General features: G+C 32.2%; 55 protein-coding genes (1 of these 55 running past the window's edge). 22 read left to right on the forward strand and 33 right to left on the reverse strand.

Translation table 11 applies throughout. The features are described from left to right. Positions 1-5: 5 nt before the first annotated feature. From B4J88_RS03775 to kdsB, 11 genes are all read right to left on the reverse strand, one after another. Positions 6-626: a DDE-type integrase/transposase/recombinase gene (locus tag B4J88_RS03775; protein ID WP_291066450.1), complete on the reverse strand. Its 621-nt coding sequence runs from the start codon at positions 624-626 to the stop codon at positions 6-8. Between the two features lie 23 nt (positions 627-649). Continuing rightward, complete coding sequence (locus tag B4J88_RS03780) at positions 650-916, reverse strand: transposase (RefSeq protein ID WP_291066452.1); 267 nt, start codon at positions 914-916, stop codon at positions 650-652. Positions 917-1,111: 195 nt separating this feature from the next. Next, positions 1,112-1,636: a DUF4136 domain-containing protein gene (locus tag B4J88_RS03785; RefSeq protein ID WP_291047250.1), complete on the reverse strand. Its 525-nt coding sequence runs from the start codon at positions 1,634-1,636 to the stop codon at positions 1,112-1,114. An 84-nt stretch (positions 1,637-1,720) separates the two neighbouring features. Further along, positions 1,721-2,236: an NUDIX hydrolase gene (locus B4J88_RS03790; RefSeq protein ID WP_291066454.1), complete on the reverse strand. Its 516-nt coding sequence runs from the start codon at positions 2,234-2,236 to the stop codon at positions 1,721-1,723. 19 nt (positions 2,237-2,255) lie between these two features. Then, on the reverse strand, positions 2,256-3,143 hold the full coding sequence (gene xerD, locus B4J88_RS03795) for a site-specific tyrosine recombinase XerD (protein WP_180905186.1): 888 nt from the start codon (positions 3,141-3,143) through the stop codon (positions 2,256-2,258). Continuing rightward, positions 3,144-4,727 (reverse strand): S41 family peptidase, encoded by a 1,584-nt coding sequence (locus B4J88_RS03800; protein ID WP_125349766.1) that lies wholly within the window; start codon positions 4,725-4,727, stop codon positions 3,144-3,146. It lies immediately after the preceding gene. A 7-nt stretch (positions 4,728-4,734) separates the two neighbouring features. Beyond that, positions 4,735-5,178 carry a deoxycytidylate deaminase gene (locus B4J88_RS03805; RefSeq protein WP_125349767.1) on the reverse strand — a complete coding sequence of 148 codons (444 nt, stop codon included), beginning with the start codon at positions 5,176-5,178 and terminating at the stop codon, positions 4,735-4,737. 6 nt (positions 5,179-5,184) lie between these two features. Further along, positions 5,185-7,146: a site-specific recombinase Gcr gene (locus B4J88_RS03810; protein ID WP_280035452.1), complete on the reverse strand. Its 1,962-nt coding sequence runs from the start codon at positions 7,144-7,146 to the stop codon at positions 5,185-5,187. 108 nt (positions 7,147-7,254) lie between these two features. Next, positions 7,255-7,923 (reverse strand): LolA family protein, encoded by a 669-nt coding sequence (locus tag B4J88_RS03815; protein ID WP_221627915.1) that lies wholly within the window; start codon positions 7,921-7,923, stop codon positions 7,255-7,257. Positions 7,924-8,002: 79 nt separating this feature from the next. Next, positions 8,003-8,554, reverse strand: a complete 552-nt coding sequence (locus tag B4J88_RS03820; RefSeq protein WP_038332702.1) for an HNH endonuclease — start codon at positions 8,552-8,554, stop codon at positions 8,003-8,005. Positions 8,555-8,698: 144 nt separating this feature from the next. Then, on the reverse strand, positions 8,699-9,442 hold the full coding sequence (gene kdsB, locus B4J88_RS03825) for a 3-deoxy-manno-octulosonate cytidylyltransferase (RefSeq protein ID WP_291066457.1): 744 nt from the start codon (positions 9,440-9,442) through the stop codon (positions 8,699-8,701). A gap of 200 nt (positions 9,443-9,642) precedes the next feature. Between kdsB and B4J88_RS03830 the strand changes: the two genes are divergently transcribed. The 4 genes from B4J88_RS03830 to B4J88_RS03845 all read left to right on the forward strand — a co-directional run bounded on the left by B4J88_RS03830 (position 9,643) and on the right by B4J88_RS03845 (position 13,863). Continuing rightward, positions 9,643-10,434 carry a DUF3822 family protein gene (locus B4J88_RS03830; protein ID WP_291066458.1) on the forward strand — a complete coding sequence of 264 codons (792 nt, stop codon included), beginning with the start codon at positions 9,643-9,645 and terminating at the stop codon, positions 10,432-10,434. Beyond that, the gene (locus B4J88_RS03835) at positions 10,410-10,952 is read left to right on the forward strand and encodes an RsmD family RNA methyltransferase (protein ID WP_125349771.1); all 543 of its coding nucleotides are present in this window, start codon (positions 10,410-10,412) and stop codon (positions 10,950-10,952) included. The genes B4J88_RS03830 and B4J88_RS03835 overlap by 25 nt, the downstream gene beginning before the upstream one ends. A gap of 134 nt (positions 10,953-11,086) precedes the next feature. Further along, a complete protein-coding gene (locus B4J88_RS03840) occupies positions 11,087-13,255 on the forward strand; it encodes a TonB-dependent siderophore receptor (RefSeq protein WP_291066461.1) in 2,169 nt (722 codons plus the stop codon). Between the two features lie 119 nt (positions 13,256-13,374). Continuing rightward, the gene (locus B4J88_RS03845; RefSeq protein ID WP_125349773.1) at positions 13,375-13,863 is read left to right on the forward strand and encodes a TlpA family protein disulfide reductase; all 489 of its coding nucleotides are present in this window, start codon (positions 13,375-13,377) and stop codon (positions 13,861-13,863) included. Positions 13,864-13,931: 68 nt separating this feature from the next. Here the strand turns inward: B4J88_RS03845 and B4J88_RS03850 are convergent, their stop codons facing one another. The 4 genes from B4J88_RS03850 to B4J88_RS03865 all read right to left on the reverse strand — a co-directional run bounded on the left by B4J88_RS03850 (position 13,932) and on the right by B4J88_RS03865 (position 17,038). Then, positions 13,932-14,882, reverse strand: a complete 951-nt coding sequence (locus B4J88_RS03850; RefSeq protein WP_125349774.1) for an FKBP-type peptidyl-prolyl cis-trans isomerase — start codon at positions 14,880-14,882, stop codon at positions 13,932-13,934. A gap of 41 nt (positions 14,883-14,923) precedes the next feature. Further along, positions 14,924-15,355 (reverse strand): hypothetical protein, encoded by a 432-nt coding sequence (locus B4J88_RS03855; protein ID WP_291066463.1) that lies wholly within the window; start codon positions 15,353-15,355, stop codon positions 14,924-14,926. A 209-nt stretch (positions 15,356-15,564) separates the two neighbouring features. Further along, complete coding sequence (dnaX, locus tag B4J88_RS03860; protein ID WP_115001827.1) at positions 15,565-16,653, reverse strand: DNA polymerase III subunit gamma/tau; 1,089 nt, start codon at positions 16,651-16,653, stop codon at positions 15,565-15,567. A 28-nt stretch (positions 16,654-16,681) separates the two neighbouring features. Next, on the reverse strand, positions 16,682-17,038 hold the full coding sequence (locus B4J88_RS03865; RefSeq protein WP_286495544.1) for an SdpI family protein: 357 nt from the start codon (positions 17,036-17,038) through the stop codon (positions 16,682-16,684). 113 nt (positions 17,039-17,151) lie between these two features. Between B4J88_RS03865 and B4J88_RS03870 the strand changes: the two genes are divergently transcribed. The 5 genes from B4J88_RS03870 (at position 17,152) to B4J88_RS03890 (ending at position 24,399) form a co-directional block, all read left to right on the forward strand. Continuing rightward, positions 17,152-19,716, forward strand: a complete 2,565-nt coding sequence (locus B4J88_RS03870; RefSeq protein WP_291066465.1) for an FtsK/SpoIIIE family DNA translocase — start codon at positions 17,152-17,154, stop codon at positions 19,714-19,716. A 33-nt stretch (positions 19,717-19,749) separates the two neighbouring features. Next, positions 19,750-20,379, forward strand: a complete 630-nt coding sequence (locus B4J88_RS03875; RefSeq protein WP_038332673.1) for a LolA family protein — start codon at positions 19,750-19,752, stop codon at positions 20,377-20,379. Positions 20,380-20,382: 3 nt separating this feature from the next. Then, positions 20,383-21,843, forward strand: a complete 1,461-nt coding sequence (locus B4J88_RS03880) for an LptF/LptG family permease (protein WP_291066467.1) — start codon at positions 20,383-20,385, stop codon at positions 21,841-21,843. 9 nt (positions 21,844-21,852) lie between these two features. Then, complete coding sequence (ribB, locus tag B4J88_RS03885; RefSeq protein WP_291047230.1) at positions 21,853-22,977, forward strand: 3,4-dihydroxy-2-butanone-4-phosphate synthase; 1,125 nt, start codon at positions 21,853-21,855, stop codon at positions 22,975-22,977. A 108-nt stretch (positions 22,978-23,085) separates the two neighbouring features. Continuing rightward, positions 23,086-24,399 carry an Ig-like domain-containing protein gene (locus B4J88_RS03890; protein ID WP_219034404.1) on the forward strand — a complete coding sequence of 438 codons (1,314 nt, stop codon included), beginning with the start codon at positions 23,086-23,088 and terminating at the stop codon, positions 24,397-24,399. A gap of 56 nt (positions 24,400-24,455) precedes the next feature. Here B4J88_RS03890 and B4J88_RS03895 read toward each other — a convergent pair whose 3' ends face one another. The 3 genes from B4J88_RS03895 to rpsA all read right to left on the reverse strand — a co-directional run bounded on the left by B4J88_RS03895 (position 24,456) and on the right by rpsA (position 27,973). Beyond that, a complete protein-coding gene (locus tag B4J88_RS03895; RefSeq protein WP_291066469.1) occupies positions 24,456-25,463 on the reverse strand; it encodes an EamA family transporter in 1,008 nt (335 codons plus the stop codon). Between the two features lie 12 nt (positions 25,464-25,475). Then, positions 25,476-25,952, reverse strand: coding sequence for an Lrp/AsnC family transcriptional regulator (locus B4J88_RS03900; RefSeq protein WP_038332665.1), 477 nt, complete (start codon positions 25,950-25,952; stop codon positions 25,476-25,478). A 194-nt stretch (positions 25,953-26,146) separates the two neighbouring features. After that, positions 26,147-27,973 carry a 30S ribosomal protein S1 gene (gene rpsA / locus B4J88_RS03905; protein WP_115001847.1) on the reverse strand — a complete coding sequence of 609 codons (1,827 nt, stop codon included), beginning with the start codon at positions 27,971-27,973 and terminating at the stop codon, positions 26,147-26,149. Positions 27,974-28,214: 241 nt separating this feature from the next. Between rpsA and B4J88_RS03910 the strand changes: the two genes are divergently transcribed. Beyond that, complete coding sequence (locus tag B4J88_RS03910; protein ID WP_291066471.1) at positions 28,215-29,846, forward strand: ABC1 kinase family protein; 1,632 nt, start codon at positions 28,215-28,217, stop codon at positions 29,844-29,846. Positions 29,847-29,925: 79 nt separating this feature from the next. Here B4J88_RS03910 and B4J88_RS03915 read toward each other — a convergent pair whose 3' ends face one another. Together B4J88_RS03915 and smpB are read right to left on the reverse strand one after the other, a co-directional pair. Further along, positions 29,926-31,428, reverse strand: coding sequence for an OmpA family protein (locus B4J88_RS03915; protein ID WP_291066473.1), 1,503 nt, complete (start codon positions 31,426-31,428; stop codon positions 29,926-29,928). A 66-nt stretch (positions 31,429-31,494) separates the two neighbouring features. Continuing rightward, a complete protein-coding gene (smpB, locus tag B4J88_RS03920; RefSeq protein WP_038332657.1) occupies positions 31,495-31,947 on the reverse strand; it encodes an SsrA-binding protein SmpB in 453 nt (150 codons plus the stop codon). Positions 31,948-32,013: 66 nt separating this feature from the next. Here smpB and B4J88_RS03925 point away from each other — a divergent pair, with 66 nt between their 5' ends. From B4J88_RS03925 to B4J88_RS03945, 5 genes are all read left to right on the forward strand, one after another. After that, positions 32,014-33,636 (forward strand): ABC-F family ATP-binding cassette domain-containing protein, encoded by a 1,623-nt coding sequence (locus B4J88_RS03925; protein WP_115002136.1) that lies wholly within the window; start codon positions 32,014-32,016, stop codon positions 33,634-33,636. Between the two features lie 96 nt (positions 33,637-33,732). After that, the gene (locus tag B4J88_RS03930; protein WP_038332654.1) at positions 33,733-34,491 is read left to right on the forward strand and encodes a sensor histidine kinase; all 759 of its coding nucleotides are present in this window, start codon (positions 33,733-33,735) and stop codon (positions 34,489-34,491) included. A 31-nt stretch (positions 34,492-34,522) separates the two neighbouring features. After that, positions 34,523-35,182, forward strand: coding sequence for a LytR/AlgR family response regulator transcription factor (locus B4J88_RS03935; RefSeq protein ID WP_244957972.1), 660 nt, complete (start codon positions 34,523-34,525; stop codon positions 35,180-35,182). Positions 35,183-35,280: 98 nt separating this feature from the next. Further along, complete coding sequence (locus B4J88_RS03940; protein ID WP_291066478.1) at positions 35,281-37,557, forward strand: cation:proton antiporter; 2,277 nt, start codon at positions 35,281-35,283, stop codon at positions 37,555-37,557. A gap of 110 nt (positions 37,558-37,667) precedes the next feature. Continuing rightward, positions 37,668-38,207, forward strand: coding sequence for a DUF922 domain-containing protein (locus B4J88_RS03945; RefSeq protein ID WP_280035481.1), 540 nt, complete (start codon positions 37,668-37,670; stop codon positions 38,205-38,207). A 79-nt stretch (positions 38,208-38,286) separates the two neighbouring features. Here B4J88_RS03945 and gyrB read toward each other — a convergent pair whose 3' ends face one another. The 3 genes from gyrB to B4J88_RS03960 form a co-directional block, all read right to left on the reverse strand. Next, complete coding sequence (gene gyrB / locus B4J88_RS03950; protein WP_125349786.1) at positions 38,287-40,230, reverse strand: DNA topoisomerase (ATP-hydrolyzing) subunit B; 1,944 nt, start codon at positions 40,228-40,230, stop codon at positions 38,287-38,289. 187 nt (positions 40,231-40,417) lie between these two features. Further along, positions 40,418-41,044, reverse strand: coding sequence for a 16S rRNA (guanine(527)-N(7))-methyltransferase RsmG (rsmG, locus tag B4J88_RS03955; RefSeq protein ID WP_125349806.1), 627 nt, complete (start codon positions 41,042-41,044; stop codon positions 40,418-40,420). A gap of 6 nt (positions 41,045-41,050) precedes the next feature. Then, positions 41,051-41,497: a GAF domain-containing protein gene (locus B4J88_RS03960; RefSeq protein WP_038332644.1), complete on the reverse strand. Its 447-nt coding sequence runs from the start codon at positions 41,495-41,497 to the stop codon at positions 41,051-41,053. A gap of 95 nt (positions 41,498-41,592) precedes the next feature. On the opposite strand from B4J88_RS03960, the gene xrtF reads away from it, so the two are divergent. Both xrtF and B4J88_RS03970 read left to right on the forward strand, forming a co-directional pair. Continuing rightward, positions 41,593-42,135 (forward strand): exosortase family protein XrtF, encoded by a 543-nt coding sequence (gene xrtF / locus B4J88_RS03965; RefSeq protein ID WP_221854516.1) that lies wholly within the window; start codon positions 41,593-41,595, stop codon positions 42,133-42,135. Further along, entirely contained in the window at positions 42,125-42,571 is a 447-nt protein-coding gene (locus B4J88_RS03970) for an exosortase F system-associated membrane protein (RefSeq protein ID WP_125349788.1), read from the forward strand. The genes xrtF and B4J88_RS03970 overlap by 11 nt, the downstream gene beginning before the upstream one ends. 14 nt (positions 42,572-42,585) lie before the next feature. On the opposite strand, the gene B4J88_RS03975 is transcribed toward B4J88_RS03970, so the two are convergent. The 4 genes from B4J88_RS03975 to B4J88_RS03990 are packed head-to-tail and all read right to left on the reverse strand — an operon-like array spanning position 42,586 to position 44,493. Then, the gene (locus B4J88_RS03975) at positions 42,586-43,122 is read right to left on the reverse strand and encodes a hypothetical protein (protein ID WP_291066480.1); all 537 of its coding nucleotides are present in this window, start codon (positions 43,120-43,122) and stop codon (positions 42,586-42,588) included. 2 nt (positions 43,123-43,124) lie between these two features. Continuing rightward, positions 43,125-43,439, reverse strand: coding sequence for a hypothetical protein (locus B4J88_RS03980; protein WP_219034412.1), 315 nt, complete (start codon positions 43,437-43,439; stop codon positions 43,125-43,127). 12 nt (positions 43,440-43,451) lie between these two features. Then, the gene (rlmB, locus tag B4J88_RS03985) at positions 43,452-44,201 is read right to left on the reverse strand and encodes a 23S rRNA (guanosine(2251)-2'-O)-methyltransferase RlmB (RefSeq protein WP_219034413.1); all 750 of its coding nucleotides are present in this window, start codon (positions 44,199-44,201) and stop codon (positions 43,452-43,454) included. 28 nt (positions 44,202-44,229) lie between these two features. Beyond that, positions 44,230-44,493 (reverse strand): hypothetical protein, encoded by a 264-nt coding sequence (locus B4J88_RS03990; RefSeq protein ID WP_221854513.1) that lies wholly within the window; start codon positions 44,491-44,493, stop codon positions 44,230-44,232. A 43-nt stretch (positions 44,494-44,536) separates the two neighbouring features. Here B4J88_RS03990 and B4J88_RS03995 point away from each other — a divergent pair, with 43 nt between their 5' ends. The 3 genes from B4J88_RS03995 to B4J88_RS04005 all read left to right on the forward strand — a co-directional run bounded on the left by B4J88_RS03995 (position 44,537) and on the right by B4J88_RS04005 (position 48,511). Next, positions 44,537-45,331 (forward strand): thymidylate synthase, encoded by a 795-nt coding sequence (locus B4J88_RS03995; protein WP_180905207.1) that lies wholly within the window; start codon positions 44,537-44,539, stop codon positions 45,329-45,331. A gap of 89 nt (positions 45,332-45,420) precedes the next feature. Next, the gene (locus B4J88_RS04000; protein WP_286495522.1) at positions 45,421-47,955 is read left to right on the forward strand and encodes a M1 family metallopeptidase; all 2,535 of its coding nucleotides are present in this window, start codon (positions 45,421-45,423) and stop codon (positions 47,953-47,955) included. A gap of 67 nt (positions 47,956-48,022) precedes the next feature. Then, the gene (locus tag B4J88_RS04005) at positions 48,023-48,511 is read left to right on the forward strand and encodes a dihydrofolate reductase (protein WP_115001867.1); all 489 of its coding nucleotides are present in this window, start codon (positions 48,023-48,025) and stop codon (positions 48,509-48,511) included. Between the two features lie 59 nt (positions 48,512-48,570). Here B4J88_RS04005 and B4J88_RS04010 read toward each other — a convergent pair whose 3' ends face one another. From B4J88_RS04010 to B4J88_RS04035, 6 genes are all read right to left on the reverse strand, one after another. Then, complete coding sequence (locus B4J88_RS04010; protein ID WP_180905208.1) at positions 48,571-49,905, reverse strand: MFS transporter; 1,335 nt, start codon at positions 49,903-49,905, stop codon at positions 48,571-48,573. A gap of 18 nt (positions 49,906-49,923) precedes the next feature. Then, on the reverse strand, positions 49,924-50,556 hold the full coding sequence (locus B4J88_RS04015; protein ID WP_115001870.1) for a bifunctional nuclease family protein: 633 nt from the start codon (positions 50,554-50,556) through the stop codon (positions 49,924-49,926). A gap of 108 nt (positions 50,557-50,664) precedes the next feature. Beyond that, on the reverse strand, positions 50,665-51,621 hold the full coding sequence (locus B4J88_RS04020; protein WP_115001872.1) for an electron transfer flavoprotein subunit alpha/FixB family protein: 957 nt from the start codon (positions 51,619-51,621) through the stop codon (positions 50,665-50,667). A gap of 26 nt (positions 51,622-51,647) precedes the next feature. Then, entirely contained in the window at positions 51,648-52,394 is a 747-nt protein-coding gene (locus B4J88_RS04025; RefSeq protein ID WP_115001874.1) for an electron transfer flavoprotein subunit beta/FixA family protein, read from the reverse strand. Positions 52,395-52,462: 68 nt separating this feature from the next. Further along, positions 52,463-53,296: a twin-arginine translocase subunit TatC gene (tatC, locus tag B4J88_RS04030; protein WP_115001876.1), complete on the reverse strand. Its 834-nt coding sequence runs from the start codon at positions 53,294-53,296 to the stop codon at positions 52,463-52,465. A 4-nt stretch (positions 53,297-53,300) separates the two neighbouring features. Next, positions 53,301-54,266: a KpsF/GutQ family sugar-phosphate isomerase gene (locus B4J88_RS04035; RefSeq protein ID WP_125349795.1), complete on the reverse strand. Its 966-nt coding sequence runs from the start codon at positions 54,264-54,266 to the stop codon at positions 53,301-53,303. A gap of 164 nt (positions 54,267-54,430) precedes the next feature. Between B4J88_RS04035 and recQ the strand changes: the two genes are divergently transcribed. Together recQ and gpmI are read left to right on the forward strand one after the other, a co-directional pair. Next, positions 54,431-56,632 (forward strand): DNA helicase RecQ, encoded by a 2,202-nt coding sequence (recQ, locus tag B4J88_RS04040; protein ID WP_291051262.1) that lies wholly within the window; start codon positions 54,431-54,433, stop codon positions 56,630-56,632. A 66-nt stretch (positions 56,633-56,698) separates the two neighbouring features. Then, positions 56,699-57,671, forward strand: partial view of a 2,3-bisphosphoglycerate-independent phosphoglycerate mutase gene (gene gpmI / locus B4J88_RS04045; RefSeq protein ID WP_291066482.1) — the 5' portion only. 563 nt of this gene lie beyond the right edge of the window; only the first 973 of its 1,536 coding nucleotides appear in the window; the start codon lies at positions 56,699-56,701; the stop codon falls past the right edge of the window.

Here is a 57,671-nt window from a genome sequence, read left to right on the forward strand (position 1 = left end):
TTCAATCAAAGAGTTTTGCGTAGGTTTGCCAAGTTTGATATAATATAATTCAATTGCTTTTTTTGACAAAATAGTTTTTGTTTTTCAACGATAAATTCTGTACCATTATCTACTCTAATTTTCTCAGGTTTCCCTCGCCATTCGATTAGTTTTTCTAGTTCAGAAATTACTTTAGCTGAAGGTAAACTTGTGTCGATACAAATACTCAAAATTTCTCGATTAAAATCGTCTATAATATTCAAACTTCTCACGCTTTTTCCGTTTTCTAAACTATCATGCATAAAATCCATACTCCACGTTACATTTGGATAAATCGGACGTAAAAGCGGCTCTTTAATCCTTGCAGGAAGTCTTTTTTTACGTTTATTACGTAGGTTAAGTTTCATCGAAGTATAAATTCGATAAACTCGTTTATGGTTCCAAGTAAAGCCTAAATTTCGTAAACGATAATGCATCATCCAAAAGCCCCAAGTTTGATGCTCGTTGGATAGTGCTATCAATTGAAAACATATTTTTTCATCCTCATCTTTACGTACTTTTTGATAATAAAAAACGGATGTTCTTAAGTTAAATAGACGACAAGCCCTGCGAGAACTTAGTTGATGTTTTGCTTTTGAATACAACACCAATTCTCGTTTTTCACAAGGCGTTATAGCTTTTTTTCGATAACATCTTTTAAAACTACGTTTTCTAAAGTAAGCTCTGCTACAATTTTTTTATATTGAGACAATTGCTTCTCTAGTTCCTTTAATTGAGCTAATTGATGGGCTTCCATTCCGCCATATTTACTCTTCCATTTATAAAAAGTCGGTTGGCTTATTCCATGTTCACGACAAATTTCATTGACTGTTTTGCCTTGATTTTGTTTTGATAAGATCTTGACGATCTGAACTTCTGTAAAATTGCTTTGTTTCATAATTATCCCTAAGTTAATAAACTATATTTTTAAACGTTCCGTTTTTTAGGGAAGATTACAACTGAAAGTGCCGTTTTGAATAAATTATTTCAGTTAGAAAAACACGCTGGAGACCTCATTTTACCGTTGGAATCGGATATTCAAATCAGTCAAAATTTTAAACAAAAAACCTTGAGAAAAATCTCAAGGTTTTTGTTATTTCTTTTTAGGTGGAAATTTTTGCAACAATTTCGTTACACCTTTCTGAATATTTGCTGCACGAGCTTCTGGCGAAGCTTTCAATGGCATTTGAATTTTCAAGGTTCCTTCCCAAACCAATCTTCCTTCATCCTTCATCGAAATCGTATAATTTTGATTTAATTTTTGAGACATAATCGGAATTCCAACCGAAACTCCACCTCCAAAACCATAGCCACCCGTTCCCATTCCAATTCCAACATTAGAATTTTGTTGTTTTGAAACATATTCTTCTGGCTTCACGTCTAACGTTAAATTTCCATCATTCGACTTCTGAAAACCTCTGTATAACATTCCTTTTTCAATCGAAGAATATAATCTAGCAGAATCTAAATCATTCAATCCTAAATTTCCTGTTTGCGTAAAAGAATACGTTCTATTTGTTTCAAAATCAAAATCTCGGTCATAATCTACCGCTACATTCTGCGTGCTACACGAAACCATTGTTAGGAAAATAGCACTTAATAAAAGTATTTTTTTCATTGTTAATATTTTAATGATGAGAACCTGAAACGAGTTCAGGTTGACAAATCACGCCCGGTTGAACTTATTTCAACATCATGTGAACTATTTCAAAGAATTAATATAAATTTCTACCACTTTTCTTAATGAATCAAAACCAATGTCGTCTAAATTAATTTCGTTGATAGAAACCCACTTCACTTCTGCTATTTCATCTCTTTCAAGAGTAATTTCTTCGTCTGGAAAATCAGCAATAAATGCTAAATCACACGTTTTATACGGAACTTCTTTGTACTCGTATGTATTGGGTTGCGAAAGAAAATACTTGAAATTCTCTAAAGGAATTTTAATTCCTAATTCTTCTTCAATCTCTCGTTGACACGTTCTTTCTGCCGACTCATCTGGATCTGTAAATCCACCAGCTAAATCTAACATTCCCTTTTTTGGTTCTTTATTACGAACAGTAAACAAGATTTTGTCATCTTTTTTAAGAATAACCGCCACCGCAGCTGCTACATTTTGATAATAAACCAAATCACAATTGTTGCACGACATTTTTCTAAAATCAAAATGATCGATAGAATGTCCACAATTTGGACAAAATTTAAACGATTTTATCATCTTTTTAGGTTAATGATTATTATTTATTTCTTGGATGAAATTTAATAATCGCATCTCGAATAAATTCTTGATCAACATGCGTATAAATTTCAGTCGTCGTAATACTTTCGTGTCCCAACATTAACTGAATTGCACGAAGATCTGCTCCATTTTTCAATAAATGAGTCGCAAAAGAATGGCGAAACGTATGCGGACTTATTGTTTTTTTAACTCCAGCAATTATCGATAATTCTTTAACGATTGTAAAAATCATCACACGTGTAAGGTTTTTACCTCGTCTATTTAAGAACAAAAAATCTTCGAAACCAGCTTGTATAGGAAGATGAATACGAATACTTTCTTTGTACAAGTTAATATATTTTATCGTATAATCGCTAATCGGAACAAGTCTTTGTTTGTTTCCTTTCCCAATGACACGAATAAAACCATCATCAAAAAAAAGATCAGAAATTTTGAGATTTATCAATTCCGAAACACGCAAACCACAACCATAAAGCACTTCTATAATCGCACGATTTCGCTGTCCTTCAGGTTTTGACAAATCAATTACTTCAATCATTTTATCAATTTCTTTTTCGGAAAGTACATCAGGAAGTTTCATTCCAATTTTTGGAGTTTCGAGCAAAGAAGTTGGATTATCTTCTCTAAAATCTTCGAGTTGTAAGTACCCAAAAAAGCTTTTCAAGCCAGAAATCACACGTGCTTGCGAACGCACGCTATATTCGCTAGATGCAAAATCGTGTACAAAATCCCTTAAATCATCTTGTGAATAATCTAAAGGTTGTTTATCAGAATAATTAATTAATTTTTGAATATCGCGTAGATAACCTTCAATTGTATTAGCAGAAACTCTTTTTTCTAATTTCAGATACATTTGATAGTCATACAAAGCATCTTTCCACAGCATTTACTTCGTTATTTTTTCAAGTTCAAAAATACGCTTTATCATTTCATCTTCGGGCATCCAAACTTGATAAAATGCACGAGAACCATATAAAGTTCCAGCAATTGTGGCTTTCATGTAGTTATCAACAGTTGTTGAAAAGACAGGGTTAAACTCATTTGAAGGAATTCCTAAAACACCTAAAAACTCATTTCTATACATCCCAGCACTAAAATATTTTAGATAAATTGCTTCGTTATGAAACATGAAAAAATCGTGAATTGAATAAATTTTCTTGAATAAAAAGTCATTAAAATAATTTGCATCTTGATTATAATACAACCAATTCGAAACCGAATTTGTATCTAATGCAACAAACTCATCAGGAATAATTCCACCACCACCGTACACTTTTTTACCTGAAGGCGCCGTAAACTCTAAGTCTTTATTAATTTTAATTGAATCTTTACTATATAATTCACCCGATTTTAATCGTTTGTATAAATCGTCACTGTATTTTGCAGTTTTTTTATCAAATGGTTTTTGAATAGATCGTCCAGAAGGTGTGTAATAATTCGCAACTGTTAAACGAACTTTGGTATCATCGCCCAAATTAATTTCGCGCTGTACCAAACCTTTACCAAACGAACGACGACCAACGATAATTCCGCGTCCATAATCTTGTAACGCTCCCGCAACAATCTCACTCGAGGAAGCAGAATTTTCGTCCATTAAGACGTAAATTTTTCCTTGTTCGAAAAGACCTTTATTTGTAGCGTAAATATATTTTTTACGTTTTTGTTTGTCTTGTGTGTAAACAATTAATTCATTTTTTGTTAAAAATTCATCGGCTATTTCTTCGGCAATATGCATGATTCCACCTGGATTTCCACGTAAATCAAAAACCAAAGTTTTCATTCCTTGATCCAATAAATTTTGTAAACCTTCGTGAACTTCATTTGCAGAATTTTCAGAAAAACGAGTCAATTTAAGATAACCAATATCTTTCGTTAACATATGTTTTCCAGTAACCGTAGGAATTGGTACAATAGTACGATTTAGCGTAACAGAAATTGGTTTTTGATCGCGAATAACAGATAGTTTAACTTCCGATCCTTTCTTCCCCTTCAATAAACCTTCTATTGTTTTATTATCTTTTGCAACCAAAGATTGATTATCTGCAGCAATTAATTGATCTCCAAATTCTAGTTTGCCATAATTTTTCGTTCCAGGTAAAGTACGTTCAACAACAATGGTGTCATTCATTGTGCGAAATTGAATTCCAATTCCAACAAATTCACCTTTCAATTGCTCCTCTGCCTTTTGTACAGAAGCTTTGTCGATATATGTACTATGTGGATCTAGCTTGGCAACCATATAATGAATCGCATCATCAACCAAACTATCCGAATTAACATCGTTCACATATTCATTGTCAATCAAAGAAACTAATCGACGAATTTTTTGTTCGTTATCCGAATATTGCAAACCTACAACATCCTTGTTTTCATCGAACGCAAAGTCGTATTTTTTCCCAACCATAAAACCGATTAAGAAAATAATTATCACAACTAATACGATATTAATAACCTTGAAAAAACTTCTCATTGAAATGTTAACTGTATAATTCTTCTTCTGTAATTTGTCTAATTGTAATTCCTGATTTTTCTAAAAACTCTAACCCAGAAAGATCTTTGTATTGTTGAATGTAAACGATGCGCTTTATACCTGCTTGTAAAATAAGTTTGCTACAATCTGTACAAGGCGAAAGTGTGATATACAATGTCGCTCCTTCTGCAGATTGTGTAGAAGTTGCACATTTTAGAATTGCATTTGCTTCGGCGTGCAAAACATGCCATTTTGTATTCCCCTCTTCATCCTCGCATTTATTCTCAAAACCACTTGGCGTACCATTGTAACCATCAGAAATAATCATTCGATTTTTAACAATAATTGCACCAACTTTTTTGCGTTCGCAATAGGATAGATTTGCCCATTCAAAAGCCATTTTAAGATAAGCTTTATCGTAACGTAATTGTTTTTCTAAGTTCGTTTCCATTTCTAACTAAGCTTCTTCTTTGTTTTTTGTCCATAAAGGCGGAATAAAAAATGGTAATGGATTTCGGAAAAATGCTTTTAATGTATGTGAAATCATTGTAAAAATCTTATAAAAAGGAATATTATTAGATCTCATTGCCATTAATAATGATAAGATAAAACTAACTAAGAAGTTGCTCCAACCTACCATAAAAATTGCAATAAAACCAATAATCATTGGTCCAATATCAAAATGATAACCCATTCCTCCAATACCAATCGCGAAGTTTCCTGAAACGAAAGTAATGTGTCGAATATCGAAAGGTTGACCAGTAAAATCTCCAATCAAAAAAGCACATCCCATCATAAAACCGAATGCAACATTACCTACAACTCCACCCATATTTTTCTCAAACCAATTCGAAATTCTTCTTCGTCTACGTTCTGAAAATGATTTCTTCAAAATGGGATGATTATAAATACGTTCTGGAATATTATGAAAACGTTGATTATTAATTGTAATTCCCGAAATTAATCCTGAAAGGAATAAGAAGACTCCAGCAATTGCTCCAAAGTAAAAAATATGCCAATCCATTGTCACCACTTCTTCCCAATAATGATAAGCTTTAGAATATTTTAAAACTTCTAATCCTAAGATTTCGTTCAGTAAATAAAAAATTCCTAATGAAACAACAAAACCAGCAACAACATTTCCTAAAAAAGCAATCATTTGGCTTCTTACTAATTGCGCAAATAAAGTTGTAAAATCTTTCACATTCAGTTCAGAACCTGAAGTCGGTACAAGCGAACGAGCTAAACGAGCCGCTGTCATAGAAGGCTGTTTTGTAGCAAGTGTCATATGTGTCAAATAAATCGTACAGAAACCAACAGCGTAATTAATACTAAAGAAAAACGCTTTAAACAGTGGCGATGTATCATGTATATTTCCAATTCCTGTTTTGATAAAACACAAAAATGAAACGATAAAACCACCTCCACAAGCTGTCCAAAACATCTTATTATACTCTTTGGCTGTCTGCGTAATATATTTTTCTCCCGTCTTACCATTATGATAAGTCACTAAGAAAGTGATTAAATAAACCGTAGAACCTAACTGATTACTCATAAAGTTTTTCGGGGCATAAAATTCAACCCATTTCTTTGTTGCAAGACTATAGAAAGAAATTATTCCGTGTAATCTTAGTTCATTATAACTGTTTAAAATTGTTTGTAAACGAACCAATTGTTGTTGCAAACGATTGATTTTTGATGCAACTTTCAATGAAATTCCTTTGTAATCTTTTTGCGTTAAAATATCATTTAACAAATGTTTACACTTAGAAATACTTTCTTTAATCTCTAACATATCAAATCCAGCTTGCGGATTTTCGATAATGTTACTAATCTGCATCGAAAGTTTAGAGAATGGATTGTCAAGATAATTAACTTCGTTGCTGTAACGCATCATTTCTTTATCCGAAAATCCTCCAGTAATACGAACCGTCAAAATAGAAATTGCTTGTAAAAGCTGATTCTGAATATTGTTAACGTTTCCTTTAAAATTATCTGGTTCGATATCTTGATACAATACTTCGAAAAATTTTCGCCAACGATCTCTTGGAATAATTCGGATTGCTGATAAGTTTTTCGAATTATAAAAAATCTCATTTACCACAGAAGTTAATTCATTATTATCTTCGATATCTGGTAAAAGAGAATCCATTATTTTCTTTCGAAAAATGGATAATAAATTATCTTCCAGATGAATTCCACTATCTACTAAATAGCTAACGAAATTGATTTTCCCGAATGTATTTTGAAGTTCTTCGCGAAAAATTAATCGATATGTAGGGTTATTTTGAAGTTTAGAAATTAGATCATCTATAAAAGAAATTGAATCTGGATAATCTTTTCTTGCTTTCTCTAATAATCTTAGAAAAAAGCTCTTCTCGTATTTTTTATTTTGATCAAATATAGAGTCTAAAGCCATATTTTAATTTCTTCATTCAGAGTACAAAAGTAAAAAACTTATACTACCTAAGCAGTATAAATCAACAGAAATAAAAAAGTGATTCTTGATGAACCACTTTTTATATATTTAGAATTTAAAATTTTTCTTATCTATTGCTGGGTTGATTTTTATGTCATTAAATTTTATCACATATTCTCCTCCATCAACTGGTTTTCCTACCACTTTTGTGGCAAAAGATAATCCGTTATACGTCTTGAAATTAGAGTAATAAAGTGTTTCGTCTTTATTTTTTTCCATTACAATTTCGTACGAATTTTTATCAAAACAATATATTGTAGAATTTGTATTTTTTGTTAATTCTATTTTGTAACAGCTATTATTTTGATCGTATTTATCTACACCTAAGTATTTTACTTTAAATCCTTTTTGTTTATATTTCAAAATATCCGAATCAAAAGAGTCTGGTTTATAATCTTTTACAGCTACATTTTTCTTAGCAACTTCACTGTATGTCCATCCCATTCTACCATCATATCCTTCGTTCAAGATTTCTTTTCCATTCATCACAAACACTACTTTTTTGTTGTAAGGGCGTTGATGATAAACAATCATTGGATAAGAATCTCCAACATTTATAATGGCTTCTCCTTTTAGGATAATACTGTTCAAATTATTCCAAGCTGCTTCACCTCCTGTTTTTTGAATATGAGTTTCGATTATTTTCTCTGCATTTTGTGCAAATGTAGTCACAGAAAATAATGAAATCATAAGCGCGCTAAACGTCAATTTCGACATAAGAACTTTTTTAATTTTTAACAATCTGTCGAACAAGATATAAAAACTAATTTAAAGTTCTGTAAAGAAATATTGTCTTTTAGTCTTTTTTAACTTCTATATGAGCCCAATTTTCACCTCTTAAAATACGGTAAACCTGACCTTGAGAAATATTAAATTGTTTTGCTAGTGTAGAAATTTTTGTTTTTCTATTTGGATCAATTAATTTCTTTTTCAGACGAATAACTTGTGCTTCTGTCAACTTACTATTTGGAATACTGTCTAAACGAGAACGTCCTTTCATCATTCTAAATAAATCCTTGTTGTGCTCTTTCCATTCGTCCAATGTTGCCCATTTCAAATTATCCATTGCGTTGTTTAATTTGTTATGATCCAAATGCACTACATATTCTTTATTGTCTTTATTTGGTAAAAAAGTTTCGGCAACCATTTTATGTACATATTTAGCTGTACGTTTTCCGTCTGCTTTTGTTACCCAAATCGCACGATAACCATTGTTAATCGCTCCTTCTAAGATTTTGTATTTATCTTGTCCTGTGTATAATTTTTTTACAAGACCATCTTTTGAAACTAAAAAGGATCTTTTTTCAATTAATCCTTCTGCTTCGTATTCTTTCCATGAATCACTCATAATCACTATTTTACTTATTTACTCCATTTTACAACAACATTCATACCGAAATATTTTTTTAAGTATTAATTAACTTAATTATTTCATTTCCACGTCAAGTATAGCTGATTTTAGGGCAAATATAAATCATAAAAAGTTTAAAGATTATTTTTTAACAATAGTGGATAAGTACTTTTTTGCACGCTCTAAATCTTCTGGTGTATCAATTCCTACTCCTATCGATTCGGTTTCAATCACTTTAATCTTCATTCCATATTCCAAATAACGTAATTGTTCTAATTTTTCTGCACGCTCATTTTGACGCATTTCAAGTGTTGAAAACTTCAATAAAGCTTCTTTTCTAAACGCATAAATCCCTAAATGACGAAAATAATTTGGTGTAAAATTGGTTTCACGAGCAAATGGAATTGCTGAACGCGAAAAATAAAGCGCAAAATCGTTGATATCAGTGACCACTTTCACAAAATTAGGATTGTTGATATCTTCTTCTTTTATAATGGATTCTTTTAAAGTCGCCACATCTACAGTTTTTCCCATTTCTCCATCAAAAGAGGATAAAATATCTGCCAACGCTTTTTCGTTCACAAATGGTTCATCACCTTGCACATTCAAGATAATATCACATTCTATATCTTGTATAGCTTCTGCAATTCTATCGCTTCCCGTTTCATGATCTTTGATACTCATAATTGCTTTTCCGTTGTGCGAAACGATTTCATTAAAAATCAAATCAGAATCTGTCACCACAAAAACATCGTCAAACAAATCAGTTGCAACAACATTTTCGTACGTCATTCTTATCACAGTTTTATCGCCCAATTGTTGCATCAATTTACCTGGAAAACGTGTTGCTGCATAACGAGCTGGAATTACGGCTATTTTTTTCACAATTTTTAATTTCAAATTTCTGTAAATTTAAAATAGATTCGGCTGAAATGCTTCTTTAATCAACAAAATAATTATAGTATCTTTGCTAAAATAAATTTTCTGTATGAAGATTGCTTTCAAAATTTTGTTATTTTTGATTTCATTAGGATTAATATATATCTTAATCAGCGAGTTAAAAATTCAAGGATAAAGAAAAATTTATGTCAAAAACAACTCAACGTTCGTTAGCGATTTTACTATCTCACGATATGCTTAGTTATATTACCAAAACAACCGACGGAGAAACGACTTCGTACTCGGATGTATATGACTATTCGGTAGATTTTACAAATCTTAACAAAACGGAAATTGAGATTGAACATGAATTGCGTTCTAATTTGACTTTGCTACAAGAATATGATTATGTGCATATTTGTTTTTTGTCGACAACTGTAAATGTTGTTCCAAATCACTTTGCGCACAAACCTTTTGAGGAATTGTTATCACTTTCTAACTATAGTCCTGTAAAATTAGCGATTGATTGTCCTTTGGAAAATGTAGATGCTTCAATTATCTACAATATTCATTATCCACTAAAAGATATTTTGCTTTCGTTACCGAATTTGCAAAATGCGCGTTTGTATCATTCGGGCAAATTCTTGGTTGATTATGGAATGATTAATTCTAAAAACGATGAAATTTATATCAATTTAATGCATCAAAAATTAGAAGTTTGTGTGTTAAGCAATGGAGAATTTATTTTTTATAATCTATTTGAAACAAAAACGAAAGAAGACTTTTTGTTTTACATTTTGTATACATTAAATCAATTAAATATTAGTCCAAATACCGTTTCGTTATATGCTTTTGGTGATATCTTAAATTCGCCAGATTTTTACGAAACTTTACAAAAATATGTGCGTCATATTTCGTTTAACGAAGCAGACAAACAACTTGGGCAATATTTTACATTATATAAATTATTCGAATGCGAATCATTTCAGGAACATTAAAAGGAAAAAGAATCACAGCACCAACTAACTTGCCGGTGCGCCCAACAACAGACTTCGCGAAAGAAGCTTTATTTAATATCTTAAACAACGAATGGTATTTCGACGAAATTACCGTTTTAGATTTATTCTCTGGAATAGGAAGTATTTCATTAGAGTTTGCTTCGCGTGGAGCAAAAAAAGTAACTTCGGTTGATAATTTCTACGGTTGTGTAAAATTTTTGGACGAAACAGCGAAACAATTAAAATTAGATGAAATCATTACAACTGTAAAAAGTGATGTCATTAAATATTTGGACAAGCAACCAATCAAAAAGTTTGATATTATTTTTGCTGATCCTCCTTACGATTTGGATGTAGAAACTTACAAAAAAATCCCAAATTTGGTTATCGATAATCAATGGTTAGAAGAAGGTGGAAATTTTGTTTTAGAACACCCATCAAGCATTTCTTTTGAAGAGCATCCAAACTTTGTACAACACAAAAAATACGGAAACGTACACTTCTCTTTTTTCGAGTAAACATCCATTTTCTTAAAATATTTAACAAAATCGACTGATAGATGATATCTATCAGTCGATTTCTTTTTTTTATTTATACTAAGTCTAATTAAATTTGCACTATTAATTTTATTTAGAATAAATATATATAACATATGAAACGAAATAATCTTCTACTTGCGTCAATTACTCTGCTTAGTTTTTCTACGGCATTTGCTCAAGAAACAACGAAAGAGAAAAAAGATTCAATTAGCAATCTACAAGAAGTTGAAATTTTTGGAGATCGTAACAAGAATCAAAGAGGTTTAGAAACAATTACACGTTTTCCTGCAAATCCTCAAGATCAAGTTCAATCTATTTCAATTATTTCTGAAAAGTTAATTGAAGAACAAGGTGCACAAACAATCACGGATGCAACTCGTAATGTACCAGGTGTTACGTTATTTGGAAATTATGGGGGTATTCGCGAATCGATGTCTATTCGTGGATATAGAGGAGTTCCTGTCTTAAAAAATGGTGTTCGTATGGACTCTGATTTCCGTACAGGATCTGCTGTTATTGATATGGCTGGTGTAGAATCTATTCAAGTTATTCGTGGTTCTGCTGCGGTTACACAAGGAATTGGAAATGGATTAGGTTCTGCTGGTGGTGTAATTAACGTTACAACAAAAACGCCACGTTATATTAACCAAGGACATATTTCTGCACAATATGGAAGCTGGAATACTTTCCGTTCTACATATGATATTCAACGAACAGTTACAGAAGATAAAAATTTAGCTTTCCGTTTAACAGGTTCATATAACAATGGAGATAGTTATAGAGATGTTATTAACAGTAATTCTTTCTATGTAAATCCATCTATGGCTTGGAAAATTGATGATAAAACTGAATTTGTTGCTGAGTTTGATTATTACAAAGGAGATAAAACGCCAGATCGTGGAACTATCAATTTAGGAGATAATTTTACTGAAGCTTTATACGATATCGGTGATAAATTTATGGGATATGATATCGATAATACCGAAATCAAAAACTATTCTTACGCTGCTCGTATTACAAGACAGTTAACAAATAATATTAGTGCTAGAGTTGCTTACTTTAGTAACTTCTACAACAGTGACCAATTAGGAGCAACGTTAGCTTCACCAAAAGGAAGTACAGAATATAACATTCGTAATCGTGGATTAGGTCGTTCTTTTAGAGATGATAGAAACTCGACTTTACAAATTGACTTGATTGGTAAAGATATGAGATTTGGTGATTTCAAATGGAATTGGCAAGCTGGATATGATTATACAATCAACCGTTTAGAAACAAGAACTGCAGATGGTATCGGAACTATTGATCAAATTGATGTTTTCAAAGATATTAACCATTCGATCAACTTAACTCCTGAGCAAGAAGCTAAATTAGCTTGGAACAAAGACAAAACAAATCTATCAAGAGGTTATTCTTACGGATTTATGACACAACATCATTTCTCTTATAAAGATTTAATCACATTTGTTGGAGGTTTACGTTATAGCTATTTAATCGATAACCACGATGGTGTTGTAGATCCTGTTGTTGGTTTAGTTGTTTCTCCTTGGAGAAATGTAAATGCTTACATTACTTATGCAACAAACACAAGTTTACGCTCTGCTTTAAACATTATGACTGATGGAAGCAAAGCTGGACCTTCTGTTACAGATCAAGTAGAAGTTGGTGTTAAAACACAATGGTTCAACGACCGTTTACGTGCAAACGTAGTTTACTTCAACATGAACAACGATAACTTAACATTCGAAACATACGAAAATCAAACAGCAACTGGTTTATACGAAAAAGCTGGTAATTTGAGACGTAAAGGTATTGAGTTTGAAGTTGCTGGTCGTCCATTACCAAACTTACAAGTTATGTTAGGATATGCATACTTAGATGCTGGTTACCACGATTCTCCTCAATATGTAGAAGATTCAAGACCATCTAATGCGCCTTACAATACAGCAAATGCTTGGGTTCAATATAAATTTATTGAAAATAATTTCTTGAATGGTTTCACTGTTTCTGCTGGTGTTTACTACGTAGGTTCAAGACCATCTAACGAACAAAGTTTAGATCGTGATGCTCATGGTAATTTCTACGGAGGAAGCAAACCTTTCTTATTGCCAGATTATTATACATTAAATGCGCAAGTTGGATATTCTATGAAAAGATTTGACTTCCGTTTATTCTTTAATAACATTACAGATCAGTTAGGATACAATTCTTACTTCCGTGGAGGTTACATCAACCAAATCGATCCATTTAATATGGCTGCACAAGTAAATTTCAAATTCTAATTTTCTCAGAGTTAAACATATTTTTAGCATTTATTTAATAGGAAAACGACAGTTTTATAAACTGTCGTTTTTATTTTGGATAGAATTGACTAACTTCCGTCAAAATTTTTCTTAAAAACATGAAAACAAAAATTACTGCTTTATTGATATTCTTTTGTTCGATTTTTACATTTGCACAAACAGAAAATACGCTAAAATCTATTCCAGAATTTTCTTTTGTAAAAATGCAATCCGAAGGAATTTTCAGTTCAAAAGATATCAAAAAAGGAAAACAAACGTTAATCGTTTTATATTCGCCAACGTGTATTCACTGCCAATTAACCTTGAATCATTTTAGCAATAATTACGAAGAACATTTAAAAAATACTCAGATTATTTTGGTTTCTGAATACGAAGCAAAAGACGCTATCCCTTTCCTAAAAGAGCACGCATCTAATTTTGTAAACAATAAAAATGTAGAATTATTATATGATTCTAATTACGAATTTGGTCCAATTTTTCAACCAACTTCTATTCCTACATTTTATTTATTCGACAAGGATAAAAATCTTGTTACAATCAAAAAAGGTTCTGTAGAAGCAAATCAAATTTTTAAATATTTGAAATAATTTAAAAATTAATCCATAAAAAAAATCCACTCAATTGAGTGGATTTTTTTGTTATATCTAATCGATGATTATTTACCTTGTTGTGCTTGAGCTTCGAATTGTTTTTGTAATTCTTTAATTTGCTCTTCAGATAAACCTTGTCCTCCTTGCGCACCTGGTTGACCTTGTGGCGCTGGTTGACCTTCTTTAAAGTCTACTAATTCTACTTCGAACTCTAATGCTTGGTTTGGTCCAATTTGTCCTCCAGGAGCTCCCATTTCACCGTAACCTAAGTTAGCTGGAATATAGAATTTGTATTTAGATCCTTTAGACATTAATTGTAAACCTTCTGACCATCCTGGAATAACTTGGTTCAAAGGAAATTCTACACCTCCTTTAGCTTCAGGGTTTTTATCTGTACTGTCAAAAGTTTTACCAGTAGCTAAAATTTTACCAGTATATTTTACTTTAACAATACTATTAATGTTTGGTTTAGCACCTGTTCCTTCTTTTTCTACAACATAAACTAATCCAGAAGCAGTTGTTTTAGCACCAGAAGTTTTTTTCTTCTCGTCTACTAATTTTTTAGACTCGTCTGCATTTTTCTTAACCAAGTTTTGTTGGTGATTTTTTGCATACGTATCTAAAATTCCCATTCCCGCTTCTTGTGTAATCAACAATTTTTTGTGACGTACAACATCCATAATCCCTTGAACAATAATATCCTTGTCCATTTGATCTAATTGTTGTTGGTTAATAACCGTCTCAATTTGCTGACCAACTTGTTGACCAATCGCGTAAGATTCTCTACCTTCTTTACCTGCTTTTAAGTAATCACGGATCCCTTTTTCTAATTGATCGTAGTTGATACTATCAGTTTCAACTAAACGTCCTCCAAGACCTTTGATTTGCTCACCAAGACCAGTTCCGAAAGCATAAGAAGCTTTTTGATCTTCGCTTTCTAATTTGTCTACAGATTTTCCTTTGTTACAAGACACTAACGACGCAACAACAAAAATCCCTAAAAGAACTTTTTTCATTATTTATAAAAATTTATTGCAAGTTTAATAAGAAACTTTCATTAATCATACAAATCTAAACCAAATTCTTCTTTTAATTTTAACAAAACCGGGTTTTTATCTGATAATTTCTCAAATTTCTCTTTGTTTGATAAGATATGATTCGTTGCTTCCTTCTCAGAAAACTTAATTTGAATGCTAAAATAGTGATTCTTAAGGAATGCTCTCAAACTATTTCTGATTCGATCTCGGTATTCCTCAAATTCTTGTTCTGATGAATGAGAAGTAAATTCAAAAATAATTTCATCACCTTCCAAACCAAGTTCAGTTGTCATCAAAGCGTTATAAGATGGAATATTATGTTCGATTTTTAATCGATCCAAAAATCTTTTCCAGCCTTCTTTTACTTGATCCAATGTAAACTTTTCTCTAGGCAAATCATTTCGTAAAATCTCCTCTTGATGTTCTTCTACTTTTGCTCCAGGCAAAGCCATCTTAAGACTAAACGACGAGTTACCATTTGTTCTAATCGGTTTTGAAGCACGCGTATATTCTTTGACTTCTTCTGAAATCGAAGTTTTAACGTGTTGCGTATTTACCTGTTGTGAAGTTTGTCCATTTTGAGGAATAGAATTATTTTGCTGAATTTGAAGAACTTCAATTTTAGAAGTTTGTAGTTCAGAAAAATAAAACGTTGGCGGAACTATCCTATACTTTTTTTTTTAAGCCCGTTTTCTTCTGCCGTTAACGAAGCCAATTGCATCAATGCAATTTCAACTGTTAAACGAGGATTCTTACTCGATTTGTAGTTTAAATCGGCCTCATTACAAATTTCAATTGCTCCAAATAAAAACGTTGCTGAACATTTTTGTGCATGCTCCAAATATTTTGCTTTTATACGCTCACCAACTTCCAACAAACTTACTGTATTAGCTGTTTTCGCCATCAATAAATCTCGGAAATGAGCGCCCAAACCGCAAATAAATAAATGTGCATCAAAACCTTTGTTCAAAATATCATTCAATTGCAACATCGCTTGCGGAATATCATTTTCCAAACACGCGTCTGTCATCTTGAAGTAATAATCGTAATCTAATACATTCAAGTTTTCTGCTACTGAAGAATAGGTCAAATTTTTATTGGTAAAAGTTGACATTCTATCAAAGATTGATAAAGAATCGCGTAACGCACCATCTGCTTTTTGAGCAATCAAATGCAATGCATCATCTTCAAAAGTTACTTGTTCTTTTTCAGCAACATTTTTCAAATGCCCTTTGATGTCTTCAACTCCAATTCGTTTGAAATCATAAATCTGACAACGAGAAAGAATAGTAGGAATAATTTTATGTTTTTCTGTAGTTGCCAAAATGAAAATAGCGTGCGCTGGTGGCTCTTCTAAGGTTTTCAGAAACGCATTGAAAGCAGCTGTTGACAACATATGAACCTCATCAATAATGTAGACACGATATTTCCCAATTTGAGGAACAATACGTACTTGATCGATTAAATTTCTGATATCATCAACCGAATTATTAGATGCCGCATCCAACTCAAAAATATTGAAAGCAAAATCTTGATCGCCTTCTACTCCATTTTCTTCGTTGATTTTGCGCGCTAAAATTCGAGCACATGTTGTTTTTCCAACACCTCTTGGTCCACAAAATAAAAGAGCTTGTGGCAATTGATTTGACTTTATCGCTTGCTCCAAAGTATTTGTAATAGACGCTTGTCCAACTACATCTTCAAAATTTAGCGGGCGATATTTTCTGGCTGAAACAACAAAATTTTCCATACTATTGGCAAATATAATGGTTATAATTTTAAGAATTAAATCTATTCATTTTTTTTAATTTTTTTTCTGTCAAAACGAATGTTAAAAAACAAAAGGTAGTCATACAACCTAGTGAAATAATTGAAGCAAAGATGTAATTTATTTCAAATAAAAGTCCTGATAAGGCAATTAATAAAAAAATTACTCCAAAATAAAACATAATTTTTCTGGAATATTTTTGTGCAAAATTCCAATTCTCAATATTTTTCATTGATAAGTTTGACCTATAACCATATAATGGATTAATATTTTTTGCAGGAAAAATTAATTGTACAATTCCCATAATTATAAATATTAGACCAAATAATAAGGATAAAATAAAAAAAGGGCTTTCTGTATTCATCATAAAAAAAAATTAAATCATCTTAGTCTTTATCATTTTATATAAATTTAAATACTTTTCGTTAGATTCGTACTTTTAGATTTATTATTTTTGCTTCAATTATACTCAACCTTAAAATGGCTATAAAAAACACACAGGAAACACCAAAAACTCCTAAAAAACAAATCGTCAAAACAATTATAGGTATACTGTTTTTAGTAATCGGTTTATTACTATTAGCTTCGTTTATTTCTTATTTTTTTAATGGTTTTATGGATCAGAGCCAAATCTCTGATTTATTAGATAAAAGTCAAACCGCCGAAAATATTTTCGGGAAGTTTGGCGCATTATTAGGTGAAACATTCATTTTGCAAGGAATCGGAATTGTTTCATTTTTTGTCCCAGTCTTCTTTATTCTCTTAGGAGTTAAAGTTGCTACAAATTGGAAAAAAATTAAGCCTTTCACAACGCTTTATCAAAGCATTTTCTTCATGATTTGGTTGCCAATATTTTTTGGTTGTATTTTACCAACTCAACACATGTTTTCTGGCGTAATGGGATTTGAAATTAATGATTTCCTAAATAGCTTTATTGGTAAATGGGGTGTAATTTTATTGCTTTTCGTTAGTTTATTGATTTATTGTGTCATTCATTTCCGAATGACGTATCAATCTATCCAAGAAAAAATGGAAGAACGTGCGAAACAAAAAGAAATTGAGCGCATAGAAAAAGAGCAAGAAAAAATCAAGAGAGAACAGCTTGAATTAAGAAAACGTAAGGAAAAAGAAGAACAAGAAAAGATAAATAAATTCAATCAAGATGCTGAAAAGCAACAAGAAGATAGTTTATCGCAAGAATTAGAATTGATAGAACAACAAGAGAAAGAAGCAATTCAATCTCATAAAGTAAATCCAAACGAAGCATTTCATCAAGAATTTAAAATTAATCAACCAAAAGAGGAAGAAACAATCGAAGAAACTCCACTTAATATTACAGAATTAGTGGTTGAAGATTTGGCAGATGATGAGGAAGAAAATAATCAAGTAGATTTTTTATCAATTAATGATGAAGAAAATTTAGAAACAGAAATTCAACCAACTCAAAACTCTTCTGAAAATGGATTAGAATTAAAAGTTCAACACGTTGATGAAGAAGAAGAATTTGAAGCAACTTCTGCTCGATTGGTGCAAGAACAAGGTGAATACAATCAACGTTTAGATTTGCCAAATTATCAATTTCCTCCTATTTCATTATTGAAAAAATATGACAACGGAAATACGTTAATTGATCAAAAAGAATTAGAAACGAACAAAAATAGAATTGTCGAAACCTTAGCAAACTACGGAATCGGAATCGATGAAATTTCTGCAACAATCGGTCCTACAGTTACATTGTACGAAATTGTACCAAAAGCTGGTGTTCGTATTTCTAAAATCAAAAATCTTGAGGACGATATTGCCTTAAGTTTGGCTGCGCTTGGTATTCGTATTATTGCGCCGATTCCTGGAAAAGGAACAATTGGTATTGAGGTTCCAAATTCTAATCCTTCGATGGTTTCCATGCATTCGGTAATTGCTTCGCAAAAGTTCCAAAATGCTGATATGGAATTACCAATTGCTTTCGGGAAAACAATTACGAACGAAACCTTTGTTGCCGATTTAGCAAAAATGCCTCACTTGTTGATGGCTGGTGCAACGGGACAAGGTAAATCGGTTGGTTTGAATGCAATTATTGCTTCGTTAATCTATAAAAAACATCCATCTGAATTAAAGTTTGTGATGGTCGATCCTAAGAAAGTTGAGCTTACTTTATATTCTAAAATAGAGCGTCACTATTTAGCAAAATTACCAGATTCGGAAGAAGCAATTATCACAGATAATACAAAAGTAATTAACACATTAAATTCACTTTGTATTGAAATGGATGATCGTTACGAATTATTGAAAAATGCTTTCGTTCGAAATATCAAAGAATATAACGCGAAGTTCAAACAACGTAAATTAAATCCAGAAGCAGGTCACAGATTCTTACCATATATTGTATTAATCGTGGATGAATTTGCAGATTTGATTATGACAGCTGGTAAAGAAGTTGAATTACCGATTGCTCGTTTGGCTCAATTAGCTCGTGCCGTTGGTATTCACTTGATTGTTGCAACTCAACGTCCGTCTGTAAATGTGATTACAGGAACAATCAAAGCCAATTTCCCAGGTCGTGTCGCTTTCCGTGTAACGTCTAAAATCGATTCGAGAACAATTTTAGATTCGCAAGGAGCTGATCAATTAATTGGTAAAGGTGATATGTTGTACACTACTGGAAACGAATTAATTCGCTTACAATGTGCGTTTGTTGATACACCAGAAGTCGATAAAATCACCGAATTTATTGGTGAACAACGTGGTTATCCAGATGCAATGCATTTACCAGAATATGTTGGTGAAGAAGGTGGATCTAATTTAGATATTGATTTATCTGATCGTGATGTACTTTTTGAAGATGCTGCACGATTAATTGTAATGAATCAACAAGGTTCCGCGTCTTTATTACAACGAAAATTAAAATTAGGATATAACCGTGCTGGACGATTAATTGATCAATTGGAAGCTGCTGGAATTGTTGGTCCTTTCGAAGGAAGTAAAGCAAGACAGGTATTGATACAAGATGACATGAGTTTGGAACAGTTGTTGAATAATTTGAACTAAAATTTATTAAAAACAGATAGAAAATTAAATTGTATGAAAAAGATTATCTATTCTTTCATACTCTTATTAGTAGGGGTTGGAACATTAAACGCTCAATCAGCAAAACAAATCTTAGACAAAGTTTACGCTAAATATACCAACGCAAACTCGTATTACATCAAATTTGATTTTAGCCATAATGCAAATGGAAAATCAACAAGTCGTTCGGGAGAAGTTTTTGCAATGAAACAAAAATTTAACTTGAATGTAGGCGATATCAACCAAATTTTCACAGGAACTAAATTATATACAATTGCAAAAGATGACAAAGAAGTAACTATTTCTGATGCATCTAACACAGATGATTTCTTAACACCAACTAAAGTTTTAAACACATATCGTACTGATTTCAGCTACGCCTTAACAGATAAAAAAACGGTTGGAGGAAAAACAATTCAGTATATAAAATTAACGCCAACTAAAACTTCTACAATCAAATATTCGGTTTTAGGAGTGAATACAGCGAATAATGAAATCTACGATTACAAAGAATATGGTAAAAATGGCGATACAACATCAATCGTTGTAAAAGATTACGTTCAAAATTTACTTATTCACAAAAGTTACTTTAACTTTGACCAAAAGAAATATAAGTCGCAAGGCTATATGATTACTCAATTATAATCAATGTTAAAAAAACTTGACTGGTATATAATCAAGACCTTTTTAGGTCCATTTTTTTTCATATTTAGTGTTCTATTTTTCATCTTTATCGTGCAATTTGCATGGCAACAAATGGAAAAATTTGTTGGAAAAGGTTTAGAATGGTACACTATTACCGAATTACTTTTTTGGTTAGGAATTAACGTTATTCAGCTTGTATTACCGCTTACAATTCTTTTAGGGTCTATTATGACCATGGGAGGTTTTGGAGAAAGATACGAATTAGCAGCAATGAAAGCATCTGGAATCTCACTTACCAGAATCCTTGCTCCATTGTTTACGTTAGTCGCTTTAATGTCTATTGGATTGTATTTTTTCGGAGACAAAGTGATGCCTTATTCCCAACAAAAAGCGCGAACAATGTACTTCAATATCTTACAAACCAAACCAACAGTAAGTATGAAAGAAGGTGTTTTTATCGAAACCGTTCCCGGATTTCAGATGAAAATTAATAAAGTTTCGGGCGAAAATTCAGAAAAATTAGAAGACGTTTTTGTACATCAGAATGCACCTTTTGGAGAAAATACGATGACAATTATTTCTAAAAGAGGAAATCTTGCGCCAGACAAAAACGATAATCATTATCTAAAAATGGAACTTTTTGATGGAATTGCTTATACCGATAATATCAAAAATAAAAACTTTGATCAACGCAAACGTCAAGAAAATCAATATACTAAATTTGATACATTAAACTATTATATTGACATTTCGGATATTTTAAATTCTGGTAAAGACGAAGACCCAGGAAACTCTTATAAATATTTGGACGGAAAAGGTTTAAGACATCTTATCGATTCATTAAACACAGATTATAAGAAGTATTACAAAGATTTGAAAACGAATATGTTTAATCAAAACTATTTCTATTCAATCAAAATAAAAGATATTGATACGGTAAAAACAAATATGATTTTTGACTTGAAAGAGCGAAATCGTCAAGAACAAGATCAAGTGCTTAATCAAGCTATACAAATGGTAAATCGTGATCAAGAAAATATGACGTTTTCTGAACAAGAAATTGTAAACAGAGAAAAGTTATATTCAAAAGTAAATATTCATTACCAACGAAATTTCTCGTATGCAGTAACATGTATTATTTTCTTTTTGATTGGATCATCATTAGGTGCAATCGTAAAAAAAGGAGGAATTGGAATGCCAGTTGTCATCTCAATTATCATTTTCGTTATTTATTTCATTCTTAATTTCTCGGCAGAAAATATGGCGAAAAACGGAAAATTAGATCCAACTTTTGCCGCTTGGGCAGCTAATATTATTGCGCTTCCGTTCTCTATTTTGTTTAGTTACAAAGCCAATCAAGATTCTGGATTATTTGATATCAGTATTTACGTTGATCCAATTGTAAAATACTTTAATAAGTTTAAGAAAACAAACAAAAACGAGGAGCATTCTCGTTATCAATAACATAAAACAATGGAAAATAGATCATCTCAATTAAACACAATTGAAGAAGCTTTAGAAGATTTAAAACAAGGAAAAGTTATCATTGTAGTTGACGATGAAGATCGTGAAAATGAAGGAGATTTCCTATGTATCGCCGAATTTGCAACGCCAGAAGTTATTAACTTTATGGTTACGCACGGACGCGGATTAGTTTGTACACCACTTACACAACAAAGATGTAAAGCATTAGGTTTGGACCTTATGGTTGGGCACAATACTGCAATTTACGAAACTAATTTTACGGTTTCTGTGGATCTACAAGGTCACGGATGTACGACAGGAATTTCGGCTTCTGATCGTTCTAAAACTATTCAAGCTTTAATTGACGAAAATACAAATCCAGATGATTTAGGAAAACCAGGACATATTTTCCCATTAATTGCAAAAGATGGTGGAGTTTTGGTTCGAATGGGACATACAGAAGCTGCTGTTGATTTGGCACGCATGGCAGGATATTATCCTGCTGGATGTATTGTCGAAATCTTGAAAGAAGATGGAGAAATGGCTCGCTTGCCAGAATTGTTAGAGATTGCAAAGAAATTTGATCTTAAAATTGTTTCGATTGAAGATTTGATTGCTTACCGATTAGAAAATGAATCCTTGGTAAAACGTATCGAGCAATTTCCTGCAAAAACAAGATTCGGAGAATATGAATTAATCGCTTATCAACAAACAACAAATAATCAAGTTCACTTCGCTTTGAAAAAAGGAAAATGGACAAAAGATGATGTAGTTCCAGTTCGTGTAAAATCGACAAATAGCTACTATGATTTGTTTAGCGCTTTACAAAACGGCGAAACACCATTGTTAGAAAAAACAATGAACATCATCAATGAAGAAGAAAAAGGTGTTGTAATTTTTATTAATAACATTCAAAGTTCTGAGTTGATTGAACAAAAATTAGAGATTTTCAAAAGTTTTTCTGAAGGAAAATCTAAATCAGGTGTTTTACCAGCCGATGAAAAAGATCACGGAATTGGCTCTCAAATCATCAAAGATTTAGGCATCCAAAAAATGAATTTGATTACACGCACTTTAGAAGAACCACATACGACGCAATACGGTTTGGAAATTGTAAAATGTACTAAATTGTAAGAAATAATTCATCACAATATACAAAAGCAGTTCTGAGAAGAGCTGCTTTTTTTTTTGAATCATTTTGTAACTTTTTGATTAAATTGACATCTCATATAAAAACACAATATGCAAAATAAAACTTTAGCTTTAATATTTTTTATTCTTACGAGTATTTCATTTGGACAAAATTCAATAGCTAATAAAATTTACACTTCTGATATAGATAATTTCTGGATAGCTTTTGATAGTATTCAAACTACAAATAATTATTCACAAAAAATAAAATTCATTAATACTTTATACATTGATAAAGGGACAAAAGGTTTAAAATCCTTTATGAAAGTAAGAGATTATAATGATACTCTTTATATTAAACTTATTGATAATTATCCTAAGTTTTGGAATTCTATTAGACCTAATACACTTACCATAAAAAATAAAACAAAAGAATTAACTAAAGCTGTAAAAAAACTAAAAAAACTATATCCTGAGCTAAAAGAAGGAGAAATGTATTTTACAATTGGTGGCTTGCGTTCAGGTGGAACTTTATATGAAAATATGGTTTTAGTTGGTTCTGAAATCGCTACAGGAATTCCAAAAACAGATGTTTCAGAATTTGAAAATGATTGGCTAAAAAATGTTTTTGCGAAGCAATCACTTGATAATATTATTTCACTAAATATTCATGAATATGTACACACACAACAAAAACCAAATGAAAACAACTCATTATTACACCATACCCTAAAAGAAGGTTCGTGCGATTTTATTACAGAGCTTGTTTTAGGAGAACCAATTGAAAAACAATATATTTTTTATGGAAAACAGCACTTCGATGATTTGAAAAAACAATTTAAAGAAGAGATGTTTATAGATGATTTTTCAAATTGGTTATACAATGGAGGACAAAAGGGTGAAGCTGCTGATCTGGGATATTTTATTGGATATGAAATATGTAAATCATATTACAATCAAGCTAAAAATAAAAAACAAGCGATAAAAGATATTATTGAACTGAATTATCAAGATGAAAAAGAAGTTGAAAATTTTCTAAGAAAATCTGGTTTTTACGAAGAAGGTTTTGATAAAGATCAATTAATAAAAGAATACGAAAAAAAACAACCTTATATCATAAAAATTGAGCCTTTCGAAAATGGTTCAACAAATATAGATTCATCTATCAAAGAATTTAAAATTATATTTTCTAAACCAATGAATCCAAAAGAATATTCAATAAGATTCTCAAAAAAAGGAAAAGAGTATAGTCCTAAGTTTACAAAAATCAATTTCTCTAATGATAACACTACATTCGTAATAACTATGGAATTAACTCCAACTAAAGAATATGAATTTGTAATTTCAAATGGTTTCAAATCAGAAGATGGCTACCCATTAAAATTAGACAACAATGAATTAATTATTAATTTTAAAACTCAATAATACAAAAAAAGCTTCTCGAAATCGAGAAGCTTTCTTATTAATAATCATCATAATATTTAATGCGCATAATGTTTACGAGAAACAAAATGCAGAATTTTCTGAACTAATTTTGTGTTTTTATAAAGATTCCAGTTCATTAATAAAACACTGAACAAAATTACTGCCAAACCGTAAATTTGCAAATGAGTTACGACATCATCTGTAAAAAAATAACTCAATGCAACGGCTACAATAGGGTTTACATATGCATAAGTAGAAACTTCCACAGCTGGTCGGTATTGCAACAACCAAACATATGATCCGAAAGCAAGAATAGAGCCAAAAGTTGTTAAATAAGCCATTGCCATCCAATCTTCTGTCGCTACATTCGCAAAATTAAAATTAGCATATTCTCCATTGAAGATTGCAACTGTATTAAACAAAACTCCAGCAGTAATCATTTGCCAAGCCGTTTTGACCATGATGTTCAAATCTTCTTTTGGTTTCGTAACTTCTTTTTTCTGCTTTTCTGTTACATATTTTGAATACAAAGAACCTAACGTCCAAGCAATCGAACAAAAGATAAGAACAATCAACCCAATCATATTTAAGAATTGTTGATCAGCATCTGCGTGCACAGTGGTTGTTTGCTCATAAAACAACATCAAAACGCCAACAAAGCCTAACAGAACACCTAAAATCGTAGGAATACTTGAAAAATTTTGTTTCCATTTCGGTTTATCTAACACAATAAACCAAATTGCTGCCGATGCTGCCATAATTGCAACAATTCCACTTGGCAAAAATTGTTCGGACCAAATAATCCCAGCCATATCAATAAACAACAACATAAACCCTGTAAACATACATTGTTTCACAATTTGTTTATCCCATAGCTTGTAACCTTTCAGCTTACAATATCCCATCAACATTGTGCTCGCCGCAATAAAGCGAAACGAACCCAAAATAAACGGACTAAAACCATGCAAAGCCTTATCTATAAAAAAATAAGTTGATCCCCAAACTACATAAACCACGAAATACGCTGCAATAATCAGCCACTTACTTGGTTGATTCACTTTCATTCAATCTCTATTTTAAATCGTTGGTATAACGATATTTTGTTCTTCTTTTATTGTTTGTAAAACTATAGTTGTACGCGTAGAAGTGATTCCGCCAATTTTACTCAAATGTTTGCGCATCAATTCTACCAAACCTTCGTTATCAGAAGTTCTCACTTTGATTAGATAACCATCTTCTCCAGCAATATCATGAACCTCTAAAACTTCTGGAATTTCGGCAAGTTGTCTTCCTACTGTTTCATCACCGATAATATCTACGGTTTTGATAAACATATACGAAAGTAATTTTTGTCCAACTGCCACTGGATTTATTTTTGCGTGATAAGCCAAAATAACTTGTTTATTTTCAAGCTTTTTCACACGTTCTAATATTCCAGAAGGTGCCATTCCCAATTCTCTTGCGATGTCTGCATTGTTGATACGTGCATTATCTTGCATTAATCGCATGATTTTCAAATCGGTAGCATCTAAATTAAATTCTATTTTTTCCATTTCGACTGCAAAATTAAGACTATTTTGAATAATATTCAAAAAATATATCAAAAATTGTACGTTATTCTTGATATGATTTTAAACTATAAATTAAATTCATTTTAATTCTATAAAACAACATCATTATTCAAAAGAAAAGGCTACTCAAAAAATGAGTAGCCTTTCTATTATTTTAAAAAATTTCGGTTAGAGAATTAGTTTCCTCCTTCTTCCATTTTCTTTTTCAATTCTGCTAATGAATCGATATCTCCTAAAGTAGAAGTTTCGATTGTGTTAGATGAATTGTTGTTATTATTGTTAGATGATCTCTCAGCTTTAACTTCTTCCTCACGGAAAGTTGCTGTGTGAGAAACTACTACACGACGGAATTCTTTGTTGAATTCGATAACTTTGAAAGATGTTTCTTCACCTTTTTTGATACGAGATCCGTCTTCTTTCTCTAATGTACGAGCTGGAGCGAAAGCTTCAACGTCAGCATCTTCGAATTGTACTGTAGCACCTTTGTCAAATACGTCAACTGCTTTACCTGTGTGAACTGTACCTACAGCATATTTAGCTTCGTACTGATCCCATGGGTTTTCAGTTAATTGTTTGTGACCTAAAGATAAACGACGAGCTTCTACGTCTAATTCTAACACTACTACGTCTAAGATATCATCAACTGCACAGAATTCTGATGGGTGTTTGATTTTCTTCGTCCAAGATAAGTCAGAGATGTAGATTAATCCGTCAACACCTTCTTCTAATTCTACGAATACACCGAAGTTAGTGAAGTTACGAACTTTACCTTTGTGAGTAGAACCTACAGGGTATTTAGTTGTAATATCTGTCCAAGGATCTGGAGTTAATTGTTTGATACCTAAAGACATTTTTCTTTCTTCTCTATCTAAAGTTAAAACTACTGCTTCAACCTCATCACCTACTTTTACGAAATCTTGAGCAGAACGTAAGTGAGTAGACCATGACATTTCAGAAACGTGGATTAAACCTTCTACACCTGGAGCAACCTCAACGAATGCACCGTAGTCAGCTAAAACAACTACTTTTCCTTTAACTTTATCACCAACTTTGATATCAGCATCTAAAGCATCCCATGGGTGAGCCTCTAATTGCTTAATACCTAATTGGATACGAGATTTATCTTCGTCGAAATCTAAGATTACAACGTTGATTTTTTGCCCATCTTCTAAGATTTCAGATGGGTGGTTGATACGAGACCAAGATAAGTCAGTGATGTGGATTAAACCGTCAACACCTCCTAAGTCTACGAATACACCGTAAGATGTGATGTTTTTAACTTCACCTTCTAATACTTGTCCTTTCTCTAATTGAGCAACGATTTCTTTTTTCTGAACTTCGATATCAGCCTCGATTAACGCTTTGTGAGAAACTACTACGTTTTTGAATTCTGGGTTGATTTTAACAACTTTGAACTCCATAGTTTTTCCTACGAATTGTTCGTAATCACGGATTGGTTTAACATCGATTTGAGAACCTGGTAAGAAAGCTTCAATTCCGAATACGTCAACGATCATACCACCTTTAGTACGAGCTTTGATGTAACCGTTAACGATTTCTTGAGAATCGTGTGCTTTATTAACAGCATCCCATGCATTTAATGTACGAGCTTTTTTGTGAGATAAAATTAATTGACCATTTTTATCTTCACGTTGATCAACCATTACTTCAACGATATCCCCAACTTTCAAGTCTGAGTTGTAACGGAATTCGTTTAATGAAATAACACCTTCTGATTTGAAGTTGATGTCAACGATAGCTTCTTTATCTGTAATACGTACAACTTGTCCTTTGAATACTTCATTCTCATGTAAGTCTTCTAAAGTTGTATCGTACATTTGCTCTAATTCAGCTTTTTCTTTACGATCTTCTTCGTTTAATCCTGATTCGAAAGATTCCCAATCAAATGATTCTGGCGCTACGTTTGCATTAGCAGACGCATCTAATACTGGAGTGTTTAATACAACTTCTTGTACCTCCTCTTGTTTTGTTTCTTTAGACATAATTCTAAAAATTTGTATCTCAATCTATTTTATTTCGGAATCTTCAAATGCAAATAAATGACCGAGAGATGTTTAACTTAATAATTAATCGCTTGATTCCTAAACCATTTTAGCGAGTGCAAAGATAAACAATTATATTTTAATATTTGGAATAATTTTAGATTCAACTCAAAGAAATTTAAGATTTTATAAAGAAATTACACACTTGTTTATTCGTAACTTGTAATCGAATCTCAACTTTATGGATAGTCTAAAGAAAATAAAACGATTTTCTAAAATCGTAAAAGTCGTTTCTAAATATGGTTTCGAAGAAATTCTTTCTCGCGGAAATGATTTGTTTCATTCTGACCAAAACAACGAATTTTTCAACCAATCATTCAATCAACGTTTCCGAATGGCTTTGGAAGAACTTGGTCCTACTTATATAAAATTTGGACAATTATTGAGTAATCGAAAAGATTTGGTTCCTGAATCTTTGGTAGAAGAATTAAAAAAATTACAAGATAATGTTCCTCCAGAAGAAATTGACATCAAACAAAAAATTAGAGACGAATTTGGAATTGAGCCTGACGAGCATTTTCTTTTTATAGAAGAACAACCGTTTGCGGCAGCAAGTATTTCGCAAGTTTATCGCGCAACTTTATTGAATGGAGAAAAAGTTGTGTTCAAAGTAAAACGATCTAATATTCAGAAAATAATTGAGTCTGATTTAGCTCTGATTCGAGATATTGTTCATTTTTTGGAAAAAAAATATGAGAAACTTCAAAAATTATTCATTTCTGAAATCGAAAAATCATTTGAAAATTCAATTCTGAAAGAACTTTCATTAACCAATGAATTTCAGAACATCGAACGTTTCAGAAAAAACTTTGAGAATAGTAAAGATGTTTATGTTCCGAAAACATATGAAGATTATTCCAACAATAATTTTCTTTGTATGGAATTTATCGAAGGTTTTAAAGTAAACGATGTTGAGCAATTAGAAGCTTTGGGACTTGACCCAAAAAAAATCGTACAGAAAGGTTTTGATATTTATTTGAAACAATTGCTTGATGATGGATTTTTTCATGCTGATCCACATCCAGGAAATATTTTTATTTTAAAAGATGGACGTTTAGCTTTTATTGATTTTGGTTCGATGGGAATTCTAGCCATCAACGAAAAAGAAGCTTTAGAAAATGTTGTGATTGATTTTGGATTAAAAAATCCGAAACGTATTGTTCGTTCACTCAAAAAAATGGCGATTAAACATTATATCGAAAACGATAAACAATTGGAACGTGATATTGCAGATATTTTTGATTACTTAGAATACAATACTGTTGACACGATAGAAGTTCAAATCGTCATCAAAAAATTTAATAATATTCTACAGCGAAATCATGTTTTATTACCCGAATATGTTTATATTTTACTACGCGGTATTGCACTTATAGAAGGAATTGGACAACAATTACACGCTGATCTTAATGTGCAACGTTCGATGCGCCCTTATGCAGTAAAATTAGCTCGACAAAAATTTCATCCAAAATATTTGAGTAAAAAAGCAATTGATAATTTTAAAGATATTCAGGATTTAATCAACGATTTGCCAGAAGACACCTTAAAATTAATTGAAAAAGTAAACAATGATAAATTGGCTTTAAACTTCAAGATTGACCAAATAGATAATATTCAGAAATTAATAAAAGATAGTATCAATAAACTTGTTTTAGCTATTCTTACTTTAGCTTTTGGAATTGGAGCAAGTATGCTTGCGAATACGACTGTTCGTCCCATAGTTTTGGATATGCCGTTACTTTCTTGGATTGGCTATTTGTTATCTATTTTTACAGCTGGTTGCATCATTATATTGGTTTTTAGAAAGAAATAATTTTAATCCTAATTTCATAAAAATAAAATAGCCACCTCAATGAGGTGGCTATTTCTATTGTAAGCTATTCAAAGAATTATTATTTCTTTTTTGTAGCTGTTTTTTTGATAACTTTTGTTTCAGTTACTACAGCTGTTCTAGGTAATACCTCAACACGTCTGTTTCTTTGGTAACACTCTTCAGTGTTTTCAGTACATAACAATTGAGATTTTCCTAAACCACGAGCAGTTAAACGAGCTTTATCCACTCCACCTCTTTCAACTAAAATATTAACTAACGCTTGAGCACGTTTTAAAGATAATGTTTTGTTATAAGCGTCTTTACCTCTTTGGTCAGCATGTCCGTCAATGTAGAAGCTTTTTTCTTTTAAATCATCAGAATTTAAAATTTGAGCAGCTACACGTACATCTTCGTAAGAAGAAGGAACAATTTTATCAGAGTTGTATTCGAATAAAATATTAGATAAACGTTTTGCTACGTGAACTTCTGTCCATGGACATCCATTATTTTCTTTTGGTCCTTTTACTGTTGGACAAGCATCATCTTTATCTGGAACACCATCACCATCTGTATCTGGACAACCTTGGAATTCAGCTAAACCAAATTCTGTTGGACAAGCATCATCTTTATCAAAGATTCCATCACCATCTGTATCTGGCCAAGGACATCCATTATTTTCTACTGGACCTGCAACTGTAGGACAAGCATCATCTTTATCTGGAACACCATCACCATCTGTATCTGGACAACCTTGGAATTCAGCTAAACCAAATTCTGTTGGACAAGCATCATCTTTATCAAAGATTCCATCACCATCTGTATCTGGACATCCGTTTGTAGATGGATCATTTGTAGCGATACCTGGAGTATCTGGACATGCATCTTCGTCATCAGGAATACCATCACCATCTCTATCTTGTTTTCCGAAACGGAAAGTAACACCTACTGTGTGTTGGAAGAAATCGAAATAATTGTTTCCTCCGTAAGCTGGTAACCAGTTGTAATCAGAAGCAACGTTTAAACCAAAGTTTTTAGTAAACCATAAGTTAAATCCAGCACCTAAAGAAGCTACAAAGTGATTTTTCTCTAAATCTTCAACTTCTGTTAATTGGTAAGTTTCATTACCATCACCATTACCATAGTAAGCTGTTAATGGAAATTGTAATCCTGTGTAGTCGTATCTGTGGTAACCAGCACCTACACGGATATATGGATCAAACCAAGAATCTTCTTTTAAGATATAACCATTAGCTAACTTATAACGTAAACCTAAACCAGCATTGATGAATAATTCATCTTTGATACGTAATCTGTTGTTATCAACTTCACCTACTGAAGCAGTTAAATCAACATCAAAAGATCTGTTTAAGTTACGGATGATAGATAATTTAGATAAAGGAGGAACGATATCCCAATTATCTGTTTTGAAATACTGGTTGAATGGTCCAGTGATCGAGTTGTGATCAACTGCGTGAGCACCAACTGTAATTGCCCAAGGATTCTTAGAATTCTGAGCATCTACAAAAGAATTACCCGCTAGGAATAATACTACTGCAGATAATAATAGATTAAACTTTTTCATTATCAAATATTTAGCGTTTTAAATATATTAAATTTTACTTAATTTTTATACAATTATAAGACAAATTTAAGAATTCTTTATCATTCTATCCAAATCTCTTTTCAAATCTTTTCCTTTTATTGTGTTTCTTTTGTCAAAAAGTTTCTTCCCTTTTGCCAAATATATCTTCAATTTTGCCAACCCTTTATTGTTTATAAACAGCGTGGTTGCTACAATTGTCAATCCTGTCTCTTTCGTTTTGCGTTCCAATTTTCGCAACTCAGATTTTTGTAATAAAAGTTTTCTGTCTCGTCTCGTTTTATGATTAAAGTATGTTCCCCAATCATATTCGTCAATAAACATATTAACAATATAGAGTTCTCCATCCTTCATTTGACAAAAACTTTCGGTAATCGAAGCTTTTCCCATTCGGATAGATTTTATTTCAGTCCCAAATAATTGGATGCCGGCTTCGTAAGAATCTAATAATTCATACTCAAACCTTGCACGTTTATTCTTAATCGTAACTTCTTTCTGCACTTTATTTTATTCCAATTAAAATTTGTAACTTTGCCGGAAGGTCAAACAAACATCATACCAAAAATTATGTTAAATGTTTCTAATTTATCGCTTCAATTCGGCAAGCGTGTACTTTTCGACGAAGTTAATATAAAATTTACAAATGGCAACTGTTACGGGATAATTGGTGCCAATGGAGCAGGAAAATCTACTTTCTTAAAAATATTATCAGGTGAAATCGATCCAACTTCAGGACAAGTTAGTCTTGAAAAAGGAAAACGTATGTCTGTTTTAGAACAGAATCACTTCAAATATGACGAATATACAGTATTGGATACTGTTTTACGTGGAAATAAAGTATTATACGATATTAAAGAACGTATGGATGCTTTATATGCTAAACCAGATTTTTCTGAAGAAGATGGTATCAAAGCAGGAGAATTAGGTGTCGTTTATGAAGAAATGAACGGATGGAATGCAGAATCTGATGCTGCTACATTATTATCGAATGTAGGAATTGATTCGGATATGCATTATTCATTAATGGGAGATTTAGATAATAAAGCGAAAGTTCGTATTTTGATTGCTCAAGCTTTATTTGGAAATCCTGACGTGTTAATCTTAGATGAGCCTACCAACGAATTGGACGTTAATACAATTCAATGGTTAGAGGATTTCTTAGGTAATTTCGAGAATACTGTAATCGTTGTATCGCACGACCGTCACTTCTTAGACGCAGTTTGTACGCATATTTGTGATTTAGATTTCTCTAAATTAAACCTATATTCTGGTAACTACACATTCTGGTACGAGTCTTCTCAGTTAGCTGCAAAACAACGTGCGCAACAAAACAAAAAAGCAGAAGAAAAGAAAAAGGAATTACAAGATTTCATTGCTCGTTTCTCTTCTAACGTTGCTAAAGCAAAACAAACGACTTCTCGTAAAAAAATGATCGAGAAATTAAATATCGAAGATATCAAACCTTCTTCTCGTCGATATCCAGCACTTATCTGGGAACAATCGCGTGAGGCTGGTGATCAAATCTTAGAAGTAAACAATTTATCTGCTTCTGTAGATGGAGAAGTTTTATTTAAAGATGCGAACATCAACTTGAAAAAAGGTGATAAAATTGGTATTTTCTCTCGTAACTCGAAAGCAGTTTCTCAATTTTTCGAAATTCTTTCAGGAAAAGCTCAGCCAGATTCTGGAGATTTTACTTGGGGAATTACAACAACACAAGCGTATTTACCTTTAGATAATACAGATTTCTTCAAAGAAGATATCAACTTGGTTGATTGGTTACGTCAATATACAGAATCAGACGATGAACGTCACGAAGAATTTATGCGTGGTTTCTTAGGGAAAATGTTATTCTCTGGAGACGAAGCTCTTAAAAAATCTTCTGTTTTATCAGGAGGTGAAAAAATGCGTTGTATGTTCTCTCGCATGATGTTATTACGTGCAAACGTATTATTGTTAGACGAGCCAACAGGTCACTTAGACTTAGAATCGATTACAGCATTGAATAATTCTTTGGTTAATTTCAAAGGAACAATTTTAATGGGTTCTCATGACCACGAATTGATTCAAACAACTTGTAACCGTATTATCGAGTTAACTCCAAACGGAATCATCGATCGTTATATGACGTATGATGAATTCTTAGATGATCCAAAAGTAAAAGAATTAAAAGCAAAATATTACGCTTAATAATTTCTTTCACCATATTTCTAAAAATCCAGAAGGTTCTACTTTCTGGATTTTTTTATTCATAAATTATTCTATCTTTGAGTTAGAATTTTTCGCATGATTCAACTTCCTACCATATTACTTTATCTCATTATTGCATTGATTATTTTTCTAATCATTATGATTACATATTTAATCCATTCATTAAAATCTGAGAAAAAAATAAGTCATGAGCAAACGCAACGTTTAGACAATTTATCTACAAAAGTTGATGAGTTAAAATTGGAGTCATACGAAGCTAAACTGAATCCTCATTTATTCAAAAACATACTTAATTCTATTCAGTCAAATGCTTATCAAACCTATTATACGATTGATAAATTGGCAAATGTGTTGGATTATATTTTGTACGAAAGCAAAGACAATTTTGTGACGATAAAAGATGAAATAGATTTCACTAAAAACTTTATTGAAATTAATAAAGTAAAAGTTTCGCCTTTGTTTGATTTTCAAGTTAAAACGAAAATTGATGAAACTTCACCTTATTATCAAGAAAAAATTATTTTACCTTTATTAAGTATTGATTTTATTGAAAATGCTTTCAAACATACCGACTTTCAACAAGCCAATTCATTTATAAAAATTTTGCTTGAACTGAATAATAAATCATTTCAAATTCAGGTAATGAATAAAATTTCACCAAAAAATAGTTTAAAAAAAGAAACTGGCGGACATGGAAGTCAATCCTTAGAACATCGCTTGAAAATGGTTTACGACGACGATTTTTCACTTTCTAAAACTATTGAACAGGATATTTTTGTAGCCAACTTAAAAATAAATCTACATGAGTTTTACACTAAAATGCATACTAATTGACGACGAAATTCTTGGGTTAAAATACCTGAAAATGTTGTGTGAACAAATGGAGGACATAGAAGTTGTGAAAGCTTATGTTGATCCTGAATTATTCATTAACGAAATTGAAAACTTAGATTTTGACTTTTGTATTTTAGACATCGAAATGCCTAAAATAAATGGTTTACAAATCGCTAATTTATTAAAAGAAAAACCGTTTATTTTTTCCACTGCTTATAAGGGATATGCTGTTGATGCTTTTGATTTAGATGCGACAGATTATATTCAAAAACCAATCAAAAAAGAGCGTTTACAACAAGCTGTTGACAAAGTAAAAAAACGTTTGCAAAATAGTTTTTCGACGCCAAATAATTTTGTACAATTAAATTCGGATAAAGGAAAAATTTTGTTGCAGTTTAATCAAATTTTGTACATTACAACTTCTACCGTTGACAGCCGTGATAAAGTGGTTTATTATCAAGATTTATCATTCTTGATTTTGAAAAATATCACACTCGATGCATTATCAGAAATGTTACCCGAAAAAGATTTTGTTCGTATCAATAAACGAGAAATAATCAGCTTACATCACATCAAATATTTCCACTCAGACAACGTTACTTTAGATGTTTTATCAAAAGAAAATAAAGAAATTAATTTGGTGTTAAGTGAAGTTTACAAAGCTAATTTTATTGCTCAAATTTCAATTTGATTACAAAAAAAATCCATTTCATTACATTTTACTCAAGTTTAAAAAATATTGATATTTTTCTGTAAATTAATTTCTGACTTTTGTTGAAAATTAACGCCATGAAAAAATCGACAAGAAATTCTATTTTTTATATAATAACCATTCTACTTTGTTCAATCATGATGTATTTTATTGTGATTAAAGCAGAAGAAATGGAAGCTGGAAAACATGTTGTTCATGCTGCAAATGGAAGCAATTACTTCAATGATTTCATCAACAGTATTACACACAATATTGGACACCCTCTTGCTATTTTATTAGCACAAATTGTGACCATTATATTTACCGCAAGAGTTTTTGGATGGATTTTTAATAAAATTGGACAACCAACTGTAATTGGAGAAATTATTGCAGGTATTTTCCTTGGTCCTTCTTTTATAGGAATGCATTTCCCAGAATTTTTCGGAGATCTTTTTCCAAAAGAATCGTTAGGAAACTTAGAATTTATCAGTCAAATCGGTTTGATTCTATTCATGTATGTTATCGGAATGGAATTAGACCTGAAAGTGCTAAAGAAAAATGCACAAGACGCGATTGTTATTAGCCACGCAAGTATCATTATTCCATTTACACTTGGTTTAGCTTTAGCTGGATTAATTTACATGGAATTCGCGCCAGAAGGAATTAATTTTCTATCATTCGCCCTGTTTATCGGAATTTCGATGAGTATTACAGCCTTTCCGGTTTTGGCACGAATTGTACAAGAACGCGGAATTAGCAAAACACGTTTAGGTTCTATTGTAATTACTTGTGCTGCTGCCGACGATATCACAGCTTGGTGTTTATTAGCTGCGGTTATCGCCATTGTAAAAGCTGGTTCATTCATCAGTTCTATCTATGTGATTTTACTGGCAATTGTTTACGTTATCGCGATGGTTCGTTTCGTTCGTCCTTTCCTAAAGAGAATTGCAGACGTACATTCGAGCAAAACAACGCTTACAAAACCTATCATTGGAATCTTTTTCTTGGTCTTAATTATTTCTTCATACTTAAGTGAAATCATAGGAATTCATGCATTATTTGGAGCTTTTTTAGCTGGAACAATTATGCCTGAAAATGTGAAATTTAGAAATTTATTCATCGAAAAAATAGAAGATGTTTCATTGGTTTTATTACTTCCGCTGTTCTTTGTTTTTACAGGTTTAAGAACACAAATTGGATTATTAGATAGTCCACATTTATGGCAAACTGCGGGAATGATTATTTTGGTAGCTGTAACAGGAAAATTTGTTGGAAGTGCAGTAGCCGCTAAATTTGTTGGACAAAACTGGAGAGACAGTTTGACCATTGGTGCCTTAATGAATACACGAGGTTTGATGGAATTAGTCGTGCTAAACATTGGATATGATTTAGGAGTTTTAACACCAGAAGTTTTCGCTATGATGGTGATAATGGCTTTGGTCACAACTTTTATGACAGGTCCAGCTTTGGATTTAATCAATTGGATTTTCCGCAAACAAAAAACAGAAAATGAACTTTCTGAAATTAGTCAAAGTCAGAAATATAAAATTTTAATTGATTTTCAAACACCTGAAAAAGGTGCTGAATTGTTACGAATAGCTAATAGCTTTATCAAAAAACAAGACGAAAACTCACTTGTTTCGGCAATTCATGTGATGAAAAGTAGCGAAGTGCAACATTTCAATCTTGAAGATAGAGAAGCAGAAATTTTCGAACCGATTATTGAGGTTTCCAAAGAATTACATCAAGATGTAACGACAATGTTCAAAGTTTCTACAGATATGGTTTTTGAGACAATTGATATTGCACAAAAAGGTGATTACGATTTAATGTTGATGGGTGTTAGAAATTCTATTTATTCGGGTTCGTTATTAGGAAATATTTTAGGATTTACGACAAAAATTATCGATCCAGATATTTTGATTGGTCAAGTTACTGGAAAAGAAAACATGTTTGATCATTCAATTTTCAACGAAAGAACGAAACAATTATTGAACAAATCAACAGTTCCTGTTGGAATTGTTTTGGACAAAAATTTTACTAAAGCGGAGAAAGTTTTTCTTCCTCTTTTTGGAAATAAAGATGCCGATTTACTGAAATATGCACAACGTTTAATATCAAATAGCGAATCTCAAATTATTATTGTAGACGTAAGCGGTTACACGAAACGTCATTCAGAAGTAAAAGAAATTATTCGTAGTATCGAAAATATTGCTCCAAATCATATTAGTCTTTCGTACAAACAACAATTGGATAAAGAGTTTTTGGATGAAATGGATTTGATGATGATTAGTATGGAAAGCTGGAAAAACCTTATCGAAACGAAAAGCATTTGGATTTCCAATGTACCAACCACTTTGATTATTTCTGAGTAGAGGAAAATTAATTATATTAGTGGTTTTTAATGATAGATTTAGATTAAATATTTTTTTTAATTTTAGTTGTACAAAAAAATAAAATCTACAATTTAATAAACCTAAAAAAAATGTATAAAATTTTATTACTTAAACTTACTTTAATTATTTCAACAATCTGTTTTGGTCAAAAAATAATTGTTAATAACCAAGAGTATACAGGAAGATTGACTTGGGATGATTTCAAAGGGAAAATTGACAATAACTCTTCTTTTACAGCTTACACTTCTTATAAGTTTCGTACAAAAATAGAAAGTGTAAAAACTGAAGGGGATTCAATTACCATCAATGGTTTTGAAATTATCTTAGAATTAGATCAAACTAAATCGTGGGCAAAAATGAATAAAGTCACAGACAATCTATTGATTCATGAGCAAGGACATTTTGACATAGGAATTTTAACTATTAAAGAAATATTAAAAAAGTATAAAACAACAAAATTTACTACGAGTAATTTCAATATAACTCTTCAAAATTTAATTAAAGAAGTTTCAAAAAAATATAATGATATGGCAATTAAATATGATAAAGAAACAAACCATTCTGCAAATGTAGTTCAGCAACAAAAATGGAACATTTTCTTTTCTAAACAGTTATCTATATACGATTAATCTTTAATAAGAGTTTAAACAAAAAAAATCCGTTCAATAGTTTTGAACGGATTTTTTTTATCTTAATTAGAATAAACTCTTAAACATCAATTTTTGCATAGTGTGCATTTTTCTCGATAAACTCACGACGAGGCGGTACATCATCACCCATCAACATAGAGAACACGCGATCTGCTTCTGTCGCATTATCAATTGTTACTTTACGCAACGTTCTGTGCTCTGGATTAAGAGTTGTATCCCATAATTGCTCTGCGTTCATTTCCCCAAGACCTTTGTATCGTTGAATTGTAACTCCTTTACCAGAACCATCTGTAGAGAATTCGGCAGTTAAACGCTCACGATCTTTTTCGTCCCAAGCATATTCTGCTTTCGCTCCTTTTTTAATTAAATATAAAGGTGGCGTTGCAATATAAATATGTCCTTGCTCAATCAATTCTTTCATGTAACGGAAGAAGAATGTCAAAATTAATGTCGCGATGTGAGAACCGTCGACATCAGCATCGGTCATAATCACAACTTTATGATAACGCAATTTCGAAATATTAAGCGCTTTCGAATCTTCTTCAGTTCCAATTGTTACACCTAAAGCTGTATATATATTTTTAATCTCTTCGTTATCCAAAACTTTGTGCGCCATCGCTTTTTCAACATTTAAGATTTTACCACGTAATGGTAAAATTGCTTGAAAATGACGATCACGACCTTGTTTTGCCGTTCCTCCGGCAGAATCTCCCTCGACTAAGAATAACTCAGACTCTTCTGGTTTACGAGAAGAACAATCCGCTAATTTTCCTGGCAATCCACTTCCTCCCATTGGGTTTTTGCGTTGTACCATTTCACGAGCTTTCTTCGCTGCTTGACGAGCTTTTGCTGCTAAAATTACTTTATCAACAATTTGTTTTGCTTCTGTTGGATTCTCTTCTAAGAAATTCGTTAACATTTCTGCTACGATTTTATCAACCGCAGGAGAAACTTCAGAGTTTCCTAATTTCGTTTTCGTTTGTCCTTCAAATTGAGGCTCCATTACTTTTACCGAAATAACTGCTGTTAATCCTTCACGGAAATCATCTCCAACGATTTCAACTTTTTCTTTTGCAAGATTAAAGTTTTCTTCGGCATATTTTTTCAATGTACGTGTCAATGCACGACGGAAACCAGATAAATGTGTTCCACCTTCGTGTGTATTGATGTTATTTACATACGAATGTACATTTTCGTTATACGATGTATTGTATCGCATTGCAACCTCAACTGGAATTCCATCACGTTCACCTTCCATGAAGATTACTTTATCCATGATAGATTCGCGGCTACCGTCGATAAACTCAACAAATTCTTTTAATCCTTCTTCAGAATGAAAAGTTTCTGTTACAGGATTTCCATCAGCATCTTTCTCGCGTTCGTCAACCAATACAATATTGATTCCTTTGTTCAAGAAAGCTAACTCACGCAAACGATTTGCTAAAGTAGAATAGTTATATGTTTGTACTTCTTGGAAAATTGTATCATCTGGCGTAAAAGTTACTGTTGTACCACTTTTATCAGTCGTTCCAACTTCTTTTACATCATACAAAGGTTTCCCTTTCGAATATTCCTGAATATATTGTTTTCCATTCTTGAAAACCTCTGCCGATAAATGGTTAGAAAGTGCATTAACACACGAAACTCCAACACCGTGCAAACCTCCAGAAACTTTGTACGTATCTTTATCAAACTTACCTCCTGCACCAATTTTCGTCATTACAACTTCTAATGCAGATTTTCCTTCTTTTTTATGTAAGTCGACAGGAATACCACGTCCGTTATCTTCTACACGAATCGAGTTTCCTTCTAAAATTGTTACCTTGATTGTATCACAGTATCCTGCTAAAGCTTCATCAATAGAGTTATCAACAACCTCGTAAACTAAGTGGTGTAATCCTCTAACTCCGACGTCACCAATGTACATCGATGGACGAAGACGTACGTGCTCCATTCCTTCTAACGCTTGGATATTATCCGCCGTATATGTGTTATTACTCATAATATGTCTCTAACTTTTTAAAACAAACAAATATAGTGAATTTTGACGAGAAAACCTCTTAAAAAGAACTTAAAGTATTGGATAAAATAACGTTTTAAGCATCATTTTTTGGATTAATTCAATAATTGTTAAAATAAAAAACCGAAATCAAATTGATTTCGGTTTTCTGATCTATAATTTCTATAAATTAAATATCTTTCTTTTCTAAATAAACGACTTTTTTCGTTTCGAAAAAATCTTCGTCAAAAAAGTTTTGAATATCAAATAAAACTGCATTTGGAAAACCTGCTAATTCTTCTGTCAAATCACCTCCTTTTAAATATAATAAACCATTTGGAAAAGGATTAATCGCTTCTTTTTTAAATTTTCCTCGAATCCATTCTGCGAATCTTGGCATTGCTGTCACCGCACGAGAAACCACAAAATCGTATTTATCTGTTAATTCTTCGGCACGTTTTTGTTCTGCTTTTACGTTCGTCAAACCTAAACCGTCAGCCACACCTTTTACAACCTTGATTTTTTTTCCGATAGAATCTACCAAATGAAACTGAACATTCGGAAACAAAATTGCCAACGGAATTCCTGGTAAACCACCTCCAGTTCCTACATCCAGAACAGAAGAACCATCTGCAAATTCCATCACTTTTGCAATCGCTAAAGAATGTAAAATATGGTTCGTATAAATTTCATCAATATCTTTTCGAGAAACAACATTGATTTGATCGTTCCATTCTTTGTACAAATCACCAACTTTCGAAAATTGTTCGATTTGTTTTTCCGTTAAATCAGGAAAATATTTTAAAATTAAATCAATCATTGCTTAAATAATTTCTGAAACTCGCTGACAAACGTAATCTAACAACTTTGTATCGTCTTCTGTAAACGGATTAATTTTATGCGAATCGATATCAATTTGACCAATATTTTCTCCATTTTTGAAAATTGGAACAACAATTTCAGCTTTCGTTTCTATTGAACAAGCCAAATAATTATCTTGTGCATAAACGTCTGGCACAACAAAAGTTTCGTTAGATTCTGCCACTTGCCCACAAATTCCTTTACCATAAGGAATTATTGTATGATCGGTAGCTGCACCAACATAAGGTCCAAGTTTTAGTTCATTTTTATCTCCATTCTTGAAATAAAATCCCACCCAATTATAGTATTCAACTTCGTCACTCAACAATTGACAAATCTTTTGTAATCTATCTTCCGTAGAAATTGCGCTATCAATTATGACATCCACGCGTTTATGTAAATCTTGCATTTTGTTACTTCTAAAAAAGCAAATTTATTGATTAATCATAACTTAATCAAAAGTTGACGTTTTTCATTTATATTTGTTCAAGATTTTTTAACCAAATGAAAGAATTTAAACCTTTATTGTTATTCCTTGCACGTTTTTTAGGAACTTACATTATTTTAAGTTTAGCTTATAAATTGTATTTGGATCAATATTTACCGCACAATAACCCTGATCCGTTTACAAAATTAACGTCAGATGTAACAGCTTTTGGCTTGAACAAATGTGGTTTTTTTACTTTTTCTAATATTGCAGAAAATCAGCCTTGGATGCGTTTGGTAATGGACGGACAAGTGGCGTCTATTGTAAATGAAGGTTGTAATGCGATTTCTATTTTGATAATTTTCATAGCGTTTATCGTTGCTTTTTACACGAATTTCAAACAAACTTTTTTGTTTATTTTGTCTGGTTTAGCAATTCTTTTTGTGATGAATATTTCGAGAATTATGTTGTTAAATTATATTTTTAGATACCACGCAGAATATGGTAAAATGGCGCACGATTATCTATTCCCTGCAATTATTTATGGTTCAATCGTGATTCTTTGGATTGTTTGGATCAAATTTTTTGTAACAAAATACAATAAGCAAAATGCTAAATAAATATTTACGTTATGCAATTGCAGTTTTACTTGTTTTTGGATTAATATTAGTCCGAAAATTTGAAGATATTTTATTTTATGATCCTTTCTTAGAATACTTTCATTTTGTTGGACATTCAAAATTTCCTGAAATTGATTTACCAAAATTAAACGCAAGTCTGATGGTTCGCTATCTAATTAATACATTATTAACGGTATTAATTGTTTGGTTTATTTTCTGGAAAAAAAGTTACGTTAAATTCTCTATCATTATTATGATTATCGGATTAATCGTTCTTTTACCAATCTATAATTATTTGATTTCAACACATTTTTCATCAGGCGAAATGGTTTTATTTTATGTGAGAAGATTTCTCATTCAGCCCATGTTTTTATTAATTTTAGTTCCTTGTTTTTATTACCAAGAAATACAACATAAAAAAACGGTCGAAAATTAATTTTCGACCGTTTTTTATTTTTTATTTTGACTTTGAAAAATATCTTCCAAAAATTTTATTTTTTCTTCTTCAGACATCGGTTTTTCTCCATTATCATTTAAAGTAATCCCTGTTAATTTATTATTACGAACCGAAAATAATAAATATGAATTTAAATCTATATTTCCTTTTACTTTCTCCTTAAATATTCTCCAAATTATATAATTAGAGTTTCTCTTTAATTCTGATACTAATACTTTTTCTCCGGTTTTCCAATAATCAGTCTCCCATTTATAATATTTCTCTAAAAGTTCACTTTCAGACAAACCTGTTTCATAAAATTCATATTTTTCTGGTTTCGCTACGACAATCATTAAGCTAACATCGGTTTTCTTATTAACAAAATGATATTGTCTTGAACTTTTAAGTTGTCCTTTATGTTCCCATTTTCCAGGGAATTCAAAATATTCTTCATTAATGATATAATGAGAAACTTTTTGAGCATTAACAAAATTTGAAAAAAATAATATTACAAAAAGAAATGTAATTTTTAAAAAACTATTTGCTTTCATAATTACAATCCCGATTCTTCTTTTTCTTGTTGCGCATCTAACTTTGCTTGCTCTTTTGCAGCTGCTTCTTGTGCTTTTTGTTCTGCAACTTTACGTTTTTCTTCGTTTGCAATTTCTGCATTCGCTTTGTTCACTGCTTTGTATTTGTACAACCAACCTAAGAATCCACCAAGTATAAATCCAACTCCAGCACCTCCTGTTATTCCGACTAAAAATTCTTTGTCCGCAAATAATCTTGAGATATCTAAATTTGTAAAATAGTACATTGCAACGCTAATCGCAATCAACAAAAATCCAATAAAAGTAGAATAGGTCATCGTTATATGTTTTTAAAATAAATCTTGTAACATTCTTTGGCGAACAGCTTCGTACAAAATCGCTCCAGCCGCAACCGAAACATTCAGTGAAGCAGTTTGTCCAGCCATAGGCAATTTAATAATTTTATCCGAAATTTTAATAATAGAATCCGAAACTCCATCTTCCTCACTTCCCATCACAATAGCTGCAGGAACAGAGAAATCTGCATCATAAATAAATTCTGCTGATTTTTCAGAAGCACTAAAAATTGAGATTCCAGCCGATTGTAAATATTTAATAACATTCACTAAATTTCCTTCTTTACAAACCGGAATATTGTACAACGCTCCTGTCGAAGTTTTGATCGCATCTGCATTTACAGAAGCCGAACCTTTTGCTGGAATAATAATTGCATCAACACCAACACATTCTGCTGTACGAGCGATTGCACCAAAATTACGAACATCAGAAACACGATCTAAAATCAAGATAAAAGGTGTTTTTCCTTGTTCCCAAATTTGAGGTAATACATTTTCGATTGAATCAAATTCGATTGGCGAAATAAATGCATAGACTCCTTGGTGATTTTTTCCTGTAAAACGATTTAGTTTTTCTACAGGTACATAACTTACAGGAATTTCATATTCAGTGATTAATTTTCTCAATTCAGAAAAAATTTCACCTTGTAAACCTTTTTGAATAAAAATTTTGTCGATTGTTTTCCCTGCTTCAATCGCTTCTATTACTGGTCTTAAACCAAAAATTCCCGCTTCGTTTTTCATAAGTGCAAAGATAAAAAATTATACGTAACTATTTACCTATCCTTCTCTTCAATTGTTGTAAATAATTTGGAAAGCTCATATACAACATGCAACCAATAACAATTAGCGAAATCATTGAGATTAAATTTAGTTTGATATGAACAATTTTTGACACAAAAACAACCACCAAAACAACATTAAATAAAGTTTGGAAATAAAAATGTTGCGCAATTTTTCGTCCAAAATCTGATTTGCTATACGAAGCAAAAAACATAAAAAGCACTAAAATTGTAAAAATTAAACTAATTTTCATTCTAAAAAAAATCACTAAATTTGAAAGGTTAAATATACTCAAAATGCAACAATATCACGATTTATGTAAAAAGGTTTTAGCAGAAGGCGCTTTTAAAGAAGACAGAACGGGAACAGGAACTAAAAGTATTTTTGGTTACCAAATGCGTTTCGATTTGTCGAAAGGTTTCCCTTTGGTGACGACTAAAAAATTACATTTAAAATCGATTATCTACGAATTGTTGTGGTTTTTGAAAGGTGATACGAATATCAAATATTTAACAGATAATGGTGTAAGAATATGGAACGAATGGGCTGACGAAAATGGTGATTTAGGTCCTATTTATGGTCATCAATGGCGTTCATGGGGGAAACCAAATGGAGAAGTTGTTGACCAAATTAAAGTTGCGATTGATCAAATAAAAAATAATCCTGATTCACGTAGAATTATAGTTTCTGCTTGGAATGTTGGAGAATTAGATCAAATGGCTTTAGCTCCATGTCATGCATTTTTTCAGTTTTATGTGAATGATGGAAAATTATCGTTGCAATTGTATCAACGTAGTGCAGATATTTTCTTAGGTGTTCCATTCAATATTGCGTCATATGCGTTATTACAAATGATGGTTGCACAAGTTTGTGATTTAGAAGTCGGCGATTTTGTGCATACTTTTGGAGATGCACATATTTACAAAAATCATTTTGAACAAGTTGAACTACAATTAACACGCGAACCTTTTCCTCTTCCAACAATGAAAATCAATCCGAATGTAAAGGATATTTTTGATTTTACATACGAAGATTTCGAATTAGAAAATTATCAAGCTCATCCTCACATCAAAGGAATTGTAGCAGTTTAATCATAAAAAAACACTTAAAGTCTCCAAATTGGAGGCTTTTTTTGTAACTTTTCGAGAAAATTATCAACCAATAGAAATAAATTTTTACGATGAAAAAACGAATCCTTTGGCTTTCATCAGCCTTTATTATATCAAGTCTTACTTATGCGCAAGTAATGACGCCACCGCCGAGTTATAACGAAAACCAAACGAACAAATTAGATATTTATCGTGCAGAAGCAGAACGAATTAATAATCTTGTTCATACCAAATTGGATCTTAAATTTGATTATGCAAAAGAGCACGTTTTAGGTGAAGCTTGGGTAACATTGAAACCACATTTCTATGCTACAAACAAAGTTACATTAGACGCAAAAGCAATGTTGATTAGCGAAGTCGCTTTGGTAAATGGTGCTACAAAAAAAAAATTAAATTATAAATACGATGATTTACAATTAGTCATCGATTTGGATAAAGAATACAAAAAAGATCAAGAATATACACTTTACATCAAGTATACAGCGCGTCCAAACGAAGTAAAACAAGAAGGAAGTGCGGCCATAAACGATGCAAAAGGTGTTTATTTTATCAATGCAAAAGGTGAACGACCAAATTATCCAACTCAAATTTGGACACAAGGCGAAACTGAATCTTCTTCTTGTTGGTTCCCGACAATTGATAAAACGAATCAAAAAACTTCACAAGAAATCACGTTAACATATCCTGATAAATATGTTTCATTATCAAATGGAACAATGAAATCTTCGAAGAAAAATTCGGACGGAACAAAAACTGATTATTGGAAATTTGATAAAAAACATGCGCCATATTTATTCTTTTTCGGGATTGGAGATTACGCAGTCATCAATGATAAATGGAAAAATATCAATGTTGATTATTACGTAGAACCAGAATATAAAGATGTTGCAAAGCAAATTTTTGGTAATACACCAGAAATGATTCAGTTCTTTTCTGATAGATTAAACTATCCTTATCCTTGGGATAAATATGCACAAATGACGGCTCGCGAATATGTTTCTGGAGCTATGGAAAATACAACAGCTTCTTTATTTCATGATGGTGTTCAGCAAAAAGCTGGTCAATTAGTCGATGAAAACACTGCTGAATATGTTATTGCGCACGAATTATTTCACCATTGGTTTGGAGATTTAGTTACGGCTGAAAGTTGGGGAAATTTAACAGTGAATGAATCGTTTGCTAATTATTCTGAATATTTATGGTTTGAATATAAATACGGAAAAGAGAAAGCGGATGAGCATCGTTACAACGAAATGTTTGGTTATAAACAAGGCGATGGACCAACGAAAAATTTGGTTCGAGTTCATTACAATTCTCGCGAAGACATGTTTGATGGTGTTTCGTACAACAAAGGTGGAATTATCTTACATATGTTGAGAAACTTCTTAGGAGATGATGCTTTCTTCAAAGGTTTGAACAAATATTTGAAAGATAATGAATACGGAAAAGCTGAATCTACTCAATTACGATTGGCTTTGGAAGAAGTTTCTGGTCGTGACTTAAATTGGTTTTTCAATCAATGGTATTACGAAAATGGTCATCCAAAATTAACAGTTGTTTCAGATTATTCTTCAGCAAATAAAAAAATAAAAGTTGTTGTTCGTCAAGATGCTTCAAAATTATTTGAATTTCCTTTTGCGATTGATATTGTCGAAAATGGAAAAACAACGCGTCAACAAGTTTGGGTTCCAAAACAAGCCGAAACTGTTTTCGAATTTGCAGCAAACCAAAAACCTGATGTCGTTATTCCAAATGCGGATCAAGTTTTATTAGCAGATATCGACGATAAAAAACCTGTTGAAGATTTTATTGCGCAATACAAAGCTGGAAAAGGAAATTACACGACACGTTTATTAGCGATTGAAGCAATGGCAAATGCGCAAGCAACTAATCCAAAAGCGGCTGATGCCTTGGTTAATGCTTTAGATGATTCATTTGATGGATTAAGAATTTATGCGATTCATAAATTGGACACAAAATCAAAAACGATTGTTGATAAAGCTTCATCAAAATTAAAACAATTGGCTTCTAATGATCCTAAAACATTGGTTCAAGCGGCTGCTTTAAGTGCTTTGAATGATGCCAATATTTATGATGTAGCAATTTTCGAGAAAGCTTCAAAAAGCCCTTCATTTAGTGTTCAAGGAGCCTCGTTAACTGGAATCTTAAAAAATAATCCTTCAAAAATTAATGATTTAACAACTAATCTTGATAATGAAGTGATTAAAGGTTCACCAGATTTAGCAATGGCATTAGTTCCGACTTGGATCAAAAATAATCAATTGGATAAAGCTGCTTTAATTTCGGAATCTGCTGCGATGTATGAATTCGTAAAATTCCAAGATCCAGAAAAAGGAAAAATTGCTGAACAAGCTTTCAATTGGATTATGAACAATGACACACCAGATGCAACGGCTGAAATTGCTAAAACATATTCGCGTTATTATCCATATTTGAAAGAACAAAATCCACAAGCAGGACAAGCTGTGAAAATGATGGCTGAAAAAGCATTGCAAGTAAAAACGAATGCTGCAAAAACAATTAAATCAGCAACTATTGCAAAACAAGTGGAGCAATTACAAGATGCTATAAATAAAATGAAATAATTCACTAAAATTATTATATTTGTTAAGCTATCCTTGCAAGAGGATAGCTTTTTTTACCTTATAACTTATGATAAACATTGTAGTAGCAAAAGCAAGCAACAACGTAATTGGTGCAAAAAATGATTTGATTTGGCATTTACCAAATGATCTGAAACATTTCAAAAGTATAACTTCTGGGCATCCTATTATTATGGGACGAAAAACGTTCGAATCATTGGGTAGACCTTTACCAAATCGTACCAATATTGTTGTGACAAGAGATCAGAATTGGAATACAGAAGGTATCGAAATTGCGTCTTCTTTACCAAAAGCAATAGAAGTTGCGAAAAAAATTGACGATGATATTTACATTATCGGTGGTGGAAATATTTACAAACAAGCGATGGAATTTACTGATATTTTGTACATCACAGAAGTTCATCACGAATTTGATGGAGACACTTATTTCCCAGAAATAGACTTGGACGAATGGGAAGAAGTAGAACGAGAAGATTTCAAAAAAGATGAAAAACATCCATATGCTTACTCGTTTGTGACGTATAAAAGAATAGATTAGAAACTTTCGTGCATAAAAAAAGCAAGAATTTTGATTCTTGCTTTTATATTTTTTACACCTTAATGTTTTACATCTTGTACTTCGTCTGGATTGTGTTTGTATTTGAACACAATTGCGAACAATACCGTAACAACTAATGCGTAGCCTGCGAAAATAAACCAAGAATGTCTCCATCCTTCTAGCTGCAATGTCAAATCAGTTTGACTATACACTAAATGATTCACGATGTATTGTGCAATTAACATTCCGATTGTTGCTCCAAAACCATTGGTCATCATCATAAAAACTCCTTGTGCAGAAGAACGAATTTCTTCGTTTGTTTCTTTGTCTACATACAACGAACCTGATACATTGAAAAAATCGAAAGCGATTCCGTAAACAATCATTGATAAGATAAACATCCAAACGCCAGATCCTGGATCTCCTAATCCAAATAATCCGAAACGTAAGACCCAACCTACCATTGCCATCAACATCACGATTTTGATTCCGAATCGTTTTAGCACGAAAGGAATTAATAAAATACACAATGTTTCAGAAACTTGAGACAACGAAATTAAAGCATTTGCATTACTTGCTCCCCACGTATTGGCATAATCTGGAATATCCTTAAACGTTGTGATAAATGGATTTGCATATCCATTCGTAATTTGCAAAGAAACGCCTAAAAGCATCGAAAAGATAAAGAAAATTGCCATTTTTCTATCTTTGAATAATGCAAAAGCTTTTAAACCAAATGCATCAGAAATAGATTGTTTTTCAGAACTTTTATTAACTGGACAATTAGGTAGTAAGAAACTGTATAAAAACAATATAACTCCTAAAAACCCAGATACAAAGAACTGATAATAATTGGATTGAAAACTTACGAATGTTGGATCACTTGAAAAGTTAAATCCAAAAACACCATCTTTAAATCCAGAGAAATTAACAAATAACATCGCTACAATAAAACCAACTGTTCCAAACGTTCTGATTGGAGGAAAGGATTTGATTGTGTCTAAATTATTTTGTTTTAAAATTGTGTAGGCTGTTGAGTTAGAAAGGGCGATTGTTGGCATAAAGAACGCCACACTAACCGAATAAAGTGCGAAGATTGTTGTAAAATCTACATCGTTTCCAGCTGTCATTCCGTAATAACCTGCTGCAAACATAAAAATCGCAGCTAATAAATGATTCAATCCCAACAAACGTTGTACAGGAATCCATCTATCCGCTACAATACCCATTATTGCGGGCATAAAAATCGACACAATACCTTGCATCGCGTAAAAAAGACCAATTTTTGGACCTAAGCCAACTGATCCTAAGTAATTTCCCATAGAGGTTAGGTATGCTCCCCATACCGCAAACTCAAGGAAACTCATGATTGTAAGTCTAAGCTTTACAGACATAATTATTTGAAATAGTTATTAGTTTCCCATGTTATCGATTTGATCACGAAGGCGAGCTGCCAATTCATAATCTTCATTCTTCACAGCTTTTTCCATCTCAGTTTCAAGTTCAGATTTTGTCCAACCTTCATATTCGTTGATATCAGACAAATCATTTTCCAAACCAGCCAAGATATCCAAATCATCTTCGAAGTTATTTGCTGCGCGACGTATATTTTCTTCTTCTTCAATAACGTCCAAATGAATTCCAGCTTTTTCTACAACATTATCATAGGCATAGATAGGTGCATTGAAACGAACAGCCAACGCAATTGCATCAGAAGTTCTCGAATCAATTTCGGCACGTTGTCCATCATTATTTACAAAAATAATATTCGAATAGAAAACGCCATCTTCTAATTTATAAATATAAATAGAATCAACATTCAATTGAAATTCTTTTCCTAATGAAATAAACAAATCGTGTGTTAATGGACGAGGTGGATTAATATCTTTCTCTAAAGCTAATGCGATTGATTGTGCCTCAAAGCTCCCAATAATAATTGGCAACTTTCTTCCTCCTACATTTTCCTCTAGAATCAACGCATATGCGCCAGTCTGAGTTTGACTGTAAGATATTCCTTTAATATTTAATCTAATTAAATTGTCCATTTGGGCGTAAATCTATGAAAAACTGATGAATATTTAATCTTTTTTTAATGAATAAAAAAAATCCGAACCACCTAAATGATTCGGATTGAATTTATAAGCTTAAAATGATTAAGCTTGACCTTTATATTTTTTTAACTCTTCAGTTAATTTAGGAACAATCTCAAAAGCATCTCCTACGATTCCGTAATCAGCCGCTTTAAAGAAAGGCGCTTCTGGATCATTGTTGATGACAACAATTGTTTTAGATCCATTAACTCCAGCTAAGTGCTGAATAGCTCCTGAAATACCAACTGCGATATATAAATTTGGCGCAATTGCTTTTCCTGTTTGTCCTACGTGCTCAGCATGCGGTCTCCAACCAATATCAGCAACTGGTTTAGATGATGCTGTAGCAGCTCCTAAAACTTTTGCTAAATCTTCGATCATTCCCCAGTTTTCAGGACCTTTCATTCCACGACCTGCAGAAACAACAATATCCGCTTCTTTCAAATCGATTTTATCAGAAGAAGCCATTTCTGTTGAAACAACTTTTACTTTTGCATCTGCATCAGAAACTGATACTGAAGCTGATTCTTCTGAACCTGAAACTGCATTTTCTTTTGCTCCGAATGCGTTTTGTAGAACTGTAACTACAACTTTTCCTGAAACTGCAACAGTTTCTACTCCTTTTCCAGAGAATGCTTTACGTGCAACTGTGAATGGAGAAACTGCTGTTGGAGATTTTTCTACATTTGTTACTAAAGATGCTCCTGTTTTGTATGCTAAAACTGGTGCTATAGTCGCTCCTTCGTTTGTTGATGGTAAAACCACAACATCTCCTTGAGCAACTTCAGCCAAAGCTTTTGCGTAAGAATTTGCATCAAATTTTGCTAAAGCTGCATTATCAACTTTAACTACTTTAGATGCTCCATATTTATATAATTCGTCAGCAGTAGCATTTCCAAAAACGATTGCTGTAACAGTATCTCCAGCAACATCAGCTGTAGCTTTTGCGTAAGAAACTGCTTCTAATCCTGCTTTTTTATATTTTCCGTCGTGTGACTCTGCGTATACAAAAATTGCCATTTTTTAATTTCTTTTTAGGTGAATAATTAGATTACTTTAGCTTCTTCGTGTAATAATCTTACCAATTCTGCTACATTGTCTTTGTCGATTAATGTTACATTACCTCTTTCAGCAGGTTTTACATAACCAACAACTTCAACTTTAGTTTCTGTCGCTTCTGGTGCAACAACTGCGATTTGTTTTGTACGCGCTTGCATAATTCCACGCATATTAGGAATTCTTAATGCAGCCTCGTCAACCAATCCTTTTTGTCCTGCGATAACAGCTGGTAAAGTAACTTCTACAGTTTCTTTTCCTCCGTCAATTTCACGAACAGCTTTTGCAGAAGAACCTTCTACATCAAGACCGATACATCCGTTTACAAAACCATAATCTAACATTGCAGCAACTAATCCTGGTACAGAACCTCCATTATAATCAATTGATTCTTTTCCTGTCAATACTAAATCAAAACCACCATCTTTAGCAGCTTTTGCGATTTGTGTAGCAACAAAGAAATCATCGCGAGCATCAGCATCAATACGAATTCCATCATTCGCACCAATCGCTAAAGCTTTACGCATAACTGGATCTACAGTTGCATCTCCAACAGTTAAAATTGTAACAGTAGCTCCTTGTTTTTCTTGTAACTCTACTGCTTTATTTAAACTAAATTCGTCGTGCGGGTTAATAACGAACTGAACACCATTTTTATCAAATGATTTTCCGTCAGCTGTGAAGTTGATTTTTGCTGTAGTATCTGGTACACTACTAATACAAACTAATATCTTCATAATTTTGTGTTTACTTTTTCTTTTATGTAAAAATAACTAATTTATTTTATTATGCAAGCATAACATTGTTAATTCTTTACTAAGTCGTTACTTTTCGCTTTCAATTGTTTTTTATAAACTGAATTTGAAACCAATACACTTAGTTCGTACAATAACCAAAGAGGAATTGTAACTAAAATCATACTGTACACATCGTTTGGTGTAATTGCAGCTGCAATCACTAATACAACAATAAATGCGTGTTTACGGTATTCTTTCAAAAATTTTGGTGTTAAGATTCCAATACTCGTTAAGAAGTAAACGAAAACAGGCATCAAAAACATAACTCCCATCGATAATAATAATTGAACAAATAAATCGATATAACTTGGCAACGTCCATGTATTTCCTACACCAAAAGGATCGTAAGTGAATAAAAATTGTGTACACAATGGTAGCAACATATAGTAACTAAATAAGACTCCTGTTACAAAGAAAAACGAAACAGCGAAAATGGTAAATCCTGCATATTTTCGTTCAGCTTCTTTTAATGCTGGTTTTACAAATCGCCAAATTTCAAAAATAATATAAGGAATTGCGATAATTACACCACACACAATTACTGCAAAAAATTGTGAAGTGATCTGTCCTGATGGATTAAGATTGGTCAATTCTTTCGAAATATCAAATGATTCGGTATAAATTTTTCCGAAACCTGTTAATTCACCAAATTGATTAAAAATATCAAACGTTGGAAAAGTTGATTTTAATGGAGCCATAATCACATGTTCCACCAATTCGTCCCAATAAATAGCGACTGCAATAGATGTAATCACAATTGATAAAATAGAACGAACCAAATGTCCTCTCAACTCACCAATATGAGCCAAAAATGACATACTCGATTTTGTATTATCTGCCATACGCTTATTCGATTCCTTCGTTTAAAATTGAGTGAATATCCAAAATTCCATAATAATGATTTTCTTCATCAACCACCACCAATTGTCCAATACTGTTGTGACGAAGAATCGCTAAAGCTTCTCTTGCTTTTTCAGCTTTTTTGATTGTTTTCGGATTCATTGAAGCAATATCTTTCGCAGTTAAATGTGCAAAAGTTTCATTATTTAATAACATTCGGCGCAAATCTCCATCTGTTATCACACCAACAATTTTATCATTATCAATCACAACTGTAATTCCATGACGACCTGATGTTAATGAATTAATGACTTCTGTAATCGAAGAATCTGGATGCACAGAAGGTTTTCTTTCTGGATCAACAATATTTTCTACTGTCCACAATAATCGTTTTCCTAAAGCTCCACCTGGATGATATTTTGCAAAATCGTTTTGTGTAAACGCTCTCAATTTCATCAAAGCTACCGCCAATGCATCACCCATTACCAATTGAGCCGTTGTAGAAGTTGTTGGTGCCAAATTTACGGGACAAGCTTCTTTATCAATATTAACATCCAAAACAATGTCTGAATTTTTTGCTAATTCTGATTTCAAATTTGATGTTAAACCAATCAAAACTGATGCATATTGTTTAAGAATCGGAGCCAAATATGTAATCTCTGGCGTATTTCCACTTTTCGAAATACAAATCACCACATCTTCTGGTCGTACAAGACCCAAATCGCCATGAATAGCTTCCGTCGCATGTAAAAATTGACTTGGAGTTCCGGTAGAATTTAAGGTTGCTACAATTTTATTTGCAATGTGTGCACTCTTTCCTACTCCAACAACTACCAACTTTCCTTTCGTGTTATATATCGCATTTACCGCATCAACAAAAGACTCGCTAATACGAGAAGCTATTGCTTCCAGCGCTTGAATTTCTTCTCGAAATACCCCTTGCGCTATTTGTATTAATTCTGAATTTTCCACAATAAAATTTCTATTGTCTATTTTTAAAATTTTTCGTACTTTTACTCTCCTTTTTTATTTACACTCAATTATATATAAATCATATAAAATTTATGTGTATATTTAAGAGTTATCAAATATAGGAACTATTTAATTTATAATATTAATTTTAGTCTTTTGTGTAGATGGAAGCCACTTCGAAAAACTTAACATCTTACCTAAAAAAATATTTTGGTTTCGACCAATTTAAAGGACAGCAGCACGAAATCATTACAAGCTTACTAAATAAAGAAGATGTATTTGTTTTGATGCCAACTGGAGGAGGTAAGTCTTTATGTTATCAATTACCGGCATTAATGTCAGATGGAGTCGCGATTATTGTGTCCCCTTTAATCGCGCTGATGAAGAATCAAGTAGACGCTATACGTGGAATTTCTGAAAATGATGGAATTGCCCACGTATTAAACTCATCTTTAAACAAGTCAGAAACGAAAACAGTTATGACAGATATTAAAGATGGAGTAACTAAAATGTTGTACGTTGCACCCGAATCTTTGACAAAAGAAGAATACATCGATTTCTTTAAATCGGTAAAAATTTCTTTTTTTGCTATTGATGAAGCGCACTGTATTTCTGAATGGGGACACGATTTTCGACCAGAATATCGTAATCTAAAAGCGATTATCAACAAAATTGGTGATGCGCCAATTATTGCTTTAACTGCAACAGCAACACCAAAAGTACAAGAAGATATTCAGAAAACTTTGGGAATGCAAAGCGCTAAAGTTTTTAAAGATTCTTTTAATCGTACGAATTTATTTTACGAAATCCGCCCAAAGGTTGATCAAGACAAACAAATCATCAAATTTATCAAACAAAACGATGGTAAATCTGGTGTCATTTATTGCTTGAGTCGTAAAAAAGTTGAAGAAATTACGCAACTTTTACAAGTAAACGGAATCAATGCCATTCCTTACCATGCAGGTTTAGACGCCAAAACACGTAGCAAACATCAAGATATGTTTTTGATGGAAGATGCAAGTGTCGTTGTCGCTACAATTGCTTTCGGAATGGGAATTGACAAGCCAGATGTACGTTTTGTGATGCATTACGATATGCCAAAATCGTTAGAAAGTTATTACCAAGAAACTGGTCGTGCAGGTCGCGATGGTGGTGAAGGTGTTTGTATTGCTTTCTATGATTATAAAGATATCGAAAAGTTAGAAAAATTCTTAGCAAGTAAACCTGTTGCAGAACGCGAAGTTGGAATGCAATTACTTTCTGAGGTTGTAGCATATGCCGAAACTTCGATGTCGCGTCGTAAATTTTTGTTACATTATTTTGGAGAAGAATTCGACGACAAAAACGGCGAAGGGGCAAATATGGACGACAATATGCGCAATCCTAAAAAAATGATTGAAGCAAAAGATGATGCAGTAATTGCATTAGATGTTGTTCAGAAAACAAATCAAAAATTAAAATTAAATGATGTTGTAAATGTTATAGTTGGTAAAGAAACTTCTATTACAAAATCATATAATTTGAGCTCTGAAGATTTCTTCGGAATTGGAAAAGCAAAAGAAGATTATTATTGGAAATCTATTTTACGCCAATTAATTGTACGTAATTTATTAGAGAAAGAAATCGAATCATATGGTATTTTAAAAATTACCAAATCTGGAAAAGATTTCATTAGTAAGCCAACTTCTTTTGAAATTGCCGAAGATATTGATTTCAAAAAATTATTATCAGAAGGTAGCTTTGAAAAAGAAGAAACATCTTCTGCACCTATTGCTTTTGATGATGTTTTATTGAAACAATTGAAAGATTTACGTAAAAAAATCTCTAAAAAACATCAAATTCCACCTTTTGCAGTTTTCCAAGATTCGAGTTTAGATGATATGACAATGCAATATCCAACAACAGTTAAGGAGTTAACAAATGTGTTTGGTGTTGGAGAAGGGAAAGCTCAGAAATTCGGAAAAGAATTTGTAGATTTTATTGCGCAATATGTTAAAGACAACGACGTTATTCGACCTGAAGATATGGTGATTAAACAAGTTGCTGACAAATCGAGTCACAAAGTTTATATCATTCAATCGACAGACAGAAAGTTAAATCTTGAAGATGTTGCGGAAGCAAAAAATATGACGATGAGCGATTTACTTTCAGAAATGGAAAGTATCGTTTATCAAGGAACAAAATTAAATATCAATTATTATATTGACGAAGTTTTGGACGAAGATCAACAAGAGGAAATTTATGAATTCTTGATGGACGCAGATTCTGACTCAATGTCATCATTATTAGATGAATTTGGTGACGATTATGATGAAGAAGAATTACGTTTGATGCGTATCAAATTCATCAGTGAAGTCGCAAATTAAACCATACAAAAAATAAACTTTCAGCCCAAGGAATGCTTATCTTTGGGCTTAATTATTACAAGAAAAATGAACAATAAAGCAATATTAATGATTTTGGACGGATGGGGAATTGGACCAAACCCTGCTGTTTCTGCAATCGCGCAAGCAAATACACCTTTTATAGATAGCTGTTTCGAAAAATTTCCACATTCTACGTTGGATACGTTTGGTTTAGCCGTTGGTTTACCAGAAGGGCAAATGGGGAATTCGGAAGTTGGACATATGAATTTGGGTGCTGGACGCGTGGTTTTCCAAAACTTAGTTCGAATCAATATGGCTACTGAAAACGGAACGTTACAAAATGAACCAATCTTAAAAGATGCTTTTCAATATGCTTTAGAGAATAACAAAAAAGTACATTTCATCGGTTTAGTTTCTGATGGTGGTGTACACTCACATATCAATCATTTGAAAGGTTTGTTGGATGCAGCAAATCAATCTGGTTTACAACAAAATGTTTTTGTACATGCTTTCACAGATGGTCGTGATACCGATCCAAAATCTGGTGAAGGATTTATTGCTGAATTGATGAATCACATGACAAAATCAACAGGAGAAATTGCTTCGATAACTGGTCGTTATTATGCAATGGATCGTGATAAACGTTGGGAACGAGTGAAATTAGCATACGATGCAATGGTAAATGCAGTTGGTGAAACAACAACAAATCCATTAGAAGCAATTCGTGCATCTTATAATGAAGGCGTGACAGACGAATTCATCAAACCGATTATTGTAACGGACGAAAATGGTCAACCAAAAGCTAAAATTGAGAATGATGATGTCGTGATTTGTTTCAATTTTAGAACTGATCGTGGACGTGAAATTACAGAAGTTTTAACACAACATGATTTTCCTGAATTTGGAATGCATAAATTAAATCTAAAATATATCACATTGACAGAATATGATGCTACATATACTGGAGTTGCGGTAATTTTTGATGAGAAAAACATTGTTAATACATTAGGAGAAGTTATTGCAAATGCTGGTCGCAAGC

The sequence above is a fragment of the Empedobacter sp. UBA5036 genome (genome assembly GCF_002415215.1).
In the GTDB taxonomy this organism is placed as follows: domain Bacteria; phylum Bacteroidota; class Bacteroidia; order Flavobacteriales; family Weeksellaceae; genus Empedobacter; species Empedobacter falsenii_B.

Excerpts from the sequence above, each read along its gene's own strand:
- B4J88_RS03780 (WP_291066452.1), bottom strand. The coding sequence starts at position 916 with ATGAAACAAAGCAATTTTACAGAAGTTCAGATCGTCAAGATCTTATCA.
- B4J88_RS03785 (WP_291047250.1), bottom strand. The coding sequence starts at position 1,636 with ATGAAAAAAATACTTTTATTAAGTGCTATTTTCCTAACAATGGTTTCG.
- B4J88_RS03790 (WP_291066454.1), bottom strand. The coding sequence starts at position 2,236 with ATGATAAAATCGTTTAAATTTTGTCCAAATTGTGGACATTCTATCGAT.
- xerD (WP_180905186.1), bottom strand. The coding sequence starts at position 3,143 with ATGCTGTGGAAAGATGCTTTGTATGACTATCAAATGTATCTGAAATTA.
- B4J88_RS03800 (WP_125349766.1), bottom strand. The coding sequence starts at position 4,727 with ATGAGAAGTTTTTTCAAGGTTATTAATATCGTATTAGTTGTGATAATT.
- B4J88_RS03805 (WP_125349767.1), bottom strand. The coding sequence starts at position 5,178 with ATGGAAACGAACTTAGAAAAACAATTACGTTACGATAAAGCTTATCTT.
- B4J88_RS03810 (WP_280035452.1), bottom strand. The coding sequence starts at position 7,146 with ATGGCTTTAGACTCTATATTTGATCAAAATAAAAAATACGAGAAGAGC.
- B4J88_RS03815 (WP_221627915.1), bottom strand. The coding sequence starts at position 7,923 with ATGTCGAAATTGACGTTTAGCGCGCTTATGATTTCATTATTTTCTGTG.
- B4J88_RS03820 (WP_038332702.1), bottom strand. The coding sequence starts at position 8,554 with ATGAGTGATTCATGGAAAGAATACGAAGCAGAAGGATTAATTGAAAAA.
- B4J88_RS03830 (WP_291066458.1), top strand. The coding sequence starts at position 9,643 with ATGTCAAAAACAACTCAACGTTCGTTAGCGATTTTACTATCTCACGAT.
- B4J88_RS03835 (WP_125349771.1), top strand. The coding sequence starts at position 10,410 with ATGCGAATCATTTCAGGAACATTAAAAGGAAAAAGAATCACAGCACCA.
- B4J88_RS03840 (WP_291066461.1), top strand. The coding sequence starts at position 11,087 with ATGAAACGAAATAATCTTCTACTTGCGTCAATTACTCTGCTTAGTTTT.
- B4J88_RS03845 (WP_125349773.1), top strand. The coding sequence starts at position 13,375 with ATGAAAACAAAAATTACTGCTTTATTGATATTCTTTTGTTCGATTTTT.
- B4J88_RS03850 (WP_125349774.1), bottom strand. The coding sequence starts at position 14,882 with ATGAAAAAAGTTCTTTTAGGGATTTTTGTTGTTGCGTCGTTAGTGTCT.
- B4J88_RS03855 (WP_291066463.1), bottom strand. The coding sequence starts at position 15,355 with ATGGCTTTGCCTGGAGCAAAAGTAGAAGAACATCAAGAGGAGATTTTA.
- dnaX (WP_115001827.1), bottom strand. The coding sequence starts at position 16,653 with ATGGAAAATTTTGTTGTTTCAGCCAGAAAATATCGCCCGCTAAATTTT.
- B4J88_RS03865 (WP_286495544.1), bottom strand. The coding sequence starts at position 17,038 with ATGATGAATACAGAAAGCCCTTTTTTTATTTTATCCTTATTATTTGGT.
- B4J88_RS03870 (WP_291066465.1), top strand. The coding sequence starts at position 17,152 with ATGGCTATAAAAAACACACAGGAAACACCAAAAACTCCTAAAAAACAA.
- B4J88_RS03875 (WP_038332673.1), top strand. The coding sequence starts at position 19,750 with ATGAAAAAGATTATCTATTCTTTCATACTCTTATTAGTAGGGGTTGGA.
- B4J88_RS03880 (WP_291066467.1), top strand. The coding sequence starts at position 20,383 with ATGTTAAAAAAACTTGACTGGTATATAATCAAGACCTTTTTAGGTCCA.
- ribB (WP_291047230.1), top strand. The coding sequence starts at position 21,853 with ATGGAAAATAGATCATCTCAATTAAACACAATTGAAGAAGCTTTAGAA.
- B4J88_RS03890 (WP_219034404.1), top strand. The coding sequence starts at position 23,086 with ATGCAAAATAAAACTTTAGCTTTAATATTTTTTATTCTTACGAGTATT.
- B4J88_RS03895 (WP_291066469.1), bottom strand. The coding sequence starts at position 25,463 with ATGAAAGTGAATCAACCAAGTAAGTGGCTGATTATTGCAGCGTATTTC.
- B4J88_RS03900 (WP_038332665.1), bottom strand. The coding sequence starts at position 25,952 with ATGGAAAAAATAGAATTTAATTTAGATGCTACCGATTTGAAAATCATG.
- rpsA (WP_115001847.1), bottom strand. The coding sequence starts at position 27,973 with ATGTCTAAAGAAACAAAACAAGAGGAGGTACAAGAAGTTGTATTAAAC.
- B4J88_RS03910 (WP_291066471.1), top strand. The coding sequence starts at position 28,215 with ATGGATAGTCTAAAGAAAATAAAACGATTTTCTAAAATCGTAAAAGTC.
- B4J88_RS03915 (WP_291066473.1), bottom strand. The coding sequence starts at position 31,428 with ATGAAAAAGTTTAATCTATTATTATCTGCAGTAGTATTATTCCTAGCG.
- B4J88_RS03925 (WP_115002136.1), top strand. The coding sequence starts at position 32,014 with ATGTTAAATGTTTCTAATTTATCGCTTCAATTCGGCAAGCGTGTACTT.
- B4J88_RS03930 (WP_038332654.1), top strand. The coding sequence starts at position 33,733 with ATGATTCAACTTCCTACCATATTACTTTATCTCATTATTGCATTGATT.
- B4J88_RS03935 (WP_244957972.1), top strand. The coding sequence starts at position 34,523 with ATGTTGTGTGAACAAATGGAGGACATAGAAGTTGTGAAAGCTTATGTT.
- B4J88_RS03940 (WP_291066478.1), top strand. The coding sequence starts at position 35,281 with ATGAAAAAATCGACAAGAAATTCTATTTTTTATATAATAACCATTCTA.
- B4J88_RS03945 (WP_280035481.1), top strand. The coding sequence starts at position 37,668 with ATGTATAAAATTTTATTACTTAAACTTACTTTAATTATTTCAACAATC.
- gyrB (WP_125349786.1), bottom strand. The coding sequence starts at position 40,230 with ATGAGTAATAACACATATACGGCGGATAATATCCAAGCGTTAGAAGGA.
- B4J88_RS03960 (WP_038332644.1), bottom strand. The coding sequence starts at position 41,497 with ATGCAAGATTTACATAAACGCGTGGATGTCATAATTGATAGCGCAATT.
- xrtF (WP_221854516.1), top strand. The coding sequence starts at position 41,593 with ATGAAAGAATTTAAACCTTTATTGTTATTCCTTGCACGTTTTTTAGGA.
- B4J88_RS03970 (WP_125349788.1), top strand. The coding sequence starts at position 42,125 with ATGCTAAATAAATATTTACGTTATGCAATTGCAGTTTTACTTGTTTTT.
- B4J88_RS03975 (WP_291066480.1), bottom strand. The coding sequence starts at position 43,122 with ATGAAAGCAAATAGTTTTTTAAAAATTACATTTCTTTTTGTAATATTA.
- B4J88_RS03980 (WP_219034412.1), bottom strand. The coding sequence starts at position 43,439 with ATGACCTATTCTACTTTTATTGGATTTTTGTTGATTGCGATTAGCGTT.
- rlmB (WP_219034413.1), bottom strand. The coding sequence starts at position 44,201 with ATGAAAAACGAAGCGGGAATTTTTGGTTTAAGACCAGTAATAGAAGCG.
- B4J88_RS03990 (WP_221854513.1), bottom strand. The coding sequence starts at position 44,493 with ATGAAAATTAGTTTAATTTTTACAATTTTAGTGCTTTTTATGTTTTTT.
- B4J88_RS03995 (WP_180905207.1), top strand. The coding sequence starts at position 44,537 with ATGCAACAATATCACGATTTATGTAAAAAGGTTTTAGCAGAAGGCGCT.
- B4J88_RS04000 (WP_286495522.1), top strand. The coding sequence starts at position 45,421 with ATGAAAAAACGAATCCTTTGGCTTTCATCAGCCTTTATTATATCAAGT.
- B4J88_RS04005 (WP_115001867.1), top strand. The coding sequence starts at position 48,023 with ATGATAAACATTGTAGTAGCAAAAGCAAGCAACAACGTAATTGGTGCA.
- B4J88_RS04010 (WP_180905208.1), bottom strand. The coding sequence starts at position 49,905 with ATGTCTGTAAAGCTTAGACTTACAATCATGAGTTTCCTTGAGTTTGCG.
- B4J88_RS04015 (WP_115001870.1), bottom strand. The coding sequence starts at position 50,556 with ATGGACAATTTAATTAGATTAAATATTAAAGGAATATCTTACAGTCAA.
- B4J88_RS04020 (WP_115001872.1), bottom strand. The coding sequence starts at position 51,621 with ATGGCAATTTTTGTATACGCAGAGTCACACGACGGAAAATATAAAAAA.
- B4J88_RS04025 (WP_115001874.1), bottom strand. The coding sequence starts at position 52,394 with ATGAAGATATTAGTTTGTATTAGTAGTGTACCAGATACTACAGCAAAA.
- tatC (WP_115001876.1), bottom strand. The coding sequence starts at position 53,296 with ATGGCAGATAATACAAAATCGAGTATGTCATTTTTGGCTCATATTGGT.
- recQ (WP_291051262.1), top strand. The coding sequence starts at position 54,431 with ATGGAAGCCACTTCGAAAAACTTAACATCTTACCTAAAAAAATATTTT.